The organism is Streptomyces sp. NPDC042364, from assembly GCF_056437585.1.
Map to the genome: position 1 here is coordinate 1 of NZ_JBWKAJ010000025.1, position 57,671 is coordinate 57,671.

Annotated in this window: 49 protein-coding genes (1 of these 49 running past the window's edge); 25 read left to right on the forward strand and 24 right to left on the reverse strand. The window is 72.7% G+C overall.

Annotated features, from left to right (window positions below):
* On the forward strand, window positions 1-441 hold a 441-nt coding region (locus AC067N_RS33565; RefSeq protein WP_478682702.1), incomplete at its 5' end, for an IclR family transcriptional regulator.
* Between the two features lie 24 nt (window positions 442-465).
* On the opposite strand, the gene AC067N_RS33570 is transcribed toward AC067N_RS33565, so the two are convergent.
* From AC067N_RS33570 to AC067N_RS33590, 5 genes are all read right to left on the reverse strand, one after another.
* Complete coding sequence (locus tag AC067N_RS33570) at window positions 466-1,593, reverse strand: aromatic ring-hydroxylating oxygenase subunit alpha (protein WP_478682703.1); 1,128 nt, start codon at window positions 1,591-1,593, stop codon at window positions 466-468.
* Window positions 1,594-1,708: 115 nt separating this feature from the next.
* Window positions 1,709-2,872: an NAD(P)/FAD-dependent oxidoreductase gene (locus AC067N_RS33575; protein ID WP_478682704.1), complete on the reverse strand. Its 1,164-nt coding sequence runs from the start codon at window positions 2,870-2,872 to the stop codon at window positions 1,709-1,711.
* Window positions 2,869-3,231, reverse strand: a complete 363-nt coding sequence (locus AC067N_RS33580; protein ID WP_055717707.1) for a bifunctional 3-phenylpropionate/cinnamic acid dioxygenase ferredoxin subunit — start codon at window positions 3,229-3,231, stop codon at window positions 2,869-2,871. The genes AC067N_RS33575 and AC067N_RS33580 overlap by 4 nt, the downstream gene beginning before the upstream one ends.
* Before the next feature lie 195 nt (window positions 3,232-3,426).
* Window positions 3,427-4,062, reverse strand: coding sequence for an MBL fold metallo-hydrolase (locus AC067N_RS33585; protein WP_478682705.1), 636 nt, complete (start codon window positions 4,060-4,062; stop codon window positions 3,427-3,429).
* On the reverse strand, window positions 4,059-5,144 hold the full coding sequence (locus AC067N_RS33590) for an S-(hydroxymethyl)mycothiol dehydrogenase (protein WP_478682706.1): 1,086 nt from the start codon (window positions 5,142-5,144) through the stop codon (window positions 4,059-4,061). Before AC067N_RS33590 ends, AC067N_RS33585 begins: the two co-directional genes overlap by 4 nt.
* A 1,388-nt stretch (window positions 5,145-6,532) precedes the next feature.
* Here AC067N_RS33590 and AC067N_RS33595 point away from each other — a divergent pair.
* Entirely contained in the window at window positions 6,533-7,627 is a 1,095-nt protein-coding gene (locus AC067N_RS33595; protein WP_478682707.1) for a carboxylate-amine ligase, read from the forward strand.
* Window positions 7,628-7,712: 85 nt separating this feature from the next.
* Here AC067N_RS33595 and AC067N_RS33600 read toward each other — a convergent pair whose 3' ends face one another.
* On the reverse strand, window positions 7,713-8,033 hold the full coding sequence (locus AC067N_RS33600) for a trypco2 family protein (RefSeq protein WP_478682708.1): 321 nt from the start codon (window positions 8,031-8,033) through the stop codon (window positions 7,713-7,715).
* A 96-nt stretch (window positions 8,034-8,129) separates the two neighbouring features.
* On the opposite strand from AC067N_RS33600, the gene AC067N_RS33605 reads away from it, so the two are divergent.
* The 5 genes from AC067N_RS33605 to AC067N_RS33625 all read left to right on the forward strand — a co-directional run bounded on the left by AC067N_RS33605 (window position 8,130) and on the right by AC067N_RS33625 (window position 15,850).
* Window positions 8,130-9,848 (forward strand): trypsin-like serine peptidase, encoded by a 1,719-nt coding sequence (locus tag AC067N_RS33605; RefSeq protein WP_478682709.1) that lies wholly within the window; start codon window positions 8,130-8,132, stop codon window positions 9,846-9,848.
* Entirely contained in the window at window positions 9,845-12,148 is a 2,304-nt protein-coding gene (locus AC067N_RS33610) for a serine/threonine-protein kinase (RefSeq protein ID WP_478682710.1), read from the forward strand. Before AC067N_RS33605 ends, AC067N_RS33610 begins: the two co-directional genes overlap by 4 nt.
* Window positions 12,149-12,240: 92 nt before the next feature.
* Complete coding sequence (locus AC067N_RS33615) at window positions 12,241-13,734, forward strand: VWA domain-containing protein (RefSeq protein ID WP_478682711.1); 1,494 nt, start codon at window positions 12,241-12,243, stop codon at window positions 13,732-13,734.
* Window positions 13,731-14,636 (forward strand): hypothetical protein, encoded by a 906-nt coding sequence (locus AC067N_RS33620; protein ID WP_478682712.1) that lies wholly within the window; start codon window positions 13,731-13,733, stop codon window positions 14,634-14,636. Before AC067N_RS33615 ends, AC067N_RS33620 begins: the two co-directional genes overlap by 4 nt.
* Window positions 14,633-15,850 (forward strand): ABC transporter substrate-binding protein, encoded by a 1,218-nt coding sequence (locus AC067N_RS33625; RefSeq protein WP_478682713.1) that lies wholly within the window; start codon window positions 14,633-14,635, stop codon window positions 15,848-15,850. The genes AC067N_RS33620 and AC067N_RS33625 overlap by 4 nt, the downstream gene beginning before the upstream one ends.
* Window positions 15,851-15,943: 93 nt before the next feature.
* On the opposite strand, the gene AC067N_RS33630 is transcribed toward AC067N_RS33625, so the two are convergent.
* From AC067N_RS33630 to lnt, 3 genes are all read right to left on the reverse strand, one after another.
* Window positions 15,944-17,155: a hypothetical protein gene (locus tag AC067N_RS33630; protein WP_478682714.1), complete on the reverse strand. Its 1,212-nt coding sequence runs from the start codon at window positions 17,153-17,155 to the stop codon at window positions 15,944-15,946.
* A gap of 200 nt (window positions 17,156-17,355) precedes the next feature.
* Window positions 17,356-17,829: an NUDIX hydrolase gene (locus AC067N_RS33635; RefSeq protein WP_478682715.1), complete on the reverse strand. Its 474-nt coding sequence runs from the start codon at window positions 17,827-17,829 to the stop codon at window positions 17,356-17,358.
* 67 nt (window positions 17,830-17,896) lie between these two features.
* Window positions 17,897-19,513, reverse strand: coding sequence for an apolipoprotein N-acyltransferase (gene lnt, locus AC067N_RS33640; protein WP_478682716.1), 1,617 nt, complete (start codon window positions 19,511-19,513; stop codon window positions 17,897-17,899).
* Between the two features lie 285 nt (window positions 19,514-19,798).
* Here lnt and AC067N_RS33645 point away from each other — a divergent pair, with 285 nt between their 5' ends.
* Entirely contained in the window at window positions 19,799-20,794 is a 996-nt protein-coding gene (locus AC067N_RS33645; protein WP_478682799.1) for an O-antigen ligase family protein, read from the forward strand.
* A gap of 37 nt (window positions 20,795-20,831) precedes the next feature.
* On the opposite strand, the gene AC067N_RS33650 is transcribed toward AC067N_RS33645, so the two are convergent.
* Together AC067N_RS33650 and AC067N_RS33655 are read right to left on the reverse strand one after the other, a co-directional pair.
* Window positions 20,832-21,389: a hypothetical protein gene (locus AC067N_RS33650; protein ID WP_478682717.1), complete on the reverse strand. Its 558-nt coding sequence runs from the start codon at window positions 21,387-21,389 to the stop codon at window positions 20,832-20,834.
* A 50-nt stretch (window positions 21,390-21,439) separates the two neighbouring features.
* Window positions 21,440-22,246 (reverse strand): glutamate racemase, encoded by an 807-nt coding sequence (locus tag AC067N_RS33655; protein ID WP_478682718.1) that lies wholly within the window; start codon window positions 22,244-22,246, stop codon window positions 21,440-21,442.
* Window positions 22,247-22,303: 57 nt separating this feature from the next.
* On the opposite strand from AC067N_RS33655, the gene AC067N_RS33660 reads away from it, so the two are divergent.
* Window positions 22,304-23,479, forward strand: a complete 1,176-nt coding sequence (locus AC067N_RS33660; protein ID WP_478682719.1) for a glycosyltransferase — start codon at window positions 22,304-22,306, stop codon at window positions 23,477-23,479.
* 17 nt (window positions 23,480-23,496) lie between these two features.
* On the opposite strand, the gene AC067N_RS33665 is transcribed toward AC067N_RS33660, so the two are convergent.
* Window positions 23,497-24,789: a TerD family protein gene (locus AC067N_RS33665; RefSeq protein WP_478682720.1), complete on the reverse strand. Its 1,293-nt coding sequence runs from the start codon at window positions 24,787-24,789 to the stop codon at window positions 23,497-23,499.
* Between the two features lie 321 nt (window positions 24,790-25,110).
* On the opposite strand from AC067N_RS33665, the gene AC067N_RS33670 reads away from it, so the two are divergent.
* The 5 genes from AC067N_RS33670 to AC067N_RS33690 all read left to right on the forward strand — a co-directional run bounded on the left by AC067N_RS33670 (window position 25,111) and on the right by AC067N_RS33690 (window position 31,526).
* The gene (locus tag AC067N_RS33670) at window positions 25,111-25,560 is read left to right on the forward strand and encodes a DUF6643 family protein (protein ID WP_478682721.1); all 450 of its coding nucleotides are present in this window, start codon (window positions 25,111-25,113) and stop codon (window positions 25,558-25,560) included.
* A gap of 54 nt (window positions 25,561-25,614) precedes the next feature.
* Window positions 25,615-26,439 (forward strand): MOSC domain-containing protein, encoded by an 825-nt coding sequence (locus AC067N_RS33675; protein WP_478682722.1) that lies wholly within the window; start codon window positions 25,615-25,617, stop codon window positions 26,437-26,439.
* 250 nt (window positions 26,440-26,689) lie between these two features.
* Window positions 26,690-27,313, forward strand: coding sequence for an Rv1733c family protein (locus tag AC067N_RS33680; RefSeq protein ID WP_478682723.1), 624 nt, complete (start codon window positions 26,690-26,692; stop codon window positions 27,311-27,313).
* A gap of 111 nt (window positions 27,314-27,424) precedes the next feature.
* A complete protein-coding gene (locus AC067N_RS33685) occupies window positions 27,425-29,869 on the forward strand; it encodes a right-handed parallel beta-helix repeat-containing protein (protein ID WP_478682724.1) in 2,445 nt (814 codons plus the stop codon).
* 151 nt (window positions 29,870-30,020) lie between these two features.
* Window positions 30,021-31,526 carry an alpha/beta hydrolase gene (locus AC067N_RS33690; protein ID WP_478682725.1) on the forward strand — a complete coding sequence of 502 codons (1,506 nt, stop codon included), beginning with the start codon at window positions 30,021-30,023 and terminating at the stop codon, window positions 31,524-31,526.
* A gap of 126 nt (window positions 31,527-31,652) precedes the next feature.
* On the opposite strand, the gene AC067N_RS33695 is transcribed toward AC067N_RS33690, so the two are convergent.
* Window positions 31,653-34,052 carry a hypothetical protein gene (locus tag AC067N_RS33695; protein ID WP_478682726.1) on the reverse strand — a complete coding sequence of 800 codons (2,400 nt, stop codon included), beginning with the start codon at window positions 34,050-34,052 and terminating at the stop codon, window positions 31,653-31,655.
* A 290-nt stretch (window positions 34,053-34,342) separates the two neighbouring features.
* On the opposite strand from AC067N_RS33695, the gene AC067N_RS33700 reads away from it, so the two are divergent.
* On the forward strand, window positions 34,343-35,173 hold the full coding sequence (locus tag AC067N_RS33700) for a DeoR/GlpR family DNA-binding transcription regulator (protein ID WP_478682727.1): 831 nt from the start codon (window positions 34,343-34,345) through the stop codon (window positions 35,171-35,173).
* A 379-nt stretch (window positions 35,174-35,552) separates the two neighbouring features.
* On the opposite strand, the gene cds1 is transcribed toward AC067N_RS33700, so the two are convergent.
* Window positions 35,553-36,683, reverse strand: coding sequence for an L-cysteine desulfhydrase Cds1 (gene cds1, locus AC067N_RS33705; protein WP_478682728.1), 1,131 nt, complete (start codon window positions 36,681-36,683; stop codon window positions 35,553-35,555).
* A gap of 384 nt (window positions 36,684-37,067) precedes the next feature.
* On the opposite strand from cds1, the gene AC067N_RS33710 reads away from it, so the two are divergent.
* Window positions 37,068-37,391: a hypothetical protein gene (locus AC067N_RS33710; protein ID WP_055517608.1), complete on the forward strand. Its 324-nt coding sequence runs from the start codon at window positions 37,068-37,070 to the stop codon at window positions 37,389-37,391.
* Between the two features lie 271 nt (window positions 37,392-37,662).
* On the forward strand, window positions 37,663-38,196 hold the full coding sequence (locus tag AC067N_RS33715; protein WP_478682729.1) for an ATP-binding protein: 534 nt from the start codon (window positions 37,663-37,665) through the stop codon (window positions 38,194-38,196).
* Window positions 38,197-38,347: 151 nt separating this feature from the next.
* On the opposite strand, the gene AC067N_RS33720 is transcribed toward AC067N_RS33715, so the two are convergent.
* The 3 genes from AC067N_RS33720 to AC067N_RS33730 form a co-directional block, all read right to left on the reverse strand.
* On the reverse strand, window positions 38,348-38,491 hold the full coding sequence (locus AC067N_RS33720) for a hypothetical protein (protein WP_478682730.1): 144 nt from the start codon (window positions 38,489-38,491) through the stop codon (window positions 38,348-38,350).
* 432 nt (window positions 38,492-38,923) lie between these two features.
* Complete coding sequence (locus AC067N_RS33725) at window positions 38,924-40,168, reverse strand: ROK family protein (RefSeq protein ID WP_478682731.1); 1,245 nt, start codon at window positions 40,166-40,168, stop codon at window positions 38,924-38,926.
* A 51-nt stretch (window positions 40,169-40,219) separates the two neighbouring features.
* Entirely contained in the window at window positions 40,220-40,894 is a 675-nt protein-coding gene (locus AC067N_RS33730; protein WP_478682732.1) for an alpha-ketoglutarate-dependent dioxygenase AlkB family protein, read from the reverse strand.
* A gap of 67 nt (window positions 40,895-40,961) precedes the next feature.
* On the opposite strand from AC067N_RS33730, the gene AC067N_RS33735 reads away from it, so the two are divergent.
* Window positions 40,962-42,116, forward strand: a complete 1,155-nt coding sequence (locus AC067N_RS33735) for a methyltransferase (RefSeq protein ID WP_478682733.1) — start codon at window positions 40,962-40,964, stop codon at window positions 42,114-42,116.
* A gap of 9 nt (window positions 42,117-42,125) precedes the next feature.
* Here the strand turns inward: AC067N_RS33735 and AC067N_RS33740 are convergent, their stop codons facing one another.
* The 3 genes from AC067N_RS33740 to AC067N_RS33750 form a co-directional block, all read right to left on the reverse strand.
* Window positions 42,126-42,899: a helix-turn-helix domain-containing protein gene (locus AC067N_RS33740; RefSeq protein WP_478682734.1), complete on the reverse strand. Its 774-nt coding sequence runs from the start codon at window positions 42,897-42,899 to the stop codon at window positions 42,126-42,128.
* 108 nt (window positions 42,900-43,007) lie between these two features.
* The gene (locus tag AC067N_RS33745) at window positions 43,008-43,883 is read right to left on the reverse strand and encodes a class II fructose-bisphosphate aldolase (protein ID WP_478682735.1); all 876 of its coding nucleotides are present in this window, start codon (window positions 43,881-43,883) and stop codon (window positions 43,008-43,010) included.
* A gap of 45 nt (window positions 43,884-43,928) precedes the next feature.
* Window positions 43,929-44,816 (reverse strand): SIS domain-containing protein, encoded by an 888-nt coding sequence (locus AC067N_RS33750; RefSeq protein ID WP_478682736.1) that lies wholly within the window; start codon window positions 44,814-44,816, stop codon window positions 43,929-43,931.
* Between the two features lie 141 nt (window positions 44,817-44,957).
* Here AC067N_RS33750 and AC067N_RS33755 point away from each other — a divergent pair, with 141 nt between their 5' ends.
* On the forward strand, window positions 44,958-45,737 hold the full coding sequence (locus AC067N_RS33755) for a DeoR/GlpR family DNA-binding transcription regulator (protein WP_478682737.1): 780 nt from the start codon (window positions 44,958-44,960) through the stop codon (window positions 45,735-45,737).
* Between the two features lie 272 nt (window positions 45,738-46,009).
* On the opposite strand, the gene AC067N_RS33760 is transcribed toward AC067N_RS33755, so the two are convergent.
* The 4 genes from AC067N_RS33760 to AC067N_RS33775 all read right to left on the reverse strand — a co-directional run bounded on the left by AC067N_RS33760 (window position 46,010) and on the right by AC067N_RS33775 (window position 50,628).
* Window positions 46,010-46,852, reverse strand: coding sequence for a class I SAM-dependent methyltransferase (locus AC067N_RS33760; RefSeq protein WP_478682738.1), 843 nt, complete (start codon window positions 46,850-46,852; stop codon window positions 46,010-46,012).
* Window positions 46,853-46,984: 132 nt separating this feature from the next.
* A complete protein-coding gene (locus tag AC067N_RS33765) occupies window positions 46,985-47,968 on the reverse strand; it encodes a hypothetical protein (protein ID WP_478682739.1) in 984 nt (327 codons plus the stop codon).
* Between the two features lie 406 nt (window positions 47,969-48,374).
* On the reverse strand, window positions 48,375-49,985 hold the full coding sequence (locus AC067N_RS33770) for a multicopper oxidase family protein (RefSeq protein WP_478682740.1): 1,611 nt from the start codon (window positions 49,983-49,985) through the stop codon (window positions 48,375-48,377).
* Between the two features lie 91 nt (window positions 49,986-50,076).
* The gene (locus AC067N_RS33775) at window positions 50,077-50,628 is read right to left on the reverse strand and encodes a hypothetical protein (protein WP_478682741.1); all 552 of its coding nucleotides are present in this window, start codon (window positions 50,626-50,628) and stop codon (window positions 50,077-50,079) included.
* Between the two features lie 287 nt (window positions 50,629-50,915).
* Here AC067N_RS33775 and AC067N_RS33780 point away from each other — a divergent pair, with 287 nt between their 5' ends.
* The 6 genes from AC067N_RS33780 to AC067N_RS33805 form a co-directional block, all read left to right on the forward strand.
* On the forward strand, window positions 50,916-51,188 hold the full coding sequence (locus tag AC067N_RS33780; protein WP_478682742.1) for a heavy-metal-associated domain-containing protein: 273 nt from the start codon (window positions 50,916-50,918) through the stop codon (window positions 51,186-51,188).
* A 91-nt stretch (window positions 51,189-51,279) separates the two neighbouring features.
* Window positions 51,280-53,553, forward strand: a complete 2,274-nt coding sequence (locus tag AC067N_RS33785) for a heavy metal translocating P-type ATPase (RefSeq protein WP_478682743.1) — start codon at window positions 51,280-51,282, stop codon at window positions 53,551-53,553.
* A gap of 1,128 nt (window positions 53,554-54,681) precedes the next feature.
* Window positions 54,682-55,881 carry an MFS transporter gene (locus AC067N_RS33790; protein ID WP_478682744.1) on the forward strand — a complete coding sequence of 400 codons (1,200 nt, stop codon included), beginning with the start codon at window positions 54,682-54,684 and terminating at the stop codon, window positions 55,879-55,881.
* Between the two features lie 178 nt (window positions 55,882-56,059).
* Window positions 56,060-56,251, forward strand: a complete 192-nt coding sequence (tgmA, locus tag AC067N_RS33795; RefSeq protein ID WP_478682745.1) for a putative ATP-grasp-modified RiPP — start codon at window positions 56,060-56,062, stop codon at window positions 56,249-56,251.
* 16 nt (window positions 56,252-56,267) lie between these two features.
* Window positions 56,268-57,251 carry an ATP-grasp ribosomal peptide maturase gene (gene tgmB / locus AC067N_RS33800; protein WP_478682746.1) on the forward strand — a complete coding sequence of 328 codons (984 nt, stop codon included), beginning with the start codon at window positions 56,268-56,270 and terminating at the stop codon, window positions 57,249-57,251.
* 187 nt (window positions 57,252-57,438) lie between these two features.
* Window positions 57,439-57,671, forward strand: the 5' portion of a protein-coding gene (locus tag AC067N_RS33805) for a maleylpyruvate isomerase mycothiol-dependent enzyme family protein (protein ID WP_478682800.1). The gene runs 358 nt beyond the window's last position; only the first 233 of its 591 coding nucleotides appear in the window; the start codon lies at window positions 57,439-57,441; the stop codon falls past the right edge of the window.

Sequence of the window (57,671 nt, forward strand, 5' to 3'; positions counted from 1 at the left end):
GAGCACTACGCGATCAACCTCTACCAGGTGCGCGGCCCCGGGGCCGTCACCGCGCACAACTGGGTCGGCCAACTGACCCCGCTGCACGCCACGTCCAGCGGCAAGGTGCTGCTGGCGTATCTGCCCGCCGAGGAGCGCGCCGCGCTGCTGGCCGAGGCGGGCCTGAAGAAGGTCACGCCGCACACCATCACGTCGAGGACGAAGCTGGAGAAGCACCTCGCCGAGGTGCGGGAGGCCGGATACGCCTGGACCCAGGAGGAACTGGAGATCGGACTGCACGCCATGGCGGCGCCGGTCCTCGACCGGGACGGTCAGGTCATCGCGGCGGTCACCGCCTCGGGCCCCTCGTACCGGTTCACCGAGGAGCGGATGCGGGAACTGGCACCGGTGCTGATCAAGGGCGCCGCGGAGATCAGTCACCGGATGGGTTACCTGGGCTGACCGCCCCGCCCCCGCCCCCGGCTGCTACGGCCGACCGCCCAGCCGTTCGTTGACCCAGTCGTGGAACGCGCCGATGTGGTGCTCACTGGGCACCAGCACGCCGCCCTTGGCGTACATCCGGGAGCTCATGCCCGGCTGTGTGCGTTCGCACGCCTCGAAGTCCTGCCGGTTGACCCGGTCGAAGAGTTCCACGGACCGGCTGACGTCCTTGCCGCTCTCCACGACGTGCGGGAGGTAGAGCCAGTCGCACTCGACGATCGTGCGGTCCACGGACACCGGGTACATCCGGTGGAAGATCACATGGTCGGGGACGAGGTTGATGAAGACCTGCGGCTTGACGGTGATGGCGTAGTAACGGCGGTCCTGGTCGTCCGAGACACCGGGGATGCGGTCCAGCCCCTCGGAGCCGTCGACGGTGAAGCCCTGGATCTCCTCGCCGAACTCCGCGCCGTGGCCGACGTAGTACTGGGCCGCGTAACCGTCCGCGAACTCGGGGAGGACCTCGGTCAGTTCGGGGTGGATCGTGGCGCAGTGGTAGCACTCCATGAAGTTCTCGATGATGAGCTTCCAGTTCGCCCGCACGTCGTAGACGATGCGCTTGCCGACGGAGAGGTTGTCGACGTCGTAGCGCTCGATGGACTCGACGTCGCCGAGCCGCTCGACGACCGCCCCGATCACGTCCTCCTCGAAGGAGGGCGGGTTCTCCGCCAGGCACACCCAGACGTAGCCGAGCCATTCCCGCACCGCCACGCTCACCAGGCCGTACTCGGTGCGGCCGACGTCGGGCATCTTGGTGAGGTTGGGCGCCGCGACGAGCTTGCCGTTCAGGTCGTACGTCCAGGCGTGGTAGGGGCACTGGAAGGCCCGCTTGACCTCGCCGGACTCCTCCGTGCAGAGCTTGGCGCCACGGTGCCGGCAGACGTTGAAGTAGGCGCGGATCGAGTTGTCCCGGGCGCGGGTGACGAGGATGCTCTCGCGGCCCACGTCGACGGTGCGGAAAGCGCCGGGCTTCGCCAGTTCGGAGGCGCGCGCGACGCAGAACCACATGGTCTCGAATATGCGCTCCTGCTCCTGGGCGAAGATCTGCGGATCCGTGTAGGAGGAGCCGGGAAGAGTGGCGATCAGGCTGTCCGGCAGGCTGGTCGAGGTCACGGTGCACTCCTCGGGAAACGTCGTGGATCGGACTGTCACGCGCCGGGAAGAGCGTCTCCGGACGGTGTCGGGTGTGGAGCGACGCCGCGCGCCCTGAGGTGGGGCGGCGGCGGTGTCAAGGTGTGGCGGTGGCGAGTTGCTTGCGCCAGCGGGTGAAGAGCCGGGGCTGGTTCATCCCGAGCACGGCGACGGGGTGACCGGCGCGCCGGTAGACGGCGAGGACGTCGCGGTCGTCGGCAGCGCCGTGCTCGATGGTCACGCTGTCGGCACCGGCCGCGTGACCGGCGAACTGGATCTTCACGCCGTACTGGTCGGACCAGAAGTACGGCGGTCTGGGCACACCGGGTTCCACCGCACCGCCCGCCAGCAGTGTGGCGACGGCCGCGGCGGGGCGCTCCTGGGCGCCGGTCCAGTGTTCGACGCGGCGGTGGTGTCCGGCGCGGGGGTCGTACCAGTTGGCGCAGTCGCCGACGGCGACGACGCCGGCGAGGCTGGTGCGGCCGTCGGCTCCGCACTTCACCCCGTTGTCGAGCGCGACGCCGGAGCCCTCCAGCCACTCCACGCACGGGCGGGCGCCCACGCCGACGACCACGATATCGGCGGGGATCGTACGGCCGTCCTCCAGGAGAACGGCGTCGACCCTGCTCTCGCCGCTCAGCCCCTTGACACCGATGCCGCAGAACAGCCGTACGCCGTGGTCGGCGTGGAGGGCGGAGACGATGGCTCCCATGTCGGCGCCGAGCGGTCCGGCGAGCGGTGTGGGTGCCGCCTCGACGACCGTCACGTCCAGACCGAGCGCGAAGGCGGTGGAGGCGACCTCGGCGCCGATGAAGCCTCCGCCGATCACGACCAGCCGTCCTCCCCCGGCCAGTTCGTCGCGCAGGGCACGGGCGTCGTCCAGGCTGCGCAGGACGTGCACTCCGGCCAGGCCCTCGGAGCCCGGCAGGTGCCGTGCCGCGGCGCCGGTGGCGATGACGATGCCGTCGGCCCGGACCGTACGGCCGTCGGCGAGCCGGACGGCCCTCTCCCGGGCGTCGAGTCCCGTGGCCCGGGTGCCGAGCAGCCACTGCGCCGCCAGGTCCTCGCCGTCCGTCTCCAGCGCGAGATCGGCCTCACCGAGGGTGCCGGCCAGGAACTCCTTGGACAGCGGGGGCCGGTCGTAGGGGCGGTGGACCTCGTCGCCGATGACGACCAGCCGTCCGTCGTAGCCCTGGTTCCGCAACGAGCGCGCCGCCGAGAGACCGGCGAGCGAGGCGCCCACCACGGCGACCGTCCTCACGCGGGACCGCCGGCGAGGCGGGCGGCCACGCAGGGCGGCAGGTTGGGGGCGTCCGTGGACACCTTCACGTAGATCATGCCGTCCTCGACGACGACCTCGTGGGTCCGCACCGGCAGTTTGGCCGGCGGAGCGTCCACCGCTCCGGTCCGCAGGTCGAACTTCGAGGCGTGCAGGGGGCATTCCACCTCGCAGCCCTCCAGCCAGCCGTCGGCGAGCGAGGCGTCCTGGTGGGTGCAGGTGTCGTCGATGGCGAAGACCTCGCCGTCGTCGGTGTGGAACACCGAGACCGGCGGGTCGATGTCGAGCCGGATGGCCTCACCTCGCGGAAGATCCGCGAGACGGCACGCGGGAATCATCATGACACCTCGGTGCGTATAGCGAAACGGATTGCGGTAAGCGCAACATCAGTCTGGGGTCGCCCCGAACCCTTGTCAAGGCGTCGAAAGGCCCGCTTCGGCCGGGCCCGCAGCCCCCGCTCAGGACAGCTCGAAACGCCCGTACCACCTGCGAAACCAGGCGGTACGGGCGCCGCGCCGGAGCCGCGGACGACGTGGTCAGAAACCGCGGTCGAGCCATTCCTGGAGGTGCGGGGCCTCACTGCCGATCGTGGTCGTCTCCCCGTGGCCGGTGTGGACGACGGTGTCGCCCGGCAGGGTCAGCAGCCGGGCGCGGATGGAGTCGACGATGGTGGGGAAGTCGCTGTACGACCTGCCCGTCGCACCCGGTCCGCCCGCGAACAGGGTGTCGCCGCTGAAGAGCGCCGTCAGGTCCGGCGCGTGGAGACAGACGGCGCCGGGGGCATGGCCGGGCGTGTGCAGCACGGTCAGCTCGATCCCCGCCACCGCCAGGACCTGCCCGTCGGCGAGTGCACCGTCGGGCTGCCGGTCGGGGTGGGTCTGCTTCCACAGCGGCAGGTCGTCCGGGTGGAGCCAGATCGGTGCTCCGGTGCGCTCGGCGAGGGCGGGCGCGGCGTCGATGTGGTCGTTGTGCGCGTGGGTGCAGATGATGGCCGTCAGCCTCCGGTCGCCGATGGCCTCGGCGATGGCGTCGGCGTCGTGGGCGGCGTCGATGACGACGACCTCGTGGTCGTCGCCGACGATCCAGACGTTGTTGTCGACGTCCCAGGTGCCGCCGTCCAGGCTGAACGTGCCCGAGGTGACGAGGTGTTCGATCCGGGCGCCCGCCGTCACAGGACCACCACCGAGCGCAGCACGTCGCCGTGGTGCATCCGCTCGAACGCCTTCTCCACGTCGTCGAGGGCGATGGTCTCGGTGACGAAGGCGTCGAGGTCGAGCCTGCCCTGGAGGTAGAGGTCGATGAGCATGGGGAAGTCCCGGGAGGGCAGGCAGTCGCCGTACCAGGACGACTTCAGGGCACCGCCCCGCCCGAAGACGTCGAGCAGCGGCAACTCCAGCTTCATCTCCGGGGTGGGCACGCCCACCAGGACGACCGTGCCGGCGAGGTCGCGGGCGTAGAAGGCCTGCTCGTACGTCTCCGGACGGCCCACCGCCTCGATGACGACATCGGCGCCGAAGCCGCCGGTCAGCTCCCGGACGGCCTCCACGGCGTCGGTCTCCCGGGAGTTGACGGTGTGGGTCGCCCCCAGTTGCTTCGCCGTCTCCAGCTTCCGGTCGTCGATGTCCACCGCGATGATCCTCGCCGCGCCCGCCAGGTTCGAGCCGACGACCGCCGCGGCGCCGACCCCGCCGCAGCCGATGACGGCGACGCTGTCGCCGCGTCCGACATTGCCGGTGTTGATCGCCGCGCCGATGCCGGCCATGACGCCGCAGCCCAGGAGACCGGCGGCGGCCGCCGATGCGGCACGGTCGACCTTGGTGCACTGCCCGGCGGCGACGAGCGTCTTCTCGGCGAAGGCACCGATGCCCAGCGCCGGGGACAGCTCCGTGCCGTCGAGCAGGGTCATCCTCTGCTTGGCGTTGTGGGTGCTGAAGCAGTACCACGGCCGTCCGCGCCGGCAGGCGCGGCACTGCCCACACACGGCACGCCAGTTGAGGATGACGAAGTCACCGGGGGCCACGTCGGTGACCCCCTCCCCCACGGACTCCACTACACCGGCGGCCTCATGGCCCAGCAGGAAGGGGAAGTCGTCGTTGATGCCGCCCTCGCGGTAGTGCAGATCGGTGTGGCAGACCCCGCAGGCCTCGATCTTCACCAGCGCCTCGCCCGGTCCGGGGTCGGGCACGACGATCGTTTCGAGGCTGACGGGGGCGCCCTTCCCCCGCGCGACGACAGCACGGACCTGGTGAGCCATGGCCACTCCTCGGCTGGTACGAGACCTGAGACTGATGTTGCTTATCGCGATACACAACGCATGTATCGCAACACAGCATCGGGGACGGCGGACCGGGGGTCAAGAAGTCGACCTGTGGTTTCCGGGAGGGCCTGCCGGGGGCCGCCGGCCATGACCGATCGGCTCCCTCTCTGGTGAGGCGCGGGGCGCCCGCCGGCCCGACACACCCGGACGGTACGCCTCTCCCCGGCGGCCGGTCTGCCGCGGCGGCTGCCCGACGGGCTGGGGCTCGCCGGCCGCGCCGCCCGGGCGGACGGCCCGGGCCGTCCCCTCGACCTGCTGCCCACCAGCAGCGGCCGGGGCCGCTTCACCCGCCGTCTCCCCCGTCGCGCGCCAAAACGCCGGGCGGCCTCTACTCCAGCCTGCTCACCTCGGGTCAGCGGCCGCTCCCGGGTCATCGCGGCCTTCCCCCGCCCCGCCCGGCGGGCACCCGCAACAGGGGACCCGTCGAGCCCGCGCGCCCCCGTGGCCGAGGCAACCGCCATGGCCAAGGCCGTCAAGGCCGCCGAAGCGCTGGCACCCACACGCCCGCATCACACGCCCCCATCCCCGCATCGGGTCCGCGGCGGCGACCATGGCACTCGCGGCCCGGTCGCCGCCCTCACGGAGCGCACGAAGGACACGGTCCGCAAGGCCGTGGACAAGGACGGCAGAACAGCACGGGCACGCGCACACACGGGCACGACCATTGCGCCCCGGCCGGCCATTGCGCCCCGGCCGGCCACCGCACCCGGAGGCGCCGGCGGAGGCACGGCGTACGGGGGGCGCCGGTGAGACGGACAGCCGCCGACGGGGCTGAGGCGTTCCGGCTTCCCGGGACCGCGGGCCGGGGCCCCGGGAAGCCCGCGGAGGCACAGATCGCCGAAGACCCGCTCGGGAGTGGGCACGGGCTGGGGCGGGCACGGGCGGGGGCGGGCGGGGCGCGGGGATCCGAAGTGGCGCAGGGGCGGTCGGGGACACTCGCGGTCCGGAGTGGCCGGGGAGGCGGCGGAGGACTCTAATGGTGGGGGGAACAACGGCGATCGGAGGACGGCTGGCACAGTTGACCTGCGGATTCGCCCGGCCGATGGACCCGCTCGCGACCGGTGGCGGTGGCGGCGCTCTCCCGTCCGCACCGGCCCTCGCGACCGTGACGCAAAACGGTTCCTCCCGCATTTCCCGGTGTCCCGGCACGGCATGGCACGGGGCGCCGCCGGGCACACATGTGTCGGGTTTGCGGTGAAGCGGCTGGGCACTCGGATCGTGCCGGAAGCAAGCGCCTGAGCAGAGGTGATCAACCCCGCGGGACGGGTGTCGGCCAGGGTCCCTCGCGAGCCGGTCACGGCAGCGAGCCGAGCAGAGGGCGACTGATGACGACGATCGGCCTGGAAGAGGAGTACATGCTGGTCGACCCTGTCACGGGCCTACCGGTCCCCTACGCCGAGAAAGTCCGCCTGTCGGCGTGTCTGGCTCATCTGGCGGAGGAGCACGAGGTGCACTACGAGCTGCTCCAGTCGCAGGTCGAGGTGACCACCCCGGTGTGCCACACCCTGGACGAGATAGGCGGCCACCTGCTGCGGCTGCGGCACGCCGTGGGCGCCGCCGCGGAGGAGCACGGCTGCCGTATCGCCGCGGCCGCGACACCCCCGCTGCGCGATGCGCGCTCCATGGCCGTCACCGACCGGACCCGTTATCGGGCCATGCTCGCGCAGGCGCCCCAGCTGGTGGAGGAACAGCTGGTCAACGGCATGCATGTGCATGTGGGCGTACCCAGCCGCGAGGTCGGCGTCGAGGTGCTGAACCGGCTGCGCGTCTGGCTGCCGACCCTGACCGCGATGTCGGCGAACTCCCCGCTGTGGGACGGCCACGACACCGGCTTCGCCAGCTGGCGCACGGTCGTCTTCAGCCGCTGGCCGGTCAGCGGGATGCCGCCCTCGTTCCTGGACGCGGCCGACTACGACCGCCGCGTGCACCGGCTGGTGGACAGCGGTCTGATCTCCGACACCGGCCAGGTGTACTGGCTGGCCCGCCTCTCGGAGCGCTACCCCACCGTCGAGGTGCGCTGCCCCGACGTACAGCTGCGCGCGGACGACGCGGTGATGTTCGCCGGGATCGTCCGCGCCCTGGTCGAGACCGCGCGGTACGAGGCAGCCGCCGGCACTCCCCCGCCCGACTGCGCCCCGGAACTGCTGGAGGCGGCCATGTGGCACGCCGCCCGCCATGGCCTGAGCGACACCCTGATCGGGCCCGACGGTCTGCCGCACCGGGCCGGTGACGTGCTGTGCCGGCTCCTGCGCCATGTCGGTCCGGCGCTCGAGGCGTCCGGCGACACCCGGGAGGTGGCCAGCCTGGTGCACCGGCTGCTCCGGAGCGGCACCGGGGCGGACCGGCAGCGGATCGCCCTCGCGACGGGCGGTCCGAGGGCGGCCGTCGAGCTGATCACCACGGAGAGCACGCTCCCCTGACCCGGCAACGATGTCACCCCGCCCCGTCATCTCCGCGTGCGGCGAGGGCTCCGGGGCAGCGGCACGAGAGCCCGGACCCCTGCCGTCATCGGACCGGAGCCTGCCCGGACGTCGGCGGTTCGTCCGGCGGCTCGTTGCGGCCGACGGACACCCGGCCGCCGGACCGTGTCTCCGGGGTCAGCTCCACCTGCACCTGATGGGTCGTCTGGCGGTCCACGGAGCCCCCGAGTTCGGCCGTCACCACGCCGATGCGCACCCCGCCGCGCCCCGAGCCGGACTGATGGACCTGCACGGTGAACGTCAGACTCACCTTGTCGACACTGAAGCCGAGGGACCTGTCCCGCGCCTCGTCCCGGGCGCGCTCCAGCTCGCCCCTGATCTGGCGGATCACCTCGGTCAATCCCACGAACCCCGGCCCATCGGCCAACTCGCACCCCCGGCGAACCCGTTGATCCCTGTCGTCCCAGTATGCGCCGGGACGCGGCGCTCGTATAGTTGCGGTATGGCGGACGACGGGGGAGTCGTTGATGGTTCGTCACTCGAGACACCGGGCTGGGCGGTGCGCATCCGCCGGGCGGACGGACGGATCGCGGGCGCCGGCATCCTGCTGAGCCCCGACCGGGTGCTCACCTGCGCCCATGTGCTGGAGGACAGGGACGCCCGGTTCACCGCGGAGTTCGTCGGGGCGGCACCCGGTCTCACGGTGCCCTCGGTCGCCGCATGGGTCGACGGGGACGCGTACGTGCCCAACACCAGGGACGCCGACGGCGATCCCAGCGGCGATGTGGCGCTGCTGCGCCTCGAACAGCCGAGACCCGTGGCGGATGCGACTCTGCTGTACCGGCTCTCCGCGCCGAACCGCGCGGTCCAGATGTACGGCTTCCCGTACGACCACAACGGCGGCATCTGGTTCCGGGCCGGCATCGTCGGCGGCTGCGGACGGGACGGGCAGGTCCAGCTGAGCCCAACGAGCCCCGGCGAGCTGGCCAGCCCGGGATGCAGCGGCTCAGGCGTGATGGACACCCTGACCGGCAAAGTCATCGGGATGGTCCTCAGCGGCATCTCGGACCGGCACGGCAACCAGTTCTCCTTCATGAGCCCGGCCGAGACCATCGTCCGGCATCTCCCCCAGGTCCGCCGGTGGACCCGGGGCAGGACGGCCGTGGACGACGGGCTCAGAACGACCCGCGAGGACACGGCCGAGGCACTGCTCGACGAACCGTTCGCGCAGCGCCTCGCCGACTGGCTCCAGGACGACGGTCAGCAGGTGAAGATCAGCCTGGTCCCCGCGGACGACGCGGTACGGGGTGCCACGCTGCGCCGCGCGATCACCCTCGCCGACCGGGAGTTGCGCACCGCGGCGTCCGTCGGCCGCGCATCCCTCGACCCACCCGGCACCGTCCCGTCGGCCGGAGGCCACGACCTGGCCGTGGACGCGGCCGGGCTGACCTCAGCCGAGATCGGGGAGCGGATCGCCGAGCGCATGGGGCTGTGGCAGCATCCCGCGGACCCGGTGGCGGAGCGGATCCGGGGCGCGGACGTCACGCTCACCCTGGTCGTCGTCGGGGTCGACGAGGCCGCCGACCCGCCCGCCCTGCTGGAGCTGCTGAAGGCCCTGCGTGCCAAGGGCAACCGTCTCCTGCTGGTCTTCCGCGCCGCCGACGCCGTCTACCACCGCGCCCGGCAGGACCTGATCCTCGATCCCGAACGGGAACGCCGCGCCCGCCTCGCCGGACGGCTTCAGGAGATCACCGGCCCGCTCGCACGCGCCGTCCAGGAGGGCATGGCGGCCGTACGGGCCGAGGAGGTGCGCCCCGCCGACGCGGATCTGGTGAGGGCGCACGCCGCCCTCGCCGCCCTCAGGCTCGTGCGAGACGGCGCCGACGGCGACGGCCCGCACCCGGAACTGGCCCGGTACGAGCGGCTCGCCGAGCGGGTGGCCGCACGGCTGACCAGGACCATCCGCATGCTCGACGCGCTCCGCGACCGCCGGGACGAGCTGGACGGCAGGCTGCGCGGCTACCACGACCTGCACCTGAACTCCGTACGAGGCAACGAGGAGGACCTGACCTTGGACGCTCTTCGTCTGCGCGCGCACGAACTGCTGCGGGCCAGGCCGTGCGACGTCAAGGCCGCCGAGGCCGCCGTTGAGGCATACACCCGCCGCATCGACCACCGGACCCCGCGGAGACCGGGACACGGGGGTGCCTCGGCATCATGACGTCCTTACCGGTGCCCTGCCCGAGAACCGACTGCCCGGGCGGCGGCCACATCATGGTCACCGGCTTCTGCGACACCTGCCACCGGCGGCCCCCCGGCCAGGCCCGCACGACCCCGGCGCGGCCCGCCCCGGACGCCGAGTCCGAGGAGCGGACCCGCCGGCCCGCCCGACGGGCCACGGAGACGCTCGACAACGACGGGCTGGTGATCCTCCCCGAGATCCCGTCCCCCGATCCGTCGGAGGCCGCGGCGACCGTCGCCGCCCCGCCCACCGGCGGCCGTCGCTGCGGTGTCGACAACTGCGCCGGGACCATCGGCGTCGCCTACCCCGGCGGTCCCTCCCTGGCCCAGGGATACTGCCCGCAGTGCGGCCGGGCGTACTCCTTCGAGCCGAAGCTGCGGCCCGGTGACCGGGTCGGCGACCACTACCGGGTGCTCGGCTTCCTCGCCGTGGGCGGCCTCGGCTGGGTCTACCTGGCGGAGGACACCCGGGTGCCGGACCTGCATGTCGTCCTCAAGGGGCTGATCAACACCGGGGACGCCGTCGCCCGGCGGTCGGCCGTCGAGGAGCGCCGCTCGCTGACCACGCTCCACCACCGGGACATCGTGCGCATCGTCACCTACGTGCGGCACCGGGAACCCGGCGAGGCCGAACCCACCGGGTACATCGTGATGGAGTACGTCTCGGGCCGCTCGCTCGACTGGATCCGGCGGGCCTCCGACGCCGAACTCGCGGACCTCTTCGGCGGCTCCCTCGGCATCGGCCATGTGATCACCTACGGCTGCAAGATCCTCGGCGCGCTGGAGTATCTGCACCACCAGGGCCTGCTGTACTGCGACATGAAGCCCGAGAACGTCATCCACTACGGGCGCGACATCAAGGTCATCGACCTCGGGGCGATCCGGCGGACCGACGACCGGTCCTCCGCGCTCGTCTACACCTCGGGCTACGCGCCGCCGAAGCAGGAACGCGACCAGCGGGGCTTCCACATCGACACCGACCTCTTCACCGTCGGCCGGACGCTGGAGACCCTGGCCGCGCGCGCCGAGCCCGCCGCGGGGCTCGCCGCCCGCTCCTTCGACGCGCTGATCAGACGGGCCACCCACACCGAACCCGCGGCACGCTTCACCTCCGCGGCGGAGATGTCCCGTCAGCTGTGGGAGGTGCTGCGGGAACACCAGGCGCTCAGCGGGCACGCGCCGTACCCGGAGCGCTCCACCCGGTTCGAGCCGACGGCGGCCGTGTTCGGCGCGGCGCTCGGCACGGTGCCGTCGCTGGACCACTGGACCCGCCGCTCCGGGCCGGACGTGCCGGATCTGCCCGTGGGAGCGCCGGATCCCGAGGACGCCGCGCGGGCGCTGCCCGTCCCGATCCCCGACCCTGGGGACCCCGCCGCCGTGCTGCTCGGCGGGCTCGTCTCCGGCAGCCCAGAACGCATCGCGGAGCGCGCCGAGCGGGACCCGGCGCTCGGCACGGTCGAGACGGCGTGGTGGCTGTGCCGCGCCTACCTCGCCGGCGGGGACACCGAACGGGCCGGCCGGTGGCTCGACCGGGCCCGCGAGCGGAGCGGCGCGTACGACTGGCGGAACTTCTGGCATCAGGGCCTGGTGTGGCTGACGCGTGGTCAGGTGCAGCGGGCGGAGGCCGAGTTCGCCGCCACCTACGCCGCGCTGCCCGGGGAGTCGGCGCCCAAGCTGGCGCTGGGGTTCTGCGCGGAGTACCGCTCGGCCGCGGAGCACCGGACGGAGGCGTACTACGAGGCCGTCTGGCGGCGGGACCGGACGCAGGGCAGCGCGGCCTTCGGGCTCGCCCGGCTCCATCTGCGGCAGGGAGACCGGGCGCGGGCGGTCGCGGTGCTGGACGAGGTACCGACGACGTCACGGCACTACGACGCCGCGCGCATCGCCGCGATCCGGGTGCTCACCGGCCGGCTGGCCGGAACGGGGCCCACGGTGGACGAGTTGGCCGACGCGGACCGGCGGCTGGCTCGGCTGGCGGGCCCCGCGCAGCACCTCGTGGGCGGCGCGGCCTGGGACCGGCTGGTCACCGAGGTCCGCGAGAACGCGTTCGGCTGCCGTCCGCCCGGGGGGTGGGGACCGCGCTTCCCGGCCGGTGAGGTGTTCGGCCCGCTGGACACCCGCAGGGCGCTTAGCACCCGGCTGTCCGGCTCGCTGAGACGGCTCGCGGACCAGGCGGGCAGCGCCGCCGAGCGCGGTGACCTGCTCGACCGGGCGTACGCGGTACTCCCCGAGCCGGCCCGTCTGCGGGAGCTGCTGCGGGGCCGGCGACGGACGGCGTGAAGGTGCGGGGCCCCCGGCCGGGACGCCGGCGGGCCGTGAACGGGGCCGGGCGGGCCGTCGGCCCGCGGACGAGGGCGAGGAGCACGGACACCGTGGACACAGACGCATCCGTGAACGAGCACGCGAGGGGCGAGGCGACGGCGGGCGACGGGGCCGCGGGCACCACTTCGGTGGGCCTCGACATCAGCCAGTGGAAGTACCTGTCCCGTGAGGTGCGGGAACCGCAGATGCACGCCATCCTGACCGTCGAGGCCGACGGCACGCGGAGCGGCGGTGGCGCGGGCCCGGTGCTGGCACAGGTCCTGGCCGTGGACTGCTCCAGTTCGATGGCGTATCCGCAGGAGAAGCTGCGCGCGGCCCATCAGGCGGCCGTGGCGGCGCTGCGACTGCTGCCGGACGGCACGCCCTTCGCGGTGGTCCGGGGCACCCAGTCGGCGGACATGGTCTATCCGACGACGGCGACCATGGCACGGGCGGACGCCCGGCATCGCGCGCGGGCGGAGCGGGCCGTGCTGGATCTCGTGGCCGGGGGCGGCACCTGCATCGGCAGCTGGCTCGACCTCTCCCGCAGGCTGCTGAACGACGCGGACGCCCCCATCGGCCATGTCCTGCTGCTGACCGACGGCAAGAACCAGCACGACGAGTTGATGCCGCTGACAGACGTCCTGGAGGCGTGCGCGGGACGGTTCGTGTGCGACGCCTGGGGCATCGGAGACGGCTGGGACGGCCGGGAACTGCTGCGTATCACCAGTCGGCTGCACGGCACGACCTCGTCGGTGCGCGAGGAGGCGTCCCTGCCCCGGGAGTACGAGCGCCTGATGCACCGGCTGCTGGCGAAGAGCATCCCCGAGCTGGTCATCTCGGTGACCCCGAGGGCCGGGGCCGAGGTGCGCTCCCTCAAGCAGGTCTTCCCGACCGAGGTGGAGCTGGACCCCGTGGGCACGGACGGAGACGGAGCCCTGCGGTTCGTCACGCGCGCGTGGGGCGACGAGACCCGCCGCTACCAGCTGCGCCTGTCCGCCGACCCCGCCGGGATGCCCCGGGGCGAGGATCTGCAGCTGGCGGTCGTCGCCCTCGAGGTGCCCGGCGGACGCGGTGTGGAGGTGACACCGCCCCTGCCGTGCGTGGTGCACTGGACCGACGACGTGGCGCTGTCCGGACGGAGCGACATCCAGGTCGAGCACTTCGAACAGCACCAGCGGCTCGGCGAGGCCGTCGCGGCGGCCACGGACGCCCACCGGGGCGGCCGGCGTGACGAGGCGCAGCACCATCTGGGCCGCGCGGTGCGACTCGCCCGCGCCATCGGCGCCGGCCAGGCGCTCGACCGGCTGGAGCGGCTGGTGGAGATCCTCGACGCGCGGGCGGGGCGGGTCAGGCTCCGTCCCGGTGTGGCGGCCGTCGACTTCGAGCATCTGATCACCGCCAGCAGCCACAGCACGTACGGCCCCGACGCGCACTCCACCGACGACGTGTTCCTCGGTGACCCGGTCACGGCCACCGCGCAGTGCCCGTCCTGCCTGGAGCGGACGCCCGCGACGGCGCGTTTCTGCCCGCTGTGCGGTCACGACCTCCGGGAGCGGGCGTGAACACCACCGGGCGGGATCTGGTCCGCAGACTCTGGGTGCTGTTGGCCCTCGGGGCGGTCTCCACCCTGGTGCTGTTCGGCGCCTACCGGGGCGTGCACGACGACACCGTGCCGCTGGCGTCGTCGAGTGCCCCGGGAATCCTGGCGGTGGACACCGCGCGGAACGCCGTGCAGCGGGCGCACGCCGCCGTCGACGGGAGCGGGCCGGCCCCGGACGCGACGGGTGACTTCCACACCCAGATCTCGGTCGCGCACCAGAGCATCGCCGTCGCGGCGTCGGAGAACGTCGCCGGCCCGGCGGACCGTCACACCCTGAAGACCGTCACCGGGTTGATCACGGTCTACTCGGCCTGGGTGGAGCAGGCGGGTCAGGAGGAGGACGCCTCGCTGCGCGCGGCCTTCCTGCACTACGCCGAGCGGGGCCGGGACGACATCGTCGAGCGCCTCGACGAACTGCGGGACCGGCAGCTGGCGGTCGCCCGGGAGCAGGCGTCGTTCCCCTGGCCCCTGTGGCTTGGCTGGGGCACGGTGGCCGTGCTGGGTCTCGCGCTGTGCGGGGCCCTGGTGGAGGCGCAGTGGTTCGCCCGTCGTCGCTTCCGTACCGCAGTCCAGCCGTGGCTGCTCGCCGCCACCGTCCTGTGGGCGGGCTGGCTGGCGTCGCTCGGCTGGTTCACCGTGCGGGCGCACCGGGCGATGGGTGACTCCCTCGCCGAGCTGCGCGGGGTCCGGTCGGCGGACGAGATTCCCGAGGCCGGGGCGAACGTGGAGCACTACATGGCGGACGCCGCCTTCTGGGCGTCGCTGTCCGGTTGGGTCCTCGTCGGTGGGATTGTCCTGATGGTGTTGACGGTGTCGGGGCTGGGGCCGCGCATCTCCGAGTACCGGTTCAGGGTGCCGCGATGAGCCGCCCGCGGACCCGGACGCTCGTCGCCGTCGGTGTGTGTCTGGTCCTGCTCGCCGCGGTGGTCGCGGTGGTGCGTCTGACACAGGGCTGGACTGGGTCGGTCACCGTGCTCGCCAACTGGAGCGGGGCCGAGCGGCAGCAGTTCGAGCGGGCCGTGCGGCCGTTCGAGGAGGAGCACCGCATCGACGTGGTGTACCAGGGCAGTTCGGCCCTGAGCCAGGTGCTGGCGGCCGATCTCGCGGCCGGTACCCAGCCCGACGTGGCGCTGCTGCCGGGCCCGGGCGAGCTGACGGCCTACGCGGCCGAGGGCCGGCTGGAGCCGCTGGACGGCCTGTTCGAGGCCGGTGCCTATGACGGGGTCTGGGTGCCGAAGGTGGCGGGCGAGGACGGCCGGGAGCGCACGTACTGGCTGCCCGTGAAGGCCGGTCTGAAGAGCATGGTGTGGCACTCGGGCGACCTGTCGGAGGACGGGATCGGACGGGCCGCCCGGGAGCCAGGACGCTGGTGCGTGGGCATGGAGTCCGGCGCCACCTCGGGCTGGCCGGGAACCGACTGGGTCGAGGACATCCTGCTCCAGCAGGCCGGCCCGGAGGTCTACGCGCAGTGGGCGAACAGCCGCCTCCCGTGGACCGACCCGCGGGTACGGAAGGCCTGGCGGACCTGGGGCGACATGGTGGGCGCGGGCGACCGGTCCCGCGTCGGCCGCCTGCTCCAGGACAACTTCGGCCAGGACTGCCCCCGGCGGAACCTGGAGCATCTGGGCTCGTTCCGCGGCAGCCACTGGAAGCCGCTGGCGGGCGACTTCGTCCACTCCGCCGAGGTGATCCCGGGCGCCCGCGAGGGCTCCGGCCACTGGGAGGTCTCCGGTGACCTCGCGGCCATGCTGAACGCGACGGACGAGGCCAGGAAACTGATCCGTTTCCTGGCCGACCCCGGCACCCGGCTGCCCGACTTCACCGCCCACCGGAAGGCCGCCGCGCCGGACGGCCAGGAGAACACGCCGACGCGTCGCATCGCCTCACTCCTGCGTGGCGCGGAGCGGCGACTGTGCTGGGACGCCTCGGACACGATGCCCCCGGCCCTGCGCAACGCGTTCCACCAGGCGGTCCTGCGTTTCCTGGTCGCGCCCGACGAGCTGGACGCCCGGCTGCGGGAACTGGACGCCCTGAGCGACGACCGCCGCCCCACTCTGCCGGTGTGCGGCGGCGGTTGACGCGGCCGCAGGGGCATCGGATCCGACCGGTCGGCGGCGCGCCGTTCGACGGCGGTGCAGGGCTCGCCGGCGCTCGACCGCCGTCTCCGTCTGTCAGCGTGTGGCGGCGAGCAGCGAGGTGAGCGTCTCGGTGAACGAGGTCGCCGACCGGTCGGCGTGCTCGCGTATCCGCGCGGCCACGGCGTCGGCGCCGCCGCCCTCCACGAGGTGGACGAGCCGGTCGATGCGCCGCTCATGGCCCTCGGGGGTGTCGGGCAGGGTGGTCAGATAGAAGTCCGACGCGTCGTAGGCCATGTGGAACACGTGCTTCTTCACTTCGCTCAGCGTCAGATAGTCGTCGTGCGTCATGGGCACCGGCTCGGGAGCGCCCACGCACACGACCGGAGTGCCGGCGCCCCATGCGTTGACCGCCAGGTGGTAGGTGTCCGTGATGACCATTCGGTACCGCGGCAGCACCCGCACCAGGTCGCCGAGGGTGTGGTCACCGGGCCGCTTCGCGATGTGGCGGGTCTGGGAGGGGATGTCCCGGTCGAACCAGGGGAGCCACTCCAGCGGGGCGCCGAGGCGGTCCGCGAGGGACCCGCAGAAGTCCGGCAGCCAGGCCGGGACCTCGGTGCGCGCGCCGAGGAACACACCGATCGCTCCGCCCTCCGGGAGGTCCTGGGACCAGCGGGTGGCGGGGAGATGGTCCAGGTCGCCCTGGCGGGACAGCAGCGCCGCGTCCGAGCCGAAGTACTCGTTCGTACGGTCCCCGCGGAAGCGCGCGATCCTGGCCGCCGAGAGCGGCTCACGCATCCACATCCGATGACTGCGCGTCACCAGCCGTGCGAACAGCGGCCCGTATTGCTTGTCCTCGTAGTCGGACTGTGTGTTGTGCAGGATCGTCCCGCCGTAACTGAGGGTCCGTGAGAGGAGTTCGTCCGGCTGATCCGCGAGCAGCAGCGTGCGGTTCAGCAGCAGCCGGGCCTCGTCACGGTCCTCCGCGAAGCCGAAGTCCAGCAGCCGGTTCGTCGCGTCCTGCGCCAGGTAGTGCCGCGTGTGCAGGAAGTCGCCCCAGAAGACGACCGCGTCATGGTCACGCAGCTCGTCGACGCGCTCGGCCAACGGACGGAAGCGGAAGGGGAACTCGGTGCCCTGCGCGCACTCCCGCAGTTCCACCGTCTCCGGCGGGTGCAGGGTGTACCAGGTGGCGTCGACGGGGATGTCCATCCGCCGCCGGAGGGACTCGAAGGCCAGGTCGACGGTGACCATGCCCGTGTTGCGGTACCCGATGTTCGGCGCGGTGATGACGGCAACGCGTGCCATGTGTTCGTTTTCCCCTTCGCCGTTGCCGGCGCCGTCGTGGTCAGTAACGGATCACTGCCAACGTACAGGTCCGCCCCGGGGCGGCGACGCTCGGCCCCGCCAACCCGTGTCACACCAACAGCCCTGCTCGGATGCGGACTTGGCGGCAACGCCGGGTCGGCGGGCACCAGTACGTCGTGCTCCGTGGACCCGGCCGCTCCTCAGACGATGGGGTCGAACCAGGTGGGCTCGTCGGACATGGCCTGCTTGATCCGGAACAGCGCGAACTCGCTCAGGTCGGGCAGGGCGTCCAGGGAGTACCAGCCGACCTCCAGCGACTCGTCGTCGTTGACCCGGGCCTCTCCCCCGACGGCACGGCACCGGAACGTGGTGTCCATGTACTGGCAGACGTCCCCGTTGTCGTACCGCACCGGCTCCAGTGCCTGGACGAGGACGATCCGCTCGGCCACGCACCGGACCGCCGTCTCCTCGTGGACCTCGCGTACGGCACAGGCGGCGGGCTGCTCCCCGGGCTCGGGGATGCCGCCGATGAGCGACCACCGGCCGTTGTCCGACCGCCGGTTCAGCAGCACTCTGCCCTCGTCGTCGAAGACGAGGGCGGTGACCCCGGGGAGCCAGAGCAGCTGATGACCGGCGGAGACGCGGAGCGCGCGGATGAATTCAGGGGTTGCCATGGAGCCGACCCTAACGGGCCGGTTCCCTCACCCCCGCGCTTCCCGGAAGCGCACCTGAGGCGTACGGCTACACGCCACCGGCGCGCCTCCCGCGCACACCGGCCCCGATCGCCCAGCCGAGCCCACCCGCCGCGACCAGCACCAGAAGCATCTCGGGCAGGATGCCGACCCGGGTGGCCGGCGTCTGCGAGGAACGCAGGGGCACCTGCTGCACCAGCGAGTCCGCGACGAACATCCCCGTCTTCTGCGTGATCCTCCCGTCGGGCATGATGATCGCGCTGACGCCGCTGGTCACCGGCACGGTGACGGTGCGGCTGTGCTCGACGGCGCGGACGCGGGACATGGCGAGCTGCTGGTAGGTCATCTCGCTGCGGCCGAAGGTGGCGTTGTTGCTCGGCACGGAGATCAGCTGAGCGCCGTCGGTGACCTCGGAGCGCACCGCCCAGTCGAAGGCCGCCTCGTAGCAGGTGACGAGGCCGACCCGGGCGCCGGCCATGGTGAAGACGCCGGGTTCGGAGCCCCGGCTGAAGTCCTTGCGGACCATGGACGTCCACTCGCTGTTGATGGCGCCGATCAGCGACCGCAGGGGCAGATACTCGCCGAACGGCTGGATCTGCCGCTTGTCGTAGGTGTCGGTGGGGCCCTTCTCCGGGTCCCAGAGGATCTGCTCGTTGTAGAGCTTGCCGTCCCGTTCGACGACACCGCCGACGGAGATGGGCGCGCCGATGGCGTTGGCCGCCCGCTCGATGACCGCTCGGGCGTCGTCGTTGGCGAAGGGATCGATGTCGGAGGAGTTCTCCGGCCAGAGCACGAAGTCCGGCTGTTCCGCCTTGCCCGCCTTGACCTCGGCGGCGAGACGCTCGGTCTCCTTGGCGTGGTAGTCGAGGACGGCCCGGCGCTGGGCGTTGAAGTCGAGACCGAGGCGCGGGACGTTGCCCTGGATGGCGGCGACGGTCGCGGTGCCGTCCTCGGCCTTGTCGCTGACGAGGCCACGGGAGGCGAGGGCGGCGGCCACGGGGGCGGCCACGCTCAGCGCCGCCACCACGGCGGTCCCCCGGCGCAGGGCCGCGCCGGTGCGTCGCCCTTCGACGGTCAGCCGGACGGCCTCGTACAGCCCGAAGCCGCACAGGACGACGGCGAACCCGAGCACCGGTGTGCCGCCCAGCGCGGCGAGCGGCAGGAAGACGCCGTCCGCCTGACCGAAAGCGATCTTGCCCCAGGGGAAACCGCTGAAGGGGGCACGCGCGCGTGCGGCCTCTACGGCGATCCACAGGGCGGCGGCCCACAGGGGCCAGCCGGGAAGCCTCGACACGACGGCGGTGCCCGCGCCGGCCAGCGCCACGAACACCGCTTCGATGGCGACGAGCGCGAGCCACGGCCCGGGGCCGACCTCCACACCGGTCCAGACGAGCAGGGGCAGCAGGAAGCCGAGGCCGAAGAGGTAACCGAGGCCGAGTCCCGCCTTCCAGCCGCGCCCGCGCAGCACCCAGCCGAAGCCCGCGAAGGCCGGCAGGGCCAGCCACCACAGGGTCCGGGGCGGGAAGCTGACGTAGAGCAGCACTCCGGAGAGCGCCGCGGCGGCGGCCGGGAGGAGCCGACGGGCCCATCGGGACGCGCGGGAGACGGGCGCGGCCTGGGGTTCGAGCTGTTCCGGCTCGTCTACGGGAGTCGCGGTGACGGTCACTTGGGGAGTGTACGGCGCGTGACCCCGGCGCTGACAGCGCGGTCCGTCCGGGCACCGTGCGGGATGGGCCGCACATCTGCCGCATCGTTTCTGCGCATTTAGTCCACACATCGGCACATCACCCGTTACGGTGTGCCCGAGCCTCTGACGTGCGGCCGAACACGGTCGAGCGGTCGGGGCCGGGCACAGTCGGGGGGCGGTTTGGGGTCCACAGGGACGGAGCCTGCGGCCGGAGCGTCGGCCGCGTCCGGCAGACGGAACGTTTCCGACGTCGCGGGCGTGATCATGCTCGGGGCGTGTGCGGCCTGGTCGCTGGTCACGGCGGCGGCCCGGGGCGGCCGCCCCGAAGGTGTACTGCTGGCGGTGCTCGCGGTGTCGGCCGGTTACGCGGCGGGCCGCATCTGCGGTGCCCTGCTGCCGGTCGTGGCTCCCGGCGCGGGAGCACTCGCCGGTCTGGGTCTGGCGGCCACCGCTCCGCACACCGCGACGGGCTCACCGCTCGTCTCGCCACTCGGGCACACGGGTGCCACGGCCGCGCTGCTGGCCCTGTCCGCGGGCGCCGCCTGCTGCGCCGCCTGGGCGGCCCGCTCTCCCGGCCTGCGGTTCGCCCTGCGCCTGCTGGCCGCGGGCGTCGCGGTGACGGCGGGCGTGCTCGGCTCGACCACCGGGGTCGTCGCGTGCACGGGGGTACTGCTCTGTTCGCTCGCCGCGGCCCGGATGCCCCGGGGCCCCGGGCTCGCGGGGCTGGCGTGTGTCACCGCCCTGGTGACGGCGGTGACCTGGGCGGCAGCCGAGGACGCGCTGCCGTCGGGGCTGAGCGACTCCCTGGAGGGCCGGCTCACCCCGCACCGTGTCCTGCTGTGGCACGACGCGCTCGGCATGGCCCGGGCCGAACCGCTGCTGGGTGCCGGACCCGGCCGCTTCGGCGAGCTCAGCCCGACGGTGGCCCAGGCGCTGCCGTCCGACGACAAGCCGCACTCGGCGCCCCTCCAGCTGGCGGCCGAGCAGGGCCTCATCGGCGTCGCCCTGCTGACCACGGTGTTCTGCTGGGTCCTGTACGTCCTGTGGCGGGCCACGCGGACCACTCCGGTGGTGCTCACCGCGGGCGCGGCGCTCACCGCGCTGGCCGCGATCGCCACGGTCGGCAACGCGCTGAGCTTCACGACGGTGACGGCGGGCGCGGGCCTGCTCGCCGGGATGGCGACGGCGCGGCCCCTCGCGGAGGAGGAACCCGGCGTCGGCGTACCGGAGCGCGACGCGGCCGGCAGAGCCGACAGATGAGACGGGAAGACCTCGACGACCGGCGGCCCGGACGGCGTCAGCGTGCGGCGCCGGACGCCTTGGGGCTGAGCCGCGCCCGGATGACGCGTACGGCCGTCTGCGCGTGGTCGACGGTGATGGTGAACGTGTGTCCGTCCCGCAGGCGCAGCACCACGGCCTCACCTCGCCGTACGACGACGGCGGTGCCCTTCTCGGGACGCCAGCGGTAGCCCCAGCCGCCCCACTGGTGGGGGGTGACGCAGGGGGCGTAGTCCACGTCGGTGACCTGGGAGAGAGGGATGCGGCGGCGCGGTACGCCGATGTGGCCGCAGCGCACTTCGAGGTATTCCCGGTCGACCTTCACGGAGACGTGCACGAACGCGAGCGTCCCGAACAGGACGAGCAGTCCGGCCGCGATGCAGCCGACGACCGACATCACGAGCGGGGCGACGCCGGACGTCCACGCGGAGTCCACCGCGAGTTCGATGCCCAGCGCCATGAAGGCGGCGCCGCCCAGCGCCAGGAGCCATTGGGCGCGGTTGGTCGCGCGGCCGGTCCAGACCTCGGAGGTGAGGGCCTCGGGGGTGCCCGGCTCGCCGCGGGAGTGGTCCCTCATGCCTCCGAGCGTACTCAGGTTCCGCAGCGCAGGCACCCGGTCGCGGAGGGTTACTGCTCGGGCTGGGCCGCCAGCGCGGCCCCGACCGCCTGGAGCAGCCTGCCCTCCTCGTAGGCCAGGGCCGGGACGGGGAGCGCGCCCTCGCGTCCGCTGAGGATGACCGTCAGGCCGGCCTCGGTCCAGTCGGCGTCGGGGACCGGCGGCTCGCCGATCCGGCGCAGCGCCTGGGCGGCCACCGCGCCCGCGGAGCCGTGCAGCACGAGGGGCGGGTGGCCGGGCTTCTGGACGGCGGCGCGGATGCGCTCGGCGACCAGTTCGTAGTGGGTGCACCCCAGGACGACGGTCGTCACGTCGTCGGGGGTGAGGGCGGCGGCCGCGGCGATCGCGGCGTCGACGGCCGCGTCGTCGGCGTGCTCGACGGCCTCGGCGAGACCCCAGCAGGGCACTTCGGTGACCGGCACGCCGCCGGCGAATTCCTCGATCAGGCCGCGCTGGTACGGGCTGCCGGTGGTGGCGGGCGTCGCCCAGATGGTGAAGGGGCCGCCGCCGGCCGCGGCGGGCTTGATCGCCGGGACGGTGCCGATGACGGGCAGCTCGGGTTCGAGGAGGGCGCGCAGGGCGGGCAGGGCGTGCACGGACGCGGTGTTGCAGCCGACGATCAGGGCGTCCGGCCGGTGCGCGGCCGCCGCCTCGGCGACCGCGAGGGCGCGCCGCGTCAGGTCCTCCGGGGTACGCGGCCCCCAGGGCATGCCGTCGGGGTCGGACGAGATCACGAGATGCGCGTCGGGTCGCAGTCGCCGCACCGCGGCGGCGGCGGGGAGCAGACCGATACCGGAGTCCATGAGCGCGATCTTCACCCGGCCACGATAGACGATTGCCTCGGCCGGGCCTTCGCCGTGGGGCAGACTGCGGACGTGAGCGCCTTCGCGTGGACCGCCGCCGGATCACTCGCCGCCTGGCTGTGGCTGCTGCTCTGCCAGGGCTTCTTCTGGCGCACCGATGTACGGCTGCCGCCCCGCCGGGACCCGGACGACTGGCCGTACGTCTGTGTCGTCGTCCCCGCGCGCGACGAGGCCGCCGTTCTGCCGGAGAGCCTGCCGTCCCTGCTGGCCCAGGACTACCCGGGCCGCGCCGAGGTCTTCCTGGTCGACGACGGCAGCACGGACGGCACCGGCGATCTCGCCCGCGAGCTGGCCGTACGCCACGGCGGGCTGACCCTGACGGTCTCCTCGCCCGGGGAGCCGCCCCCGGGCTGGACGGGCAAGCTGTGGGCCGTACGGCACGGGATCGGGCTGGCACGCGCGCGGGCACCCGAGTTCCTGCTGCTGACGGACGCGGACATCGCGCACCGGCCGGACAGTCTGCGCACGCTGGTCGCTGCGGCGCGCGCCGGGGGCTTCGACCTGGTGTCGCAGATGGCGCGGCTGCGCACCGAGAGCGTGTGGGAGCGGCTCGTGGTCCCCGCCTTCGTCTACTTCTTCGCCCAGCTGTATCCGTTCCGCCGGATCGGCGTGCGCGGCTCACGCACGGCGGCCGCGGCGGGCGGCTGTGTACTGCTGCGGACGGAGGCCGCCGAGCGGGCCCGGGTCCCGGACGCGATCCGGCAGGCCGTCATCGACGACGTGGCCCTCGCCCGGGCCGTCAAGGGGAGCGGCGGCCACATCTGGCTGGGGCTCGCCGAGCTGGTGGACAGTGTGCGGCCCTACCCACGGCTGCGCGACCTGTGGCGGATGGTCTCGCGCAGCGCCTACGCCCAGCTGCGGCACAGCCCCCTGCTGCTCGCGGGCACGGTTCTCGGTCTGCTGCTGGTCTACGTGGTGCCGCCCGCCGCGCTCCTGCTGGGGCTCGCGGCGGACGACCCACGGGCGGCGCTGTGCGGCGGGCTCGCCTGGGCCCTGATGACGGTGACGTATGTGCCGATGCTGCGTCACTACCGGCAGCCGCTGTGGCTCGCTCCCCTGCTGCCGTTCACCGCGGTCCTGTACCTCCTCATGACGGTCGACTCCGCCGTACAGCACTACCGCGGGCGCGGCGCGGCCTGGAAGGGCCGCACCTACGCCCGCCCGGAGACGGTCCCCGAGGAGAGCTAGAAGCTCACATGGGGCGGCTATTTCCTGCCGGGTGTCCAGTTCATGCCCCACCCGTAGGCGTGGTCGACGGTGCGCTGGGGGCTGACGCCGCGCTCGGGGACGAGGTAGCGGGCCTCGCGCCGGACGATGAGGTCGCCGCCCTGGTTGGTGATCAGGGCGAGGGCGCAGACGGTGGAGGGGACGGTGCACTCGTCGAGGGAGAAGTCGACGGGCGCCCCGTGCTGGGGCTGGAGCGTGACCGTCGCGTGGAGGTCGGCGAAGGAGCGGGCGCCCGCGTAGATGGTCACGAAGATGAGGATGCGCCGGAAGGCGTTCCCGTGGTCGAGGTTGACGGTGAGGTTCTCGCCGCTCGTGACGGCGCCGGTGCGGTCGTCACCGTCGAGGTGGATGAACGGCGGCCGGTGCAGCGCCCCGAAGGCGTTGCCGAGCGCCTGGACGACGCCCTTGCTGCCGTCGGACAGTTCGAACAGGGCGCAGAGGTCGAGGTCGAGGTCCGCGTGCATGGCGACGGCCCGGCCCAGTTTGCTGCCCCACCCCGTGAACTGCTTGCGCACCTCCCAGTTCAGGTTGACGCGCATGGCACCGGAGGTGCCGCCCTGTTTGGCCAGGGAGACCGCCGGGGCCTCCTTGGTGAGCGTCACCTTGGTGAGGCGCACGGGGGCCGGCGGCGTCGCGGGCGGGGCCGGGGGTGCGGGCGGCGCGGTCGTCACCGGCGGTGGCACGGTGACGGGCGGGGACACGGGCGCCGGAGGGGACACGGGCGCCTGTGGAGCCGCGGCGCGCTGGGGTTCGTCCACGGTGATGCCGAAGTCGGAGGCCAGGCCTTCGAGCCCGCTGCTGTAGCCCTGGCCGACGGCACGGAACTTCCAGGCGCCCTGACGGCGGTAGAACTCACCGAGCACGAAGGCCGTCTCGACACCGGCGTCCGCGCTGTCGAAGCGCGCGACCTCGGTGCCCGCCCGCTCGTCGAGCACCCGGATGTGCAGACCCGGCACCTGCCCGAAGGTGCCGCCGTCGGTGGACGCGGCCAGGACCACGGTCTCGACGGAGGGCTCGATGCGCGCGAGGTCGACGTGCAGGGAGTCGGTCACCTGTCCACCGACGTCCTGTTTGCCCTCGTGCCGGACGGCGCCGGAGGAGTGCGCGGGCTGGTTGTAGAAGACGAAGTCCGCGTCGGAACGGACCTTGCCACCGGACAGCAGCAGCGCCGAGGCGTCGGCGTCCGGGACGCCTGGTCCGGATCGCCAGCCCAGTTCCACGCGTAGCCCGGTCGTCGGCACCGCGACGTTCGATCCTTTCGGCATTGACATGTCCGCCCCCATCAGAAGGAAGGTCGCCCAGAAGGGTCATCGCCAGGCCGCGTCCCACACGCTCGGTCCGAACCGTCCGGCCCGCTTGTCGGCGCCAAACCTATTCCCCCGGCGCCCGAACCCCCAGAAGCCGTACCGAAAGATCATTCCCCAACCCTCGGTAACCCGCTCGGAACTCGGCCTTTACACGGTCAGAGCGTCTTTCGCTGCCCCTTTTCACCGAGTTCGCTCGCATTGGGGATCCAGCGTCACTGCCGACACGGAAAACAAGCCTCTTATCGGTCTCCCCAACCAGCACATCGTGGGCTTAACTTATGTGCCATGACCTCCCCCCGCTCCACCTACGGCGGCGGTTACTACTCCGCCTCGTCCTTCGCGGACACCCCGATCTACGACTCCCTCGTCGCCGAGCGGGGAACCCCTCAGATCGCGCCGATCCGAGTCCCCGCCGCGTACGACATGCCGGGCAGCAGTCTGCCCGCGCTCCCGTCGGCGCTCCCCGCGCTGCCGGCGGGCCCCTCCCAGCCCTCCCCCGCCTACGGCTATCCGCAGGCCCAGCAGCCGTCGCCGCTGCAGCAGGCGCCGACCGCGTACATCCCGCAGCAGGCCGCGGGTCCGCGCGGTTACCCCGGCGCCCAGCCGCCGCAGCAGCAGCGCCCGATGGGCGCCGGCATGGGATACGAGGCCATGCGCCCCGCCGCCCCGCGCCCGGCTCCCACTCCCCCGTACCAGCAGGATCCGTACAACGGGCAGCAGTACCGCGGGTACTGAGCCGACTGAAACATTCCGCGTGGGGTGGCCTCCGCCTTTTGGCAGGATGACCCCATGGGGAAACCGTCACTGCACTCGATCCACGTCCACCCGCTGAAGGCGGCCCGGGGCTTCGCCCCCGACGAGGCCGTCGTGGAGCCCTGGGGTCTGGCGGGCGACCGCCGCTGGGTGCTGGTCGACGACTCGGGCAAGGTCATCACACAACGTCCGCATCCGCGCATGGCGTTGGCCGCCGCCGGGCTGGAGCCCGACGGCGGCCTCGTGCTGTCCGCGCCCGGCTGTGAGCCGCTCACCGTCCCCGTGCCCGGGCCGGCCCCCACGACGACGGTGGAGATCTGGCGGGACAAGGTCGAGGCGGTCCCCGCCGCTCCCGCCGCACACGCCTGGTTCAGCGACTACCTGGGCGTTCCGGTACGCCTGGTGCATCTGGACGACCCCGCGACGCGCCGCCCCGTCGACCCCGAGTACGCCCGACCCGGCGAGACGGTGAGCTTCGCCGACGGCTACCCTCTGCTGCTCACCACCGTCGCCTCCCTGGAGGCGCTCAACTCGCTCATCGCCCGCGGCGACCACCCCGAGGAGGGCCCGCTGCCCATGAGCCGTTTCCGGCCGAGCGTGGTGGTGGACGGCACGGAGGCGTGGGCCGAGGACGGCTGGCGACGCGTCGCCATCGGCGACGTCCCCTTCCGGGTCGCCAAGATGTGCGGCCGATGCGTGGTGACCACCACCGACCAGGACACCGCCGAGCGCGGCCGGGAACCGCTGCGCACCCTCGCGCGGCACCGGCGGTTCGGCGACCAGTTGGTCTTCGGGCAGAACCTGGTTCCGGAATCGGAGGGGACGGTCCGAATCGGCGATCCGGTACGCGTGCTCGAATAGCCCCGTCCATCAAGGGAGTTCGGCACGGCGAGATCCGTGCCGACATAGGGGAGTACCATCCACCTTGAAAATTCAACATCCCGGATTCGGTGACGGCCGGGGAACACAGGTGCCCGGCCCGGCCGTTGGGCCTTTGTGAGAAGTTCATGAGAAGACCGGCGGGAGAGGTGATTTCGCTCTCTCTTCACCGGTACCGCGCGTGGGCGTCCCCGCAGGGGGCTATCACGGACGCGGAAGGGGGCGTGGGACAGTGCGGGCAATCGGCGGGCTTGGGGCATTCGGCGGACTGTGGCGCTGGCGCCGCAACCCCCTGCGCCGGACGACCGATCTCGTCGAGGCGTGGCTGGCGTTCGCGGCGCTCATGCTGATCCTCGTGGTCGCCCCCCTGGTCGGCGCCGTCGTGGGGACCACCGCGCAGAGCTCCCTGCAACAGTCCGTACGGGAACAGCGGGCGGCCCGGCACCTGGTGACGGCCACCGTCGTCGAGCGGGTCGCCGGCTCCCCCCTGGACCCCGACCCCGAGACGTCGACCTCCCGCGACCGGCACAGCCGCGTGGTCGCCGACTGGACCGCCCCGGACGGCACCGGCCGGCACGGCACGGTCATGACCGCCCTCAGGGACCCGCGGCCCGGCGACCGCTTCGCACTGTGGACGGACTCCCAGGGACGCACGGCCGGCCGGCCGCTGGACAGCGCGACCGCGACGACGCACGCCGTGCTGGCCGGATTCGGCTCGACCGTGCTGGCCGCGGGCTTCATCGAGGGCTGCAGACGGCTGGTCGTCTGGCGCATGATCCGCCACCGGTACGCCCGTTGGGACCAGGCGTGGGACAAGGCGGGGCCGGACTGGGGCAGGACGGGGACGGGCAGCTGACGGCCTTCCGACTCCGGTCAACTCCCCCTGCCCGCGCACGCTACGGTGGACCGACCAGCCGAACTGTTCGGCATCGACCCGCGTTCCACGAGGTGGGGGCACAGCAACGCCATGGCACAGGGCACGGTCCAGGTGACGCACACCGGTACATCGCGGTGGCGGCGCCGCACGGGTGAGTACACATCGCTCGCCGCGGCCCTGGAGGCCGCGAGCGACGGCGATGTGCTGATCGTCGCCCCCGGTACGTACCGGGAGAACCTCGTCGTGCAGCGGGGGGTCACGCTGCGCGGCCCCGAGGGATCGCCCGGCTCCGTGCGGATCGCGCCCGTGGACGGGGTGCCGCTGACGGTGTCCGCCTCGGCCGTGGTGCAGGACCTGCATGTCGAGGGCCAGGACGCCGCGGCACCCGCGCTGCTCGTCGAGGACGGCACTCCCGAGCTCATGGACCTGCGGATCGTGACCCGCTCCGCGGTCGGCATCGAGGTGCGCGGCACAGCCCGCCCGACGGTGCGGCGCTGCACGGTCGACAACCCGGCCGGGATCGGTATCGCCGTGGTCGACGGCGGCGGCGGGGTGTTCGAGGAGTGCGAGGTCGTCGCGGCCGGGCAGGCCGGAGTCGCGGTCCGCGGCGGCGGCCATCCGCGGTTCGACCGGTGCCGGGTGCACCACGCCTCCGGCTCGGGCCTGACGGCGACCGGCGAGAACTCCGCGCTGGAGGCCGTCGGTTGCGAGATCTACGAGGTCCGGGGCAGCGGTGTCCAGATCACCGGGCGGGCCACGGCCCATCTCACCGACTGCGATGTGCACCGTACGACCGCGGACGGCGTCACGCTCGACACGGACGCCGTGCTCACCCTGGCGGACTGCCGCATCCACGACATCCCGGAGAACGCGGTGGATCTGCGCTCCCGCTCCGTGCTCACCCTGACCCGCACCACGGTGCGGCAGTTCGGACGCAACGGGTTGTCGGTGTGGGACCCGGGCACCCGCGTGGACGCCAACCAGTGCGAGATCTTCGACAGCACGGGCGACTATCCGGCCGTCTGGGTCAGTGACGGTGCCACGGCCGTCCTGGAGTCCTGCCGGGTGCACGACGTACCGGACGCCCTGTTCGTCCTGGACCGGGGGTCCCGCGCGGACGTCGTGGACAGCGATCTGTCGCAGGTGCGGAACACGGCCGTGTCGGTGAGCGACGGCGCGACCGCGCAGCTCGACGACTGCCGGATCCGGGACGCGGCGACGGGCGCCTGGTTCCGGGACCACGGCAGCGGCGGCACCCTCAACGGCTGCACCCTGGACGGCACTCAGACCGGCGTGATCGTCACCAAGGGCGCGGACCCTACCATCGAGCGCTGCACGGTCACCTCGCCCGCCGAGGCGGGCTTCTATGTCTCGGCCGAGGGCCGCGGCAGCTTCCTCAACTGCCGGGTGACCGGCAGCGGCGGCTACGGCTTCCACATCATCGACGGCTGCCGCGCGACGCTGCGCAAGTGCCGTACGGAGCGCTGCGCGCGCGGCGGTTACGAGTTCGCGGAGGGCGGCCCCGGCACCACCGGCGGCGGCCCCGTGGTCGAGGACTGCACCAGCGACGAGAGTGGCGGCGTGCGGCCCCCGGTGGCGCACGAGACCGCCACACAGACCGCGCCCCACTCCCCCGGTCTGCTGGGCTCCATCCCGGGCCAGCGCACCACCGAACCGCAGCCACCGGTGGTCGCCACGCCGGTCGCGGAGCCCGGGCAGCCGGCCCGGACGTCGAAGGCCGTGCTCGGTGAACTGGACGCGCTGGTCGGGCTGGACAGCGTCAAGCGCGAGGTGCGGGCCCTCACGGACATGATCGAGGTGGGCCGCCGCCGCCGGCAGGCCGGTCTCAAGGCCGCGTCGGTCAAGCGGCATCTGGTGTTCACCGGCTCCCCCGGCACCGGCAAGACCACGGTCGCCCGTCTCTACGGCGAGATCCTGGCCTCCCTCGGTGTCCTGGAGAAGGGCCATCTCGTCGAGGTGTCCCGTGTGGACCTGGTCGGCGAGCACATCGGCTCCACCGCCATCCGCACCCAGGAGGCCTTCGAACGGGCCCGTGGCGGGGTGCTGTTCATCGACGAGGCGTACGCGCTGTCCCCCGAGGACTCCGGCCGGGACTTCGGCAAGGAGGCCATCGACACGCTCGTGAAGCTGATGGAGGACCACCGGGACTCGGTGGTGGTGATCGTCGCGGGTTACACGGCCGAGATGGAGCGCTTCCTCACCGTCAACCCCGGTGTGGCGTCCCGCTTCTCCCGCACGATCACCTTCGACGACTACGTCCCCGAGGAGTTGCTGCGCATCGTGGAGCAGCAGGCCGAGGAGCACGAGTACCGGCTGGCTCCGGGAGCGGGCGAGGCCCTGCTGAAGTACTTCACGGCGCTCCCGAAGGGTCCCGCCTTCGGCAACGGCCGTACCGCGCGGCAGACCTTCGAGGCGATGGTGGAGCGTCACGCGAGCCGGGTCGCCCAGGTCGACGAGCCCAGCACCGACGACCTGACGCTGCTGTACGCGGAGGACCTGCCGGAGCTCGCGTAGCGGCGCGCCGGCGCGTGGCGCGGTGCTGTCGGAGCGAGGCACCGACCCGGCCGAACGGCGCCCGTGGGGTGAGCCCCAGGGGGAAAACCCCACCGCAGGTGTGCTGTCGGCCGGATGGGGCCGGAAGGCTCCGGCCGACAGCATGATCCCCATGACGCATCGCACTCGACGAGCCCTGGTCCTCGCCCTGTCCGTCTCGGCCGCGGCCACCACGCTGACCGCCGTCGCCGGCCCGGCGGCCGGCGCCCCCTCCGCCCCTCCCACGCTCACCTGGCGCCCCTGCGCACAGCCAGGCGGCCCCGCGGGACAGGAGTGCGCCGAGCTGCCCGTACCGCTCGACTACCGCGACCCGGACGGCCCCCGGCTCACGCTCGCCGTGTCCCGGCTGCGCAGTGAGCACCCCGAGACACGGCGCGGCACGCTGCTGGTGATCCCCGGCGGACCGGGCGGTTCGGGTGTCCGGCGCCTGACCCAGCAGGGGAAGGCACTGCGCGGGCAACTCGGCGACGCGTACGACGTCGTCAGCCTGGACCCGCGGGGTGTGGGCGGCAGCACGCGGGCGAGGTGCGGTCTCCCCGCCGAGGACCGGCATCTGGTGACGCTGCGGTCCTGGCCCGCGCCCGGCGGCGGCATCGGCGAGAACGTCGCCCGGGCCCGGCGTACCGCCGAAGCCTGCGCGAGGAACGGCGGGGCCGTGCTGCGCAGCCTCACCACCGCCAACGAGGTGCGGGACATCGACCGTCTCCGGCAGGCGCTGGGCGAGGAGCGGCTGTCGGCTTACGGGGTCTCCTACGGGACGTACGTGGGCGCCGTGTACGCGCAGAAGTACCCGGAGCGGACCGACCGGTGGGTGCTGGACAGCAACGACGACCCCGATCCGCGTCGGGTCGAGCGGCGCTGGCTGGAGAACACGGCGCGGGGCGCGGAGGACCGGTTCCCGGACTTCGCCGCCTGGGCCGCCGACCCGGCCCGCGCCCCGGAGGGCCTGCGGCTCGCCGAGCGAGCGGAGGACGTCCGGCCGCTGTTCCTGTCCCTGGCGGCCGGACTGGACCGTACACCACGGGCGACGACCACCCCGGGCGTGCCGCTCACGGGCAACCGGCTGCGGCAGGCGATGCAGTCCGCCCTCTACAACGACGCGTCCTTCGACGACCTCGCCCTGCTGATGCGGCAGGCCGGCGATCCGAGGATGACGCCGGTGCTGCCGCCCGACCTGGCCGGGCCGCTGAGCGACGAGGACGCGGCGGCGGTGATGGCGGTGGTCTGCAACGACGTGCGCTGGCCGGCGTCGGTGGCGGCGCACGAGCGGGCGGTGGCCGAGAACCGCGTCCGGTATCCGCTCACGGCCGGGATGCCGGTGAACATCACCCCGTGCTCCTTCTGGAAGGACCGGCCCGCCGGGAAGCCGACCCGGATCACCGACGACGGCCCGTCCAACATCCTCATGATCCAGAACCGGCGGGACCCGTTCACGCCCCACTTCGGCGCACTGCGGATGCGGGCGGCCCTCGGTGACCGGGCGCGGCTCGTCACCGTGGAGCGCGGCGGTCACGGCGTCTACCTGGGGACGGGCAATGCCTGCGGCGACCGGACGGTGACCACGTTCCTGCTGACGGGTCAGCGGCCCGAGCGGGACGTGTCCTGCCCCGACGAGTAACGCGTGCCGGGCGTCGCGACGCCGCGGGGCCGCCCTCCGGGCGACGACGCGCGTGGTCGGAGACGGCCGAAGGGGTGTGCCGTGCCCCCCGGCGGGCGCGCGACGCCGGGGATCACGGGACAACCCTCAGCAGGCGCGCGGACCGGGCACCTCCGGGGCGATGCGGGCCAGCAGCCGCTGCCGCTCGACGGCGAAGGCCGGGTCCGCCTGGTAGTCGGAGTGTCCGAGGATCGGGGCGGGCAGGGGGTGGCCGGCGGTGCGGCCGTAGGCGAGGGGGTCCTTGAAGGGCTCGGCGTCGACCTCCGGTCCGCACCGGCCCGGCAACCGGACGGGGCCGCCGATGGGGTCGGTGAGGCGGTACAGGTTGCGCCAGCAGTCGACCTCGCGGTGCAGGGAGGCGAGGGACGCGGGGCCGAAGTGGGCCGGGAACCAGCGCCCGTACAGCCGCTCCAGCGGTGAGCCGTAGGTCAGCAGCGCGACCCGGCGCCGGACCGACGGGGTCAGCTGCCAGGCGGCGGCCGCGGCGAGGACGCTGCCCTGGGAGTGTCCGGAGATGACCAGCCGTCCGCCCGTGGTCCGCGTCCAGGTGGCCATCCGCCAGGTGAGGTCGGGCACGGCGCGCTCGGCGTAGCAGGGCGGTGCGAAGGGGTGGGCGGCGCGCGGCCAGAAGGTGCCGACGTCCCAGAGGATGCCGATCGTGCGACGTGCGGAGGCGTCCTTGTAGGCCCGGCGGCCCCAGGTGACGAAGAGCAGGAAGCCGACACCGATCAGCCAGGACCCGAGTGCCTGCGCGGTCTGGGCCGCGCCCGCGACGAACGCGTACGAGTCCCGGGTCGCCCGCGCCGGGGTCTCCCCCGTGGCGATCGCGCCGGCCAGGGCTCCGGCGCCGAGCAGGAGCGTCACGGTGGAGATGATCCCGACGACGCGGGGTGCGCGGTCGGTCAGGGCGGCCATGGCACGGGTGCGGGCGATACGGAGGGTCCGGGCGGCGTCGCGGGGCTCGGGCTCCTCGTCCGGGCCGCCGCCCTGCCGTCCGGCGTCCCCGAGGCCGTACTCCTCCTCGACCGCCGCCGTCTCCTCGCGCCGTAGTACCCGGGTGCGGCGGGCCAGCCAGACGAGCAGGACCAGGGCCACCAGCAGCAGGGGCGGGATGACGGATGCCTGCCAGGTGAGGAGGATCGGCGGGCCGGGGAGGGCGTCGCCGGTGCCGCCGAGCCAGTCGGCGACCCGCTGGGCGACTCCGGCGGACATGACGCCGCCGAGGGCGCAGGCCAGCATCGCGACGGCGGGGCCGCCCAGGCCGTACAGCGCGGTCCGCGGGTCGGGGCGCGAGCGGTAGAGGACGCGGGCGACCACGCCGAGGGCGATGACGAGGACGCCCTGGACCAGGGTGATCCCGCCGAAGGTCAGGTCCCCCGGCAGCCGCCCCGCCGACCTCCAGCCGGGGCGTGACCAGCCGGCATACACCACGGCGAGGACGAGCAGGACGATCGAGGCCGTGGGCAGGCCGCGTACCAGGTGTCCGTCGAGTTCCCGGTCCAGGCGCTTCTCGGAGCGGCCCCTGCGGCACACCACCCACACCACGACAGCGGCGAGCAGGACGAGTGCCGCGTGGAACAGCCACCCCAGGAGCTCCAGGACGGCGGGGCCGCCGGGCCGGCGGTCCTCTCGGGCGGCGGACGTGCCGACGGCCGCCGCGACCGTCAGGAAGCCGGCCGCCGTGTGGGCGGCACGCAGCCGGGCCACGAGCCGGCGCCCGTACCAGAAGCCGGGGCGGCCGAGCGCGACCGGCTCGACGTCGTCCACGGTGGGGCGGGCGTCGGCCCGGCCCATGGGCCGCTGCGACTCGTACTCGCTCCAGGTGCGGTGGGACAGGTACCACAGCAGCCCGGTCAGCGCGGCGGGTACCAGGGCGGCCAGGGCGAGGCGGCGGCCGGGGCTGCTCCACCAGCCGTGGTGGGAGAGATCCGGGGAGAGGAAGCCGAGCCAGGTGTGCGCCTCGGCGCACGAGCGGGTGCCCGCGCACTGCCAGGCGGTCAGATCGAGGGCGACCTCGCAGGCGGCGGCCACCAGCAGCACGGTCAGGGTCAGTCCGGTGAGGCGGACCACGAGGCCGTGGAGCCGTATGGTCCGCTGTCGGTTGCGGGTGGTGGGGCGCATCCAGTGGGCGAGGTTGACGACCATGAACGGCAGCAGCAACAGCCACAGGGCACGGGAGCCGTTCCCCGAGGTCAGGTTGCACCAGACGTAGGCCTCGGGCACGGGCCTGCCGCGTTGGTCGGCCGGGCGGTCCTCCGCGTCGGCGTCGTCGATACGGCGGAAGACGGCCGCCGTGTCGTCGCCGGTGATACGGACGGTGCGTGGATCGTCGAGCATGCGTTCGGGGGTGGTGCCGCCGACGCCGTGGACGAGCAGTTCGAGGGCGGTGCCGTCGTCGGCTCCGGGGCGGCCTGCGACGCGCTGCCCGCCTTCCTCGGAATGCCCTGCGTCTCCTCTGTACCCGGCACGCTCCGTCGCACGATCCACTGGTCCGCTTCCCCCGTGATGCGCCGCAAGGCAGGTGTGATGTGCAGGCACAGATGATCGCCGCTGAGCGGTGCTCGTACACCTGTGGTCACCGAATCTCCCCGATCCGTGTGATAGTGACGGGCGCGACAACGCCATACCGGCTGCTCGCGCGCGTGCGGGTGGTGGCGCGACAGGTGGTGTGGCGTGCGAATATGGGACGTCCTCGGGACCGGGGACGGGGGAATGTCCGTTTCGGAGGGGGTATAGGAGCGTGTCGGGCGTGATGGGGCGAAAGGACCGGGGCGAGCGTGAGTGAGAATCAGAACCTCCTCGCGGAGCAGCGGCGCGCCCTGATCCTCGACGAGGTGCGCCGCAGGGGCGGGGTCCGCGTCAACGAGCTGACCCGGAAGCTGGGCGTTTCGGATATGACGGTCCGCCGCGACCTGGACGCCCTGGCCCGCCAGGGCGCCGTGGAGAAGGTGCACGGCGGCGCGGTGCCGGTGGCCGAGGCGAGTACGCATGAGCCGGGCTTCGAGGCGAAGTCCGGGCTGGAGCTGAGCGCCAAGGAGGACATCGCGCGGGCGGCCGCCGAGCTGGTGGCGCCGGGTTCGGCGATCGCCCTGTCCGGTGGTACGACGACATACGCGCTCGCACATCGGCTCGTGGACGTGCCGGATCTGACCGTGGTCACCAACTCGGTGCGGGTCGCCGATGTCTTCCACGCCGCGCAGCGCACGACGGGTCCCCGGCAGGGGGCGGCGACCGTCGTTCTCACCGGTGGGGTGCGGACCCCGTCCGACTCGCTCGTGGGGCCGGTGGCCGATCAGGCGATCGCGGCGCTCCACTTCGACGTGCTGTTCCTCGGTGTGCACGGGATATCGGTCGAGGCGGGGCTGTCCACGCCGAACCTGGCGGAGGCCGAGACCAACCGCCGGCTCGTGCAGTCGGCGCGGCGTGTCGTCGTCGTGGCCGACCACACGAAGTGGGGGACGGTCGGGTTGAGTTCGTTCGCCGCGCTGGACCAGGTGGACACGCTGGTGACGGACGCCGGGCTGGCCGCGCAGGCGCGGGCCGAGATCTCCGAGCACCTGCGGCGGCTGGTGGTGGCCGGGGAGGACGAGGACGGCGGCGACCTCTGACGGGCGCCCGTCTCCCTGAGGGACCGGTTCCCCGAGCAGGGGCTCCCTGAGCGCCCGGTCGGACCGGGACCTCGCGGGACCGCGGTTCGGCCGTGGATGGTCACGCGGTGTCCCGCGCCGAGCGTGCGTGCCGGACTTGCCGCGGGGCAGGCGGGACTTTCGAAACACGCCCCTGACTTGTTCCGCGCGCCCGCCGGGGATCACGGGACAACCCTTAGAGCTCCGAACAGAAGTGGAGTCCGATCAGCTCGCGACGTCTGGTGCGCGCGATCGCAAGGCGCCGGAAGCTCCTTGTAGCGGGGCTACCAGGGGCTTTCGGCAACGCGGCGAGCGTGCGTGCCAGACGCCGCGAGCCGGGCTCCACTCTTGTTCGGAGCTCTTAGTGGGGCGCGGCCCACACTCCGGTCTGCAGGAGGGAACGGATGGCCGTCATGTACGGGGCGATGTCGAGGCCCTGTTCCCTCAGCCACTCGTCCGAGTAGTACTTGTCGAGGTAGCGGTCGCCCGGGTCGCACAGGAGCGTGACGACGCTTCCCTGGCGCCCCTCCGCGACCATCTCGGCGATGATCTTGAAGGCGCTCCACAGGCCCGTGCCGGTGGAGCCGCCGGCCTTGCGGCCGATGGCCTGCTCCAGGGCTCGTACGGCGGCGACGCTGGCGGCGTCGGGGACCTTCATCATGCGGTCGACGGCGCCGGGGACGAAGCTGGGCTCCATACGGGGGCGGCCGATGCCCTCGATGCGGGATCCGCAGTCGCAGGTGACGTCGGGGTCGCCGGTGGTCCAGCCCTCGAAGAAACAGGAGTTCTCGGGGTCGGCGACGCAGATCCGGGTGTCGTACTGCATGTAGTGGACGTAGCGCGCGATGGTCGCGGAGGTGCCGCCGGTGCCGGCCGTGGCGACGATCCAGGCGGGCTCGGGGAAGCGCTCCAACTCCAGTTGCCGGAAGACGGATTCGGCGATGTTGTTGTTGCCGCGCCAGTCCGTGGCACGTTCGGCGTAGGTGAACTGGTCCATGTAGTGGCCGCCGGTCTCCACCGCGAGACGGGCCGACTCCTCGTACATCTTCCGGGAGTCGTCCACGAAGTGGCAGCGACCGCCGTGGAACTCGATGAGGCGGATCTTCTCGGCGCTGGTCGTGCGCGGCATGACGGCGATGAAGGGGACGCCGATCAGTTTGGCGAAGTACGCCTCCGAGACGGCGGTGGAGCCGCTGGACGCCTCGATGACGGGGCGGCCCGGCCGGATCCAGCCGTTGCACAGCCCGTAGAGGAAGAGGGAACGGGCGAGGCGGTGCTTGAGACTGCCGGTGGGGTGGGTCGACTCGTCCTTGAGGTACAGGTCGATCCCCCACTTCTCGGGCAGCGGGAAGCGCAGCAGATGGGTGTCGGCGGAACGGTTGGCGTCGGCCTGGACCCGGCGGACGGCTTCTTTGAGCCAGGTCCGGTACTCGGGGTCGCTGTGGTCGACGTCGAGGGTCGCGCCAGGGCTGGTGGTCTGGGGGGTGCTCACGGCGTGCTCCTCACAGGGTGCGCCGACGGCGTGCCGCGGCGTCGGACGTCCCGATGATAAACACCTTCCACACGCTTCTCACCTGCATAAACATGCCTTTGAGCAACCCAAAGGCAGTCCTGTGGCAGCAACGCGCGGGGCGCATGGGGGGCGCATGCAGCGCGTGCGCCGGAACCCCGCCCCCGACCAACCGTGCGCACTGGTGCTCGACGCCCGGGACGTGCAGACTTCACCGCACGGGCCTGGTCGACTCCCTCGGGGGTGGCGCGGGGAAAATGCGCCCCTCGGGCACACTGGATCACGGTCCGGTACGGATCACGACGGGAACGGCCGAAGCGCGGGACGGGAACAACCGAAGCACGAGCGCACTAGGGGGCGGGGCACATGGCGGAGCCGGAGTTCACGGCCACGGGCGTGCGGATCGGGAAGAGGCTGCGGCAGCTCACCCGGGCGGGTCAGGTGAGGATCGAGGACGGCCGGCTTCAGTTGCTGACCAGTTACGGCAGCGAGATCGACAGCGCCCCGGTGCAGGCGGTGCGCGCCTCGAAGCCCTGGTTCGCCAACGAGGACCGGGCGTTGGCCGATGTCAACGGCACCCGCTACACACTCACCCTGAACGAGCACGACCCGGCTCCGGGGAAACCCGGCCCGCCCTCGGCCCGCCGGTTCATCGAGGCGGTACGCAAGGCCGCGGGGCGTGGCGGCTGATGGACCGCGAGTTGCGGGACCCGACCCCCTGGGTCACGCTGGTCACACGTAACTCTGGGTTTACCGGCGATAACGCTGCGAACCAGCCGCCGGTCAGGACAGCGGGCGGCGATCGGTACGCAGCCACCCCACGAGCAGACGGCAGCCCCGTGCCGCCGTCCACCAGGCGGCAGTCGTAGGCGGCCGCCCCACAGCAGGCGGCGTTCTTCGCCCAGCCACCTCGCTGGATCCGTACTCCGATCTTCCGGACTCACATCGGGGAGTCGCAGCCGTGATCAGCCAGCAAAGCAGGCACTGCACGGTGGAGCTCCAAGCCCTGCCGTCGCGGATCGGCCAGGTCCGCAGAATCGTATCTGCGCAATTGCGCTACTGGCATCTGGATCCCTTGATAGAGCGGGCCGCGCTCGGTGTGACCGAGTTGCTGTCCAACGTCCACCGGCACGCGGAGCCGGACAAGTTGTGCACCGTGGAGATGGAGTTGCTCCTCGGCCGGCTCACGGTCTCGGTGCAGGACAACGACCCGCGCCTCCCGGTCGTCCAGGACGCGGAGCTCTTCGCCACGAGTGGACGGGGGCTCGCGATGGTCGCCGCGGTGAGTGAGAGCTGGGGTGTCCGGCCGCACGGCGAGTCGGGGAAGGTCGTGTGGTTCACGCTGCCGGCGTCCTCGGCCGCGGTGCCGAAGATCTCGCCCTACGACATCGGGCAGCCCCAGCCCCAGCTGCAGCCGTTCGACGCCGGGCGTCGGCCCGCCGCGCGCGGGCGCAGGCCCGAACACGCTCCCGCCCGGTCGGCCGTCGCAGGCTGACCGGGCGGTGACCACCCTCCCCGTACGCGTCGTCCGGGCGCCGGCCGGTCACCGCCGGCGCCCCGCCCCGCCCGGCCGCCCGAACTGCCCGTCCGGCGCGGACAGTCGGCGCGGGGCGGGGCGCAGTGCGGCCGGAGGCTGCGAAGGGGGCTCAGGTCACCGGGATGTCCACCGACGGGCGGAGTCCGGAGGCCGCGGCCAGGGCCTGATGGACGGGGTGGGTCTCGAAGGCGGACATGAGGGCCTCGTTAGACGGTTCCCGGTCGGCACGGCGGGCGCGGGCCCTGTCGCTCACGGACCACATCGGGCGAACCACCGGCCTCGCTCATCGGGCGGGCGCCGAGGCGGCGTTCGGCCAGGATGACGCTGCGCAGTTCGGTTCCGCCGACGGCCTCGTCGTAGATCTCCGCGACGAGGTCGCGGGCTGAGGTGTACGCGGCCGTGTACGCGTGGTCGAAGACCTCCCGCTCGTGCGGAGCGAGGGGTCACGGACCGCGCGGAGGTGGCTTGTCGCGCTGGGGTGCGGGACGGGAGTGGTGCCTCGGCTGGTGCTGGAGCGGCGTGGGGTGTGGGAACGGGTGGTCGTGGTGGTCGTGGTTTCGGAGATCTGCGGCGGCCTTTGGTGGCCGCGCCGTGGAGTTTGACGGTGAGGTGTGGGGGCTGAGGGGGTCTGGCCGCCGCCCCGCGCCAGTCGTTCCACCCCTGCCGAGGTTCTCCGCGAGATCCGTCAGGTCAGGGCCGCCAACGGGTCGTCCAGGACCGGTTGCCAGGCCAGTTCGGCGGCGCCCACCAGGCTGTTGTGGTCCAGGGTGCAGGGGAGGACGGGGACCACGCCGCTCTGACGGCCCCAGAGGCTGCGCTCGGCGACGACGGTACGCAGGCGGTCGGGGTCGGTGTCCAGGAGCGTCCGGTGCAGCCCGCCGAGGATGATGCGGTCGGGGTTCAGGATGTTGACGAGACCGGCGAGGCCCAGGCCCAGGCGGTCGATGAGGGCCTCGGTGGCGGTGCGGACGGCCGGGTCGGCGTACTCGGTGCGGATCAGGTCAATGGCCTGCTGGAGGAGGGAGACCACGGGGCCGGGGTCGCGGCCGGCCGCCGTGAGCAGGGCCAGCGGGTCGGCCTCGACGTCGAGGCAGCCACGGCTGCCGCAGTGACAGGGGCGGCCCTCCGGGTTGACGGTGAGGTGACCGACTTCGAGGGCCAGGCCGGAACTGCCGGTGTGCAGGCGGCCGTCGAGGACCAGCGCGCCGCCGACGCCCCGGTGCCCGGTGGCGACGCAGAGGAGGTCGCGGGCGCCCCGGCCGGCACCGTGGCGATGTTCGGCGAGCGCGGCGAGGTTGACGTCGTTGGCCGCGAAGGCCGGCCCCTGGATGCCGGCCGCCCGAACCCGTTCGGAGAAGATCTCGCGGACCGGGGCGCCGGCCGGCCAGGCCAGGTGGAGGGGGTTCAGCGCCAGACCCGCCGGCTCGGCCATGGCGGAGGGTACGGCGAGGCCCGCGCCCACGCAGCGCCGGCCCGTCTCGCGGAGCAGGTCCGCGCCCGCCTCGACGACCGACCCGAGCACCTTCGCCGGGTCGGCGTCGACGGTCTCGCAGCCGGGGGCGGTCGCGACGATCCGGCCGCCGAGTCCGACCAGGGCGGCCCGCCATCCGTCGGCGTGCACCTGGGCGGCGAGCGCGACGGGGCCTTCCTCGGCGACCTCCAGACGGTGCGAGGGGCGGCCCTGGGAACCGGCGGCCGCACCCGGGTGCGCGTCGACCCGGATCAGCCCCAGCGCCTCCAGCTCGGCGGCCACGGCACCCGCCGTGGCCCGGGTGACGCCCAGTTCGGCGGTGAGCACGGCCCTCGTCGGCGCCCGCCCGGTGTGCACGAGTTCCAGCGCCGGACCGAGCGCGCCCCTCCCCCGGTCCAGCCGGGTCCGTGTCGTCGCTGTCCCTTCGCCCGCCGCCTTGGGGGCCGCCTTGCCGTCCATGAGGGCGAGTCTCCCATGATCCGTACCGGGTCGGATGCCGCCGAGTCGACCTCAGCCACCGCCGAAGCCGCTCACCCGCAGGGTGATGTTGAGCCGCCCGGCCAGGCCCAACGCGGGCGGCGCCGTCCCCGCGTACACCCGGGGCACCCCGTGGTACGCCTGCCGGGACGGGCCGCCGAACACGAAGAGATCACCGCTGCGCAGCTCCACGTCCGTGTACGGGCGTGCCCGCGACTCCCGGTTGCCGAAGCGGAAGACACAGGTGTCGCCGAGGCTCAGTGACACCACCGGCGCGTCCGACTTCTCGTCGCTGTCGCGGTGCATGCCCATACGGGCGTCCGCGTCGTAGAAGTTGATCAGGGCGATGTCGTACGGGTCCGGCGCCGTGCCGGGATCGCTCCCCGGGGCGGTGCCGAGCGCGTCCGCCACCGCGCGTCTGGCCAGATCGTCCAGCCAGGACGGGAAGGGCTTCACCGGGGCGCCGTCGCCGTCGACCACCGTGCGGGCGTAGCCGTACGGGTACCAGTGGTGGCCGAGGCAGACCTGGCGGGCGGTCATCGTGCCGCCGCCGGGGGTACGGACCGTGCGGAGGCCGGCGGGTGGGCGGGCCCACTCGCGGCAGGCCGACAGGAGCCGCTGCTGGTGCTCCGTGTCCAGCCAGCCCGGGACGTGGACCGCGCCCGGCGCGATCTCCGCGCGGCTGCGGGGGAACAGCTCGGCGTCCATGGGTCCATCATCACGCACTCCGCGCGGGGCACGGCCTGAGCTGCGGCTCGGTTAGCCTGGGCACACGATGAGCGACCGTATGACCGCGCCCTGGGGCGAGTACGCCCTGGCCCGCTTCCCCGAGGACCCCCGTGACCGGCTGCGCGCCTGGGACGCGTCCGACGCGTACCTGCTGCGCCATCTCGCGGCGAGCGGGACACCGCTGGACGGGACGGTCGTCGTGGTCGGTGACCGCTGGGGCGCGCTGGTCACGGCGCTCGCCGGGCACCGGCCGACGCAGATCACCGACTCCTTCCTGAGCCGGGAGGCCACCCGGGCGAACCTGGCGCGCAACGGGTTCGAGGCGGACACGGTACGGCTGCTCACCACCCAGGACCCGCCTCCGGACCGGATCGACGTGCTCCTCGTACGGGTTCCCAAGAGCCTCGCGCTCCTGGAGGACCAGTTGCACCGGCTGGCCCCGGCCGTGCACGAGGGGACGGTCGTCGTCGGCACCGGGATGGTCAAGGAGATCCACACCTCGACGCTGAGGCTGTTCGAACGGATCCTCGGACCGACCCGCACCTCGCTCGCCGAGCAGAAGGCACGGCTGATCCTCTGCGCGCCGGACGCCGGGGTCATCCGGGCCCGCGAGCCCGACCCATGGCCGTACACCTACGAACTGCCGCACGACATCGGTGTGTTGGGGGGGCGCACCGTCGTCAGTCACGCCGGGGTGTTCTGCGCCGACCGGCTCGACATCGGTACCCGGTTCTTCCTCGGGCACCTGCCGCGGGTCCGCGGGGGCGGGCGCGTGGTGGATCTGGGGTGCGGCAACGGTGTGGTCGGTACGGCGGTCGCGCTCGGCGATCCGGATGCCGAGGTGGTGTTCGTCGACGAGTCGTACCAGGCGGTGGCCTCGGCGGAGGCGACGTACCGGGCGAACGCGGACGGCAAGGCCGAGTTCCGGGTCGGGGACGCAATGGCCGGGTTCGCGCCGGAGAGCGTCGACCTCGTCCTCAACAACCCGCCGTTCCACTCCCACCAGGCGATGACCGACGCCACGGCCTGGCGGATGTTCACCGGCGCGCGGCGTGCACTGCGGCCGGGGGGCGAGTTGTGGGTGGTCGGGAATCGCCATCTGGGGTATCACGTGAAGCTGCGTCGGATCTTCGGCAACAGCCGACTCGTGGCCGGCGACGCGAAGTTCGTGGTGCTGAAGGCGGTCAAGCGGGGTTCGTGACGACCGCGGTCAGGGAGTGACGCCGCGCAGGGCTCGCGGGGAGGCGCCGAGTTCCCTGCGGCAGGCCTTGTTGAAGGCCTGGAGGTCGGGGATGCCCACGGAGGCGGCGACGGCGGGGATGGAGAGGGTCGTGGCGCGCAGCAGATGGTGGGCGCGTTCCAGTCTGCGGCGGCGGATGTAGCCGACGACCGTGCTGCCCGTCTCCGCGCGGAACAGCCGGGTCAGGTGGTTGTGGGAGACACCGGCCGCCCGGGCCACCTCCGGAATGGAGAGCGGGGCCGCGAGGTGGGCCTCGATGTGGGCGATGGCCGTGATGACCGCCGGGTGCGGGCCGGGGTCGGCCGCGGCGGGCGGGGTGAGGTGGGCGACCCGCCACAGAGTGGTCCAGATCTCGGCCCTGGTGCGCTCGGGCTCGCTCGGGGCGGCGGCCACCGCCTGGAGCAACAGGTCGGTCAGGGCGGGGAGTTCGGGACCGGCGTCCTGCACGACGGGGACCGTGCGGAGCGTACCGGCCGGGGCTATGCGCAGGTGGGCGTAGAGGTGTTCCGAGCGGCCGCGGTAGCGGTAGCGGACCGTGGTGCCGGGCGGAACGAGACTGACCCGGCCGGGGCGGACGATGTGGACGGTGCCGTCGACGGTCAGCTCGGCCTCGTACCGGTAGAGGTGCAGTTGCCACAGCTCCGGGAGCCGGAACACGTCCGTACGCCCGGCCACCCCGTGCACACCGACTCCGATGCCCGCGACGACGGGCGGCTCGCCGAGGTGGATCTCCGTCTCCCGCATGACGGAAACGTATCAGTGACGGCCGTCACATCCCGCTCCCCGGCGGCTCCGTCAGCAGGAGCTTTGCCTGCCGCTCCCGGGCGCCTCGGGCCACGGGACGGTCGTGCGTCAGCCCCCGGCGCCGCACGTCGAAGGCGAGGCGAGAACGCCGATCAGACGCGCCACGGTCTCCGTCATCGCCGTACGTCCCGCCGCCAGGTAGGCGCGGGGGTCCACCGCCTCGGGACGGACGGTCAGGAAGTCGCGGATCGCGCCGGTCAGGGCGATGTTGAGGGCGGTGCCGATGTTGACCTTGGCGATGCCGCCGGTCACGGCCGCGCGCAGTTCGTCGTCGGGGACGCCGGAGGAACCGTGCAGGACGAGGGGGACGCCGAGGGTGCCGGAGAGCCGCTTGAGGAGGGTGTGGTCGAGGGTGGCGGTCCGGGTGGTCATGGCATGCGCGCTGCCGATGGCCACGGCGAGCGCGTCCACGCCGGAATCGACCACGAAGGCACGGGCCTCGTCGGGGTCGGTACGGGCGCCGGGGGCGTGCGCGTCCAGCGGTGGCAGCCCGTTCTTGCCGCCGACCTGGCCCAACTCGGCCTCGATCCACAGGCCTCGGGCGTGCGCCCACTCCACCGCGGCCCGGGTGGCTGCGAGGTTCTCGGCGTACGGCAGGTGCGAGGCGTCGTACATCACCGAGCTGAAGCCGGCGTCGGGTGCCCGGCGCAGCAGGTCGTCGCTCCGGATGTGGTCGAGGTGGAGCGCGACGGGCACGGTCGCCCGTTCGGCCGCGGCGGTGGCGGCACGGGCCAGGGGGAGCAGCTCCCCGTCGTGGAACCTGACCGCGTTCTCGCTGACCTGGAGGACGACGGGGGCGTCGACGGACTCGGCGCCCGCGAGGACGGCCTCGGCGTGCTCCAGGGTGATGATGTTGAACGCAGCCACGGCGGTGTGCGCGGCGGCCGCCCCCGTGATCAGCTCACCGGTCGTCGTGAGGGGCACAACTCCTCCTGAGGCGCTGGCGGTAGAGGGTCCGTCCCGGGGTGGTCACGCGGTCGGGCCGAGGATCACCGAGCGGGTGAGGTGGCGCGGTCGGTCCGGGTCGAGGCCGCGGGCCGCGGCCACGGTGACGGCGAGGCGTTGGGCGCGGACGAGTTCGGCGAGGGGGTCGAGGCGACCGGCCACCCATGTCCCGCCGGTCCGGCGTACCTGCTGGGCGAGCCCTTCGGGTGCCTCGCCGAACATCCAGGTGGCCGTGCCCCGGGTGGTGACGCTGACGGGGCCGTGCCGGTACTCCATCGCGGGGTAGGCCTCGCTCCACGCCAGCGCGGCCTCGCGCATCTTGAGCGCGGCCTCGTGGGCGAGCCCCACGGTCCAGCCCCGGCCCAGGAAGGTGAACTGGGTACTGTCGGCGACCCCTTCGGGCAGCGGGGTGTCCAGTGCGGTGCGGGCGTCGGCCACGGCCCGGCCGGTGGGGAGGCCCAGATGGGCGCGCAGCAGGGTGAGCGCCGTGGTCGCGAAGCGGGTCTGGACGACGGACTTCTCGTCGGCGAAGTCCAGCACGACGAGGTCGTCGGCGGCCGCGCTCACCGGCGTGTCCGGGTCCGCCGTGACGGCCGTGGTGCGGGTGCGTCCCCGGAGGGTGCCCAGCAGGTCGAGCACCTCGGTGGTGGTGCCGGACCGGGTGAGGGCGACGACGTGGTCGTAGGCGCGGCCGTACGGGAACTCGGAGGCCGCGAAGGCGTCCGTCTCACCGTGCTCCGCGCGCTCCCGCAGTGCCGCGGCGGCCTGGGCCATGAAGTAGGACGTACCGCAGCCGACGAGTGCCACCCGCTCCCCCGCCGTCGGCAGGACGTCGGCGTGGGAGACCGCTTCGGCGGTGGCGCGGGCCCAGCACTCGGGCTGGCTGTGCAGTTCGTCCTCGACGTGGGTCATGCGGTCACCCTCCCCGGCAGACGACAGCTTCATGCTCGTAGCTGCAAGATAGAGCCATACTTCGAGCATCTTCAAGCAAACGACCGGTTCGGTCTGCGCTAGGGTCATGTGAAGATCACGTCCGGACGGAGAGGTGTCCCCATGTCCCGCGACGCCCGCTGGCAGGCGCTGCTCGAACTGCTCGTGGAGCGGGGGCGGCTCGACGTCGAGGAGGCGGCCGCCGAGCTGGCGGTGTCGGCGGCGACCATCCGTCGCGACTTCGACCAGCTGGCCGAACAGCAGATGCTCGTCCGGACCCGGGGCGGGGCGGTCGTGCACGGGGTCTCGTACGAGCTGCCGCTGCGCTACAAGACGGCCCGGCGTGCCACCGAGAAGCAGCGCGTGGCGAAGGCGGTGGCCGACCTCGTCGCGCCCGGCGAGGCGGTGGGCCTCACCGGCGGCACGACCACCACGGAGGTCGCGCGGGCGCTGGCCGTGCGGGGCGATCTGGCGTCCGGGGCGCCCGCGCTGACCGTGGTCACCAATGCGCTGAACATCGCGAGCGAGCTCGCGGTGCGGCCCCAGTTCAAGATCGTGGTGACGGGCGGGGTGGCCCGCGCGCAGTCGTACGAGCTGGTCGGGCCGCTCGCCGACGGTGTGCTCCGGCAGATCACCCTGGACATGGCGGTGCTCGGCGTGGTCGCGTTCGACGTCGAGCACGGTGCGGCGGCGCACGACGAGGCGGAGGCCGCGGTCAACCGGCTGTTGTGCGAGCGTGCGGAGCGGGTGGTCGTCGCGGCCGACTCCAGCAAGCTGGGGCGGCGGGCGTTCGCGTGGATCTGCGCGGCCGGGTCCGTGGACACGCTGGTCACGGACGCGGCGGCGGAGCCGGGGGCGGTACGGCGGTTCGAGGAGGCGGGGGTGCGGGTCGTCGTGGCCTGAGGCCGGGCTCGGGCGGCACGGCGGACGGGTTCAGTGGCGCGGCCTCACCTCGGGCAGGGCGGCGGGGCGGCGGGGTCGATCGTGCGGCCGACCTCGAACCGCACGGGGGCCGCCTCGGTCGGGCGGCCGGGCTCGGACGGCGCGGCGACGCGGCAGCCGGTCCCGCGGCTCTGGCACTCGGACCAGCGAGGCCGCGCCGTTCGACGTCGATCCGGCGTACCGGAGGGTGGTCGGCGGCTCGCCCGTGGGGGCCTGGGGGTGCGCCGTTCGGATCACCCGGACTGTGGCGAGGTGTGTTCGGCGAGGAGGCCGTACAGCAAGGGGATGCGGGGCTCGGGCAGACGCCACCAACCGGACGCGGTGCGGGTCATCCCGGGCCAGCGCGGCCAGGGCAGTTCATCGCTCTCGCGCAGGCGGCGGATGGTCAGGCCGGCGCCGATGAGGGCGTTGATCACCTCGTCCAGGCCGTGCATCCACTCGTAGCTGTCGGTGGCGCCCTCCACGGCGGGGCCGTCGGTATAGGTGTACGTCGCGTCGCGGTGCACGGCGCCCGCCCCGCCCAAGTAGTCGTGGCGCAGCAGGAGTTCGGGGCCGGCGTCCGGATCGGGCTTCGGGCCGAGGGAGTTCAGCAGTGGATGGAACTCCGCGATGTACACCCTCCCGCCGGGGCGCAGGAGCCGGGCGAGGACCCCGGCCCAGCGGCCCAGGTCGGGCAGGTAGCACAGGGCACCCTTGCCCGTGTACACCACGTCGAACCGCCGGCCTCCCAGGGCCTCGACGGCGTCGTACACGTTCGCCCGTACGAAGGTGACGTCCAGGCCCGCCGTCCGGGCGACGCGGGTGGCGGCGGCCACCGACGCGCCGGAGAAGTCGAGGCCGGTGGCGCGTGCCCCGCGCCGGGCGAAGGCGAGCGTCTCGGTGCCGAGATGACACTGGAGGTGCAGCACGTCCCGCCCGTCCAGCCGACCGAGGTCCTCCCACTCCCACGGGGCGAACCAGCGTGCGGGGTCGAGGTTCTCGTCAAGTGCGTAGAACCGGCTGGCGAGATGGACGGGGGTCCGGGCGTCCCAGTTGGCCTCGTTGGCCCGCATCATGCGCTCATGAGCGTCGGTCATGACCCCATCCAAGCAAAGGCTGGGCACCCCTCAGGGCTTCTCGGTGCGTGTGTCCGGCCGATCTCGACGTGTGTGGCGGCCATGGGGACGGCAGCTCTGCACGCATGCGGCCGGCCACGGGGACCGCCGCTCTCAGTGCCCGTGACCGTGCCCGGCCGAGGCGTCGTGCGTTCCGTCCGCCGCGTTCGGCTCGTCCGGGGCGGCCGCTCCTCCGGCGCGGACGGTGAACTCGGCGGTGCGGACCTTCCCTTCGTGCTTGAAGTCGAGGAAGAGGCGGTAGGTGCCGGCACTCGGCGCGGTGGCAGTGAAGGAGATGCCGGGGCCGGGGGCGGTCTCACCGTCGCCGGGCTCGCCGTTGGGGTGGACGTGCAGGTAGGCGAGGTCGCCGGAGCGCAGGGCGACCAGGTGGCCGTAGGCACCGAGGTAGGGCTGGAGGTCGGTGACGGGGCTGCCGTTCCGGGAGACGGTCAGCTTCAGCTCGCTCGCCGCGCCCGGCCGCAGTCCGCCGTCCAGCTCGACCTCGTAACCGTCGACGGTGGCGGTGGCGTCCGGCGCCGGGAGCCGCTGCGGGGCATAGGCGCCCGAGACCGCCAGGTCGGCGCCGAGCGTGAGGTTCTCGGCGCCCTTCCGCGCCGGGGTGAAGTCGGCGAAGACGCGGTAACCGCCCGCCCTGGGCAGGTCGACGGGGGTGCTCCAGGTGCCGTCGGGGGTACGGGTGGGGTGGAGGTGGCGGTAGGTGACCAGGTCGCGTGACGCGACGATGAGGTGCAGTTCCTTGTCGTGCTCGCGCTGGTACGCGGTGACGGCACGGCCTTCGTCGTCGCGTATGACGAGGCGCAGCTCGGTGCGCTGTCCCGCGGTGACGGCAGTGGTGCGCAGGTCGAGGGTGAAGCCGCCCTCGGAGATCTGCAGGCCGCCGGCCGGGGGTGACTCGTGCCGCCCCGAATCATGGCCGCCGCCCTGGTCGGACTTCGGCGACGCCCCGCCGTGGCTGTCGTGGCGCGGGGGCGCGCTGTCCGCGACGACGGGGTCGAGCCCCTTGCCCACCCCGTAGGCGGTGCCGAAGGTCGCGGCCAGCGCGGCGGCGAACGCGGTGATCCTCAGTCCGGTGTTCATGGCACGTCTCCTCGGAAGCGGAGGGTTTCAACTCGGCTCACGATACCCCCCTAGGGTATCCAGTCAAGCGCTCGGCGGGACTTTCACCGAATACCCCCCATGGGTATACAGAGGGTCGCGACGGTCCCCCTGGTCCGTGACCGGCGCACGCTTCAGGGCGGCGTGGCAGGGGCCTCCGGAGCGGCACGACTGCCACGACGTACGACGACGGGCAGAGGGAGTCCGGCTCGCGTCGAGCGGGGCCCAGGCGGTGTTGTGAACCCGTCGTGGGGCGTTGATGGGTCCGGTGCGGTGAGCGCCCGAGTCGGGTCCGGGCTCTCGGGCGGCGCGCCGGACCGTACAAGTCACTGCGTGAACGGGGCCGGCCCGACGGAACCGCCGGCCCCGGGAAGGGGCACAGCGGCGGTCAGCTCCGGTACGCCACCAGCGCCATCATGCCGGCCTCTCCGTGGTACGCGTTGTGGCAGTGCAGCATCCACTGCCCGGGGTTGTCGGCGTCGAAGACGACGGACAGTTTCCTCCTCGGGAGCACGATGGCGGTGTCCTTGCGCGGGCCTTCAGGGCCCAGCTGATAGGTGTGGCCGTGCAGGTGCATGGGGTGCCACATCGTGGTCGTGTTGACGAAGTCCAGCCGGACGCGCTGCCCTTCCTCGATCGTCAGCGGACTCGCGGCCGGGTCGTCCATGTCGTACGCCTTGCCGTTGATGGCCCAGTTGTACCTGTGCATGCCGCCGGTCAGCTCCACCCGGTGCACCCGGTCCACCTTCCCGGAGGGCAGGCGGACGTCGTCGGCCGCGCGCAGCCGAGAGGCCGTGAGGATCTTCCCGTTCAGCTCCTTCGGGCGGACGGTCGCCCCGGGAGCGCTGCCGGATCCCGTACGGACCAGAGCCATGCCGGTGGCGTTCTTGCCCTCGGCCAGCGCGACGAGCGGGAAGACCCCGTCGTCGAGGGTGACCAGGACGTCGTACCGCTCCCCCATCCCGATCAGCAGGGCGTCCGCCTGTCGGGGTTCGACGGGGAATCCGTCGGTGTGGGTGACGGTCAGCCTGTGTCCGCCGAGCGCCACTCGGTACGCGGTGTCGCCTCCCGCGTTGATGATGCGCAGCCGGACTCGCTTGCCGGGCTTGCCCCGGTAGACAGCGGGGTCGGCGGGGACCCGGCCGTTGACCAGGTGGTACGGGTACCTCACATCACCGGCGTCGCCGCCGAGCAGCTCGCTCTCGGCGCCCATGAACATGAACTTCATCGACCTCCCGCCGGAGGAGGGCGAGGCGGACGGGGGCGCGGAGTCATCCCCCATGTCCATGCCCTCCATGTCGCCCATGTCGTGGCCCTCGTGGCCGCCGGAGCCGGAGTCGCCGCCCATGTCCATGCCGCCCATGCCCTGCCGCAGCTCGGCGAAGACCTCGTCCGGAGTGCCGGTGACGCCGTCGACCCAGTCGTCCAGGACGAGGACCCATTCGTCGTCGTACGACAGCGGCTCCCGGGGGTCCTCGACGATCAACGGCGCGTACAGCGCGCGGTCGAGCTGGACGCCGACGTGGGGGTGGAAGAAGTACGTGCCGGGAGTGTCGGTGATGAAGCGGTAGGTGAAGTTGGCACCCGCCCGGACTGCCTGCTGGGTCACCGGCGGGACGCCGTCCATGTCGTTGCGCATGGCGATTCCGTGCCAGTGGATGGACGTGGTGGTCCTGTGGGGCAGCTGGTTGGAGAGTTCGGCCTCCAGGGTGTCACCGACGGACAGGCGGATCTCCTTCCCGGGGGCGCGGTCGCTGAAGGCCCAGCTCTTGGCCATGACCCCGCCGCCGAGGTCGAGCGTGGCCGGCGCTGCGGTCAGGGTCACGCTCCGCGTCCTGCCCGTGCCCTTCCGCTTCTTCTCCACGGCGGCGACGGCCGAGCCGGAGGGGTCGACCAGGGCGGGTGTCGCGCCGGAGCCGCTGCTGCAGGCGGCGAGCGCGCCGGCGCCCGCGACGCCGAGCCCGGCGAGCAGGACGGAGCGGCGGTTGATGCTGTTCATGGGCGTCCTCGATCAGTGTGCGCATACGGGGGTCGGCGTGCTGGGACGGTCCTCGGCATGAACGGGGCGCGAGGGAGCCGTGAGGCACGACCTACATACGCAACCGGGAGAGAACGGACAGGTCCGGGGGCGCTCGGCCCACCGTCCCGGCGGCCTTGCCCCAGGACGTGACCACTTCGTGCGCGGCAAGATCCCGTGATGCCGGGGTTTGCGCCGGTGGTGCGAGCTTCACGACCTCAAGGCTCGCGGCCGAGCAGTGCTGCATCGCCATGCCGTCGCACCCCGGGCCGTCAGCACTGAACATCGTCGGCGCGGCGGCCGTCGCCTGATCCGCGGCCTGCGCCACGGCACTTCCGTGCCCGTGCCCGGTCATGGCCGTCTCTCCGTGCCCGTTCATGGCCATCGCTCTGTACCCATGCCCGGTCATGGCCGTCGCCGGTACGGCATGGCCGTGCGCCATCACCATGCCCGGTGTCGTCAGGTGTGCGGACGACGACCAGGCCGGGCCGAGGGCAACGGCGGCCGACTCGTGGTGGATCAGTACGGCGAGTGCCGCGAGCAGGGCGATCCCGGCAGCACGCACCCAGCGGACCACGGCCTGCGAGGCACGGGTCGACGGGGCCCAGGCTCCCGGTGCTGTCATCGCTTCCCTCGAGGTTCCCTGCCGGACGACTGGGCGCCAGTATACCCGGAGGGGGTAATCCGCGCCCTGGGAGACGGAGGGCAGCCCTGCCGACGACCACCCCTACGGCGCCGCAGCGAAGAGGCCCACGACAGCCCGGCGCCGAACGCGCCCGAAGCGGCGCCGACGCACGACCAGCCGGGCCACACGGAGGGCGACACCCACTTGCCACAGGTACGGCCGGGGGGTATACATGAGCCCGATCGACATACCCCCAGGGGGTATGCTCTACATCTGCGGAGAATCCCATGGCGAACTGCTGCACCCCTGACGGAAGCCGCCACACCAGTGGCCAGATCAAGACCACATACAGGGTCGACGGCGTCGGCAGTGCTCACTGCCGGGGCGTCGTGGCCCAGGCCGTGGGCGGCCTGGACGAGATCACCGCGGTCGACGTCGAGATCGGCACCGGCCTGGTCATCGTGACCACCGCCACCGAGCCCGACGAGGCGCTGGACGCCCTGATCGCCAGGACCGTCGACAAGGCCGGCTACGACTTCGCCGGCCGCGTGGCCGTCTGACCCACGCGCCGGGACGGGACGGGGCCGGCCCTTCTTCTCGGCCCCGGCTCGTCCGTCGCATATCGCGCCCGTGAACTTCCGAGGAGCAGACATGACCACCACCACATCCGGTGCCGCCGAGGTCGAACTGGCCATCGGCGGCATGACCTGCGCCTCGTGCGCCGCTCGCATCGAGAGGAAACTCAACCGCATGGACGGGGTGGAGGCCACCGTCAACTACGCCACCGAGAAAGCCAGGGTCACCTACCGCGAGGACGTCACCGTCGCCGACCTGATAGCCAAGGTCGAGGCCACCGGTTACACAGCGCGCGAGCCCGAGCCCGAGCCCGCACACGCCGAGCCGCAGGCCGGCGGCAGCACCGTACGGCAGGAGGAGGACGGGCTGCGGCCGCTGCGCCGGCGTCTGACGACCGCCGTGGTCCTGGCCGTGCCGGTGATCGCGATGGCCATGGTCCCGGCGTTGCAGTTCGAGTACTGGCAGTGGCTCTCGCTCACGCTGGCGGCGCCCGTGGTGACGTACGCCGCCTGGCCGTTCCACAAGGCCGCCTGGACCAACGCCAGGCACGGTGCCGCCACCATGGACACGCTGATCTCGGTGGGCACGTCGGCGGCGTTCCTCTGGTCGCTGTGGGCGCTGTTCCTCGGCACGGCCGGCACACCCGGTATGACGCACCCGTTCGAGCTGACCGTCGTGCGCGGCGACGGCGCCGGGAACATCTACCTGGAGGCCGCGGCGGGTGTCACGGCCTTCATCCTGGCCGGCCGGTACTTCGAGGCCAGGTCGAAACGGAAGGCGGGAGCGGCCCTCAAGGCCCTGCTGGAGCTGGGTGCCAAGGAGGTCACGGTGCTGCGCGGCGGCCGCGAGGAACTGATCCCCGTCGGCGAGTTGAAGGTCGGTGACCGTTTCCTCGTACGGCCCGGCGAGAAGATCGCCACCGACGGAGTGGTCGTCGAAGGGGCATCCGCCGTGGACGCCTCCATGCTCACCGGCGAGTCGGTGCCGGTCGAGGTCGGCACCGGGGACGGCGTCACCGGCGGCACGCTCAACGCGGGCGGCCGCCTGGTGGTCGAGGCAGCCAGGGTCGGCGCCGACACCCAGCTCGCCCGCATGGCCAGGCTGGTGGAGGATGCGCAGAACGGCAAGGCCGCCGCTCAACGGCTCGCCGACAGGATCTCCGCGGTCTTCGTCCCGGTCGTGATCGCCCTGGCGCTCGGCACCCTGGGCTTCTGGCTCGGCAACGGCGCGGACCTGACCGCCGCCTTCACCGCGGCGGTCGCCGTCCTGATCATCGCCTGCCCGTGCGCCCTGGGCCTGGCCACCCCGACCGCCCTCATGGTCGGCACCGGGCGCGGCGCCCAGCTCGGCATCCTCATCAAGGGACCGGAGGTCCTGGAGACGACGCGCAAGGTCGACACCATCGTCCTGGACAAGACCGGCACCGTGACAACCGGCAGGATGACGCTGCTCGCCGTGCACACCGCCGGGACCACGGGCGAGGACGAGGTCCTGCGTATCGCGGGCGCCCTGGAGCACAACTCCGAACACCCGATCGCCCGCGCCGTCGCCGACCGCGCGCTGGAGAAGCTCGGCTCGCTGCCCGCACCGGAGGACTTCGTGAACGTACCCGGCCTCGGCGTCCAGGGAGTCGTCGACGGCCACGCCGTCCTCGTCGGCCGGGAGCGGCTGCTGGCCGAGTGGGCGCTGAAGCTGCCGGAGGAGCTCCGGCGGGCCGGGGCGGAGGCCGAGGCGGCCGGGCGTACGGCCGTGGCGGTCGCCTGGGACGGTGAGGCACGGGCGGTGCTGGAGGTCGCCGACGCGGTGAAGGAGACCAGCGCCGAGGCGATCGCCGGGATGCGCGCGCTCGGCCTCACCCCGATCCTGCTCACCGGCGACAACAGGGCCGTGGCCGCGTCGGTCGCACGCGAGGTCGGTATCGCGCCCGAGGATGTCATCGCCGAGGTACTGCCCCAGGACAAGGTCGAAGTAGTCAAACGGCTTCAGGGCGAGGGCCGTTCGGTCGCGATGGTCGGGGACGGCGTCAACGACGCGGCCGCTCTGGCCCAGGCCGACCTGGGGCTGGCCATGGGCACCGGCACGGACGCGGCGATCGAGGCCGGCGACCTCACCCTGGTCCGGGGCGACCTGCGTGTCACGGTCGACGCCATCCGTCTCGCCCGCCGGACGCTGGGGACCATCCGGTCCAACCTGTTCTGGGCGTTCGCCTACAACGTGGCCGCCCTGCCGCTCGCCGCGGCCGGGCTGCTCAACCCGATGATCGCCGGAGCAGCCATGGCGTTCTCGTCGGTGTTCGTCGTCGGCAACTCCCTGCGCCTGCGCGCGTTCAGGGTGGCGGATCGGGGCTGAGGGCCGCACTGACGGCCCGACCGGGGCTGGGCGGCACCCGACGAATCATCGGTTCCGGCTGTGATATCGCGCCGCTGCCCGACTGACCGAGAAATGAGCGGGCGGAGTTCGCGGCGACTCGGCACACCGCGGCTGCCCTCCTCGAAGGTCGCGCCCCACACCGCCCGATCCAACCGGTCCGAATATCGAGACGAAAGCGCTGAGCCTCCTCGCTCCGACAACTCCCCTTACACAGCGAGGAGGTCCTACGGTCCCGTCCCGAAGGCCGTGCCGGCGAGCGTCATTGACGACGAGTGATCACGCACATCCGGAGCCCGATCTCCTTATCACCTCGAGTCGTCGAGTCCTTTTCCGAACACACTCGTCACTCTCGCCACGAGAAATCCTTCGAGAAAGCGGAGGAGTAATTCACTGACGGGGAAAGGCCCTTCCGTGAGGCACGGCGAGGGGGCGAGCCGGGAGTTGACCGGTGGAAGGTCTGGTGACGCTCAGCGACCGAGACCGGCCTGGACAGCCCCTTCCTGTCGTCGATGAAAGGCGGAACGGGAGCCGTTGGGAGGGGGCGGGCCCCGGTGGACGACAGCGCCTGGGCGTCCGCCGGATGACAAACCCGAACCAGCGGCCCATCCCTACCGTCCACCGACGGCGCTTCTCATCGACCGCCGACGAGGCTTAGCGTCTCGACATGAAGATTCGCCGGTTGGACGCGGTGGTCAGCGCCGCGGGCGACGTGCCGTTCAAGCCGGTGACCGAGCTGACGCCCGAGGGCATTCGTCCCCGCCGCCGCGATCGAGATCGCCCCGCAACGCGTCAACGCGATCAGCCCGACCGTCTTCACCGAGAGCCTCGCCGACTACGGGGACTACTTTCCCCGGCACACCCCCCGTGACCTCGCCGACGTCGCGCAGGCGTACGTCCGCTCCGTCGAGGGCGCCCAGACGGGGCAGGTCTACGCCCTGTAGACGTGATCGGAGGCACATCCGCACCCGCACCCGCACCCGCACCCGCACCCGCACCCGCACCCGCCAGGTCGCCTGCCCGCACCCGGATAAATCCTTGCCCCAGCCGCCTACTCAGACCTAGCCTGCTTTTGTGCCGCAAATAAACAAATCCCGATCGCACAGCGTCGTGCCGGGTAGCGACCTCACCCGCCTCCGGCTCGCCATCACCGCCTTCTTCGCCCTGGACGGATTCGTCTTCGCCGGTTGGGTCGTCCGGATTCCCGCCGTGAAGGAGCAGACAGGCGCGTCGCCCGGAGCACTGGGGCTGGCCCTGCTGGGCGTGTCCGCCGGAGCGGTGGTCACGATGATGCTGACGGGACGCCTGTGCCGCCGATTCGGCAGCCATCCCGTGACGGTCGCCTGCGCGACCCTGCTGTCGCTGAGCGTGGCACTGCCGCCACTGACCCACTCGGCACTCGCTCTCGGCGCCGTCCTGCTGATCTTCGGCGCGGCCTTCGGCGGTATCAACGTCGCCTTCAACAGCGCCGCCGTGGACCTGGTGGCAGCCCTGCGGCGGCCCGTCATGCCGAGCTTCCACGCCGCCTTCAGTCTCGGCGGGATGATCGGGGCGGGCCTCGGCGGGCTGGTCGCGGGGTCGCTGTCCGCGACCCGCCATCTGCTCGGCATCACCGTCATCGGCCTGCTGGTGACCGCCGTCGCGGGACGCACCCTGCTGCGCCACGAACCCCCGGCACCACCCGAGCACCTGACCGGCACCACCGACGGTCCGCCGACCGGGGCGAACGGCCCGCGCGAACCCGAAGGGGGCCACGACCGTTCGAGCACCCGCGGCCTGGTGGTCACCTTCGGCCTGGTCGCCCTGTGCACGGCGTACGGCGAGGGCGCACTGGCCGACTGGGGTGCACTGCACCTCGAAGAGGACCTGGACGCCTCCCCCGGCCTCGCGGCGATCGGCTACTCCTGCTTCGCGCTCGCCATGACCATCGGCCGGCTGACCGGGACGACCCTGCTCGAACGCCTGGGCAGGACCCGCGTGCTCGTGGTCGGCGGCGCCACCGCCACGGTCGGCATGCTGCTGGGTTCTCTCGCCCCGTCGGTGTGGGCGACGCTGCTCGGCTTCGCGATCACCGGCCTGGGCCTCGCCAACATCTTCCCCGTCGCCATCGAGCGCGCCGGCGCCCTCGCCGGGCCCGACGGGGTGGCCACCGCCTCCACGCTCGGTTACCTCGGCATGCTGCTGGGCCCGCCCGCGATCGGCTTCATGGCCGAATGGCACTCCCTTCCCGCCGCGCTCACCAGTGTCGCGGCACTGGCCGCGTTCGCCTCCGCCATCGCGTTCGTCACACGCCACGCAACCCCGAAATGACCACGCACCGTTGTCATTTGACGCCTGGCGGTGCAAGTCGAAACTGCCGACAAGATGAGGCAACCATTCAGTCGTTCGATTCGTATAACTCCCTGGAGGCACAGCGACCCGGCCGAGCAGAGTGCGGCCGGAGCGTCACCATCCGTTTTTCCGGATGGTCCCGAACCAAGGAGAAACGATGCGACTGTTCGTACTCAACTACGCTCGCGCCACTGAGCAGTTGGAGTTCAGCGCTCCGTACACCTACGACTCCGGGCTGCAGTTGAACGTGCTCCCCGACGGGCGGATCGCCGCCCACGACCTGGCTTTGATGCGGGAATTGGGGGCCACCACGTCCACGGCGGGCTCGAAGACCCACTTCGACGACTGAACGCGGACATCGACAGATGACGGTGCTGATCCTGACGTGCGAACAGGATGTGACGGCGGACCTGGTGGTGGCCCGACTGAACAGGACCGGTGTACCGGTGGTCCGCCTGGACCCCGCCGACCTGCCCGGCGGGGTCGCCCTCTCCGGTGAGTACGTCCACGGCGCCTTCCGCGGACATCTGTCCGCCGGGGGGCGTCTGGTCAGCATGAGCGGGCTGCGGTCCATCTGGCTGCGCAGGCCGGGGATTCCCGCCAGCCGGGTGCCCGAGCCGTCCGGTTGGCTGACCGAGGAGTCCTCGCAGGCCCTGTACGGCATGCTGCGCGCCACGGGCGCCCGCTGGATGAACGACCCGGACGCGGCCCGGCGCGCCCGGCACAAGCCCTGGCAGCTCCGGCACGCCCAGCACGTCGGGCTGCCCGTGCCGGCCACGCTCATCACCACCTTCCCGCAGGCTGCACGGGACTTCGCCGAACGCTTCCCCGACCTGGTCGTGAAGCCGGTCTCCGGCACCCATCCGCAGGAACCGCCCAGGACGGTACCCACCACCCGGGTCGCGCCCGGCACGGACTTCACCGCGGTCGCCTTCGGTCCCACGCTGCTGCAACGCCGGATCGCCAAGAGCGCCGACATCCGCCTCACCGCCGTAGGCGACCGCATGCTGGCCGCCCGTAAGCCGGTCCACCCGGACGCCCACCCCGACGAGGTCGACGTCCGCTACGCCGTCTCCGACGCACCCTGGCATCCGGTCGACATACCGGCCCGTACGGCCGCGGCCGTGGGCGCCTACCTCCGTGACGCGGGACTCGCCTACGGGGCCTTCGACTTCGCGGAGGACGCAGACGGGATCTGGTGGTTCCTGGAGTGCAACCAGTCGGGCCAGTTCGGCTTCGTGGAGATGGACACCGGCCAGCCGATCGCACGGAGCGTCGCCGACTGGCTCACCCACCGGGAGCCGGAGAGGGAGGCCCCCCAGGGGAGCCGACTACCGGCGACGCCATGACGTCAGGCGGCCGAACGCCGAAGACGGGAGGGGATGTCACGCGAGGCCCTGCCGTCCGAGAGGGGCGGCGCAAGGGGAGCGTCCACGACCGGTCGGGCAATCCCCTTCCCAGGTGGCCCCGTTGGCCGGTGCCGTCACCGACACGTCGGCCGCGCCCGGACCGCACTCCATCCGGCAGACCCGCGTCATGGACACCGCCGAGCACATGAGAACGCTGGACGAGGAGGGCCGTCGGCCGGCCGGTGCCGCCCGGGAGGCCGGCACCGACGCCGAGGTCCCGACCTGCTGGAGCTTTCTGCCCGCGCCGTCCCCGCCGGCCTTCCGGGTCCGCCGTCAGGCCCACGAGACGACCGTGCACCGCGCGGACGCGGAGTCCGCGCTCGGCGGCACACCCGACGGCCCCGCGGCTGCCCTCGCCGT

Excerpts from the sequence above, each read along its gene's own strand:
- AC067N_RS33765 (WP_478682739.1), bottom strand. The coding sequence starts at position 47,968 with ATGAACACCGGACTGAGGATCACCGCGTTCGCCGCCGCGCTGGCCGCG.
- AC067N_RS33770 (WP_478682740.1), bottom strand. The coding sequence starts at position 49,985 with ATGAACAGCATCAACCGCCGCTCCGTCCTGCTCGCCGGGCTCGGCGTC.
- AC067N_RS33735 (WP_478682733.1), top strand. The coding sequence starts at position 40,962 with ATGAGCGACCGTATGACCGCGCCCTGGGGCGAGTACGCCCTGGCCCGC.
- AC067N_RS33725 (WP_478682731.1), bottom strand. The coding sequence starts at position 40,168 with ATGGACGGCAAGGCGGCCCCCAAGGCGGCGGGCGAAGGGACAGCGACG.
- AC067N_RS33590 (WP_478682706.1), bottom strand. The coding sequence starts at position 5,144 with ATGGCTCACCAGGTCCGTGCTGTCGTCGCGCGGGGGAAGGGCGCCCCC.
- AC067N_RS33690 (WP_478682725.1), top strand. The coding sequence starts at position 30,021 with ATGACGCATCGCACTCGACGAGCCCTGGTCCTCGCCCTGTCCGTCTCG.
- AC067N_RS33645 (WP_478682799.1), top strand. The coding sequence starts at position 19,799 with ATGCTCGGGGCGTGTGCGGCCTGGTCGCTGGTCACGGCGGCGGCCCGG.
- AC067N_RS33610 (WP_478682710.1), top strand. The coding sequence starts at position 9,845 with ATGACGTCCTTACCGGTGCCCTGCCCGAGAACCGACTGCCCGGGCGGC.
- AC067N_RS33710 (WP_055517608.1), top strand. The coding sequence starts at position 37,068 with ATGGCGGAGCCGGAGTTCACGGCCACGGGCGTGCGGATCGGGAAGAGG.
- AC067N_RS33775 (WP_478682741.1), bottom strand. The coding sequence starts at position 50,628 with ATGACAGCACCGGGAGCCTGGGCCCCGTCGACCCGTGCCTCGCAGGCC.
- AC067N_RS33580 (WP_055717707.1), bottom strand. The coding sequence starts at position 3,231 with ATGATGATTCCCGCGTGCCGTCTCGCGGATCTTCCGCGAGGTGAGGCC.
- AC067N_RS33665 (WP_478682720.1), bottom strand. The coding sequence starts at position 24,789 with ATGTCAATGCCGAAAGGATCGAACGTCGCGGTGCCGACGACCGGGCTA.
- AC067N_RS33760 (WP_478682738.1), bottom strand. The coding sequence starts at position 46,852 with ATGACCGACGCTCATGAGCGCATGATGCGGGCCAACGAGGCCAACTGG.
- AC067N_RS33630 (WP_478682714.1), bottom strand. The coding sequence starts at position 17,155 with ATGGCACGCGTTGCCGTCATCACCGCGCCGAACATCGGGTACCGCAAC.
- AC067N_RS33785 (WP_478682743.1), top strand. The coding sequence starts at position 51,280 with ATGACCACCACCACATCCGGTGCCGCCGAGGTCGAACTGGCCATCGGC.
- AC067N_RS33750 (WP_478682736.1), bottom strand. The coding sequence starts at position 44,816 with ATGACCCACGTCGAGGACGAACTGCACAGCCAGCCCGAGTGCTGGGCC.
- AC067N_RS33740 (WP_478682734.1), bottom strand. The coding sequence starts at position 42,899 with ATGCGGGAGACGGAGATCCACCTCGGCGAGCCGCCCGTCGTCGCGGGC.
- AC067N_RS33780 (WP_478682742.1), top strand. The coding sequence starts at position 50,916 with ATGGCGAACTGCTGCACCCCTGACGGAAGCCGCCACACCAGTGGCCAG.
- AC067N_RS33730 (WP_478682732.1), bottom strand. The coding sequence starts at position 40,894 with ATGGACGCCGAGCTGTTCCCCCGCAGCCGCGCGGAGATCGCGCCGGGC.
- tgmA (WP_478682745.1), top strand. The coding sequence starts at position 56,060 with ATGCGACTGTTCGTACTCAACTACGCTCGCGCCACTGAGCAGTTGGAG.
- AC067N_RS33670 (WP_478682721.1), top strand. The coding sequence starts at position 25,111 with ATGACCTCCCCCCGCTCCACCTACGGCGGCGGTTACTACTCCGCCTCG.
- AC067N_RS33635 (WP_478682715.1), bottom strand. The coding sequence starts at position 17,829 with ATGGCAACCCCTGAATTCATCCGCGCGCTCCGCGTCTCCGCCGGTCAT.
- AC067N_RS33650 (WP_478682717.1), bottom strand. The coding sequence starts at position 21,389 with ATGAGGGACCACTCCCGCGGCGAGCCGGGCACCCCCGAGGCCCTCACC.
- AC067N_RS33605 (WP_478682709.1), top strand. The coding sequence starts at position 8,130 with ATGGCGGACGACGGGGGAGTCGTTGATGGTTCGTCACTCGAGACACCG.
- AC067N_RS33675 (WP_478682722.1), top strand. The coding sequence starts at position 25,615 with ATGGGGAAACCGTCACTGCACTCGATCCACGTCCACCCGCTGAAGGCG.
- AC067N_RS33595 (WP_478682707.1), top strand. The coding sequence starts at position 6,533 with ATGACGACGATCGGCCTGGAAGAGGAGTACATGCTGGTCGACCCTGTC.
- tgmB (WP_478682746.1), top strand. The coding sequence starts at position 56,268 with ATGACGGTGCTGATCCTGACGTGCGAACAGGATGTGACGGCGGACCTG.
- AC067N_RS33685 (WP_478682724.1), top strand. The coding sequence starts at position 27,425 with ATGGCACAGGGCACGGTCCAGGTGACGCACACCGGTACATCGCGGTGG.
- AC067N_RS33625 (WP_478682713.1), top strand. The coding sequence starts at position 14,633 with ATGAGCCGCCCGCGGACCCGGACGCTCGTCGCCGTCGGTGTGTGTCTG.
- AC067N_RS33755 (WP_478682737.1), top strand. The coding sequence starts at position 44,958 with ATGTCCCGCGACGCCCGCTGGCAGGCGCTGCTCGAACTGCTCGTGGAG.